The sequence below is a fragment of the Paenibacillus lutimineralis genome, assembly GCF_003991425.1.
GTDB lineage: Bacteria > Bacillota > Bacilli > Paenibacillales > Paenibacillaceae > Fontibacillus > Fontibacillus lutimineralis.
The window spans coordinates 5,757,501-5,815,171 of the sequence record NZ_CP034346.1; the positions used below are offsets into that span (position 1 = coordinate 5,757,501).

Here is a 57,671-nt window from a genome sequence, read left to right on the forward strand (position 1 = left end):
ATGGTCTTAAGCGCTTCGTCCAGGGTCTTCTTATTATCCTTAACCAAGCCAAGTTCTCTGGTCAAGATTGTATTGTACTCGCCGTAGAAAGTATCAGGAAGCTTCTCCATATTGTCATAGATCTTGCTCGCCTTAGGCTTCAATGCATAGAACGGATCAAGGCTTTGACCTTCGAAATCCTTCTTAAAGCCCATCCGGGTCATTAGATCACCGCCGGATCTTGATTTAACACGGGCATAATCTTCGCCATTAATGAACTTAATGAACTCCCAAGCTGCATCTTTATTAGGAGAAGTCGCATTAATAGCGAAAATCTCACTCAAATTAGCGTTATAAGTTGATGTAGGATCCGAAGGATCGACCGGTCCGGAGACAATGCCAATTTCAAACGGCTTATAATCCTTCAATCTTTCCTTAGCGTCCTTCATATTCTGAAGCATATAAGGATAACCTACCGTCATCGCAGCTCGCCCCATCAGGAATGGCTGGCTTTGATAGTACTCTTCCATCGATCCGCCCGAAAAGCCATCACCATCTGGATTATAGACGACTCCGGATTTCTCGGCATCAATGGCCAACTGGAATACTCTTTTCCACGAATCTGTATCTACCGTTACCTTCATCGTATCCGGTTTCACATACGTCAGACCTTCTGAACTCGAGATCATGCTAATCAGACTATCCATCGAGGTAGGGTAGTTATCACCATACCCGTATACACGAGTCTTCTCATCACCCTCCGTTGGGAAACGGCGAGCCAGGTCAATAATATCCTGCCAGGACATTCCATCATGCGGCAAATCTACCCCATACTTGTTGAACAGATCCTTATTATAGAACACTGCATTTCCATAAAAAGATGGCGAGAGGCCGTATAACTTATTTCCGCCCATCTCCTTCAACATATCGATCAAACCAGGATAAATCCCCTCAAGGTTGTATTTTTCTTTCTCAATGTAAGGGTCCAGCTCTACAAGCTTGCCATCACCAACATACTTCTCAAAATTGCTGGTGCCCAGCATCAGTACGTCTGGCTTCTCCTTATCAACTAGCTCATCGAAGGCCTCCTCGTAAGTCTTGCCTTCCGAATTGTTGTACAAGCCTTGTGTAGAGACGACTTCGAACTCGATGTTCTCTCCATTCTTCATGGTGAACAGGTCGCCATATTGTTGATAGAACCAGCTCTCGTCATTAAAGAGCACTTTCAAAGTCGATTTGGTATCTTCCGTCTTCTTACCTGGCCCGCTCGTACAGCCAGCTACAAGCATACAGCTCACAGCGAGCAAGGCTATCTTTTGCCACGTTTTCCCCCGCATCTTTTCCTCCTATGATTCATGAAATTTTTTAATCCAGACATTGTTAATACGTATTCATTGGATGTAAGGTTACATAATTTACTGCAATTACAAAGATTTTCTGCAATCCATAAATTAGAAAAGACATCCCTGGCTCTCTATGTAATAAAGTGCAATTTACCACTTCACACCAGAAGAACAAAGGATGCCTTATATCAGTACTTCAAAAAAATAAGTTTATCGTTGGATCTCAGCTGCCTCTGCCTACTCTCCCGAAGTACTCTCTTCTGTAGCAACGTCCGAGTCCCCACTAGCACTGTTAGTACTGGAACTCTCTTTGCCTTTATTCGCTTCCTTGTCCTTCAGCCCTTTGTCGAGTGCCACCTGAGCTTCCGCTTGAATCGTTTTAAGAGCTTCATCCAAGGTTTTCTTGTTAGTTTTAACTAAATCTATCTCTTTCGACTTGATCGTATTGTAATCACTGTAGAAGTTATCAGGAAGCTTATCCCAGCTTCGATAGCTCTTGCTAACTTTCGGTTTCAACGCATAGAATGGATCCAGACTTTGACCTTCGTAATCTTTATTGAAGCCCATTCTGGACATCATATTGTCGGATCTGGACTTAACACGGGCATAATCCTCACCGTTAACGAACTTAATGAACTCCCAGGCCGCATCTTTATTAGGCGAATCCGCGTTGATAGCAAAAATTTCACCCATACTCGTATTATAAGTTGAGGTAGGATCTGCCGGATCAACCGGACCAGCGACGATACCCAATTCAAACGGCTTATAGTCCTTGATCATGTCCTTCGCTTCCTTAAGATTGCGAATCATGTAAGGATTACCGACAGTCAGCGCAACTCGCCCCATCAGGAATGGTTGGCTTTGATAGTACTCTTCCATCGTACCGCCAGTAAAGCCACCATCCCCTTCTGGATTGTAGACAACCCCGGATTTGTCGGCATCGATGGCCAGTTGATACACTCTCTTCCATGAATCTGTGTCTACCGTTACCTTCATCGTGTCCGGATTGACATCCACCAGGCCTTCCGCGCTAGAGATATTACTTACTAGAGTCTCCAGCTGAACAGGATAATTATCGCCATACCCGTATACGCGAGTCTTCTCATCCCCATCAGTCGGGAAGCGGCGGGCCAGATCGAGAATATCCTGCCAAGACATTCCGTCATGCGGCAAATCTACTCCATACTTGTTGAATAGATCCTTATTGTAGAGTACAGCATTTCCGTGAAAGGATGGGGATAGACCGTATAATTTACTGCCGCCAATCTCCTTCAACATATCGATCAAACCAGGATAAATACCTTCAAGATTATATTTGTCCTTCTCGATATACGTGTCCAGCTCTACAAGCTTGCCATCGCCAATATACTTCTCTAAATTACTGTTATCTAGCATTAGAACATCTGGCTTCTCTTTTTCAATGAATTCATCAAAGGCCTCCTCATAGGACTTGCCTTCCCCTTGGTTGTACAGGCCCTGCGTAGTGACAACTTCGAACTCTATGTTCTCACCATTCTTCATAGTAAACAAATCGCCATATTGTTGATAGAAGTAGCTCTCATCCCAATAAACCACTTTCAAGGTTGACTTTGCCTGTTCTTCTTTCTTGCCTGCTCCACTCGTACAACCTGCAACGAGCATGCAGCTAATAGCAAGCAGTGTAATCTTATGCCCTATTTTCCCCCACATAATAGCCTCCTAGATTAACTTTTTTTAATTTAACTATAAGGCTTAACGAATTAACCAGTTAAAAAGTTACGCTATTGGCATATTCCTCCCAAATTAAACTCCAAGGTTAATTACTTTCGCTAGATTCTACGGAAATAGTAGCGTCACCTTCCGTTTCCAGCTGTTCTTCGTTATCTGGCGGCGGTGTTGCTGTCCCGGCTTTCGATGAGTCCTTTGCTGCTTTGTCCTTTAGAGCTTGATCAAGCGCAACTTGTGCTTCCTCCTCAATCGTCTTAAGCGCCTCATCAACTGATTTCTCCTTACTCTCTACCAATCCAATCTCACGAGAGTAAATGGAGTAATATTGACCATAAAACTCGGCTGGAATCTTGTCCTCAACGGAATTGGCACTATCATCAATTTGAGGTTTTAGTTTGTAAAAAGCATCCAAATTGATACCGCCGTATTCCTTCGTCATTCCCATACGCGACAGCAATCCATCATTCATCGACCTTGACTTGATCTTGGCGTACTGCTCACCATTAATGAATTTGATCAATTCCCAGGCTGCGTCAGCATTCGGAGAATTCGCACGAATAGCAAATATATTGCTCAGGTATACGTCTCGAGAGATCTCCGGATTAGCAGGATCAACCGGGCCCGCGACAATTCCTACCTGGAACGGCTTATAATCTGGTAATCTGTTCTTGATCTCCTTCAAATCACGTAGATAATAGGCACTATTGATGGTCATTGCCATACGTCCTGTCAGGAATAACTGACTCTTATAGTATTCCTCCATGGAGCCCCCTCCGAAAGAGTCCTCCTTGGGGTTATAGATAGCATCCGAAGCCAGCGCATCCTGGGCGAGCTTGAATGCTTGCTTCCAGGCATCTGTATTAACGGTAACCTTCAAGGTTTCTGGATTAACTACCTTCAATCCTAAAGGGGATGCAATGCTCGATACCAAGTTATCTAGAGTCATACTGCCGTAACCATCTCTGCCATACCCATATACCCTAGTATCTGCATCGCCCTCTGTCGGAAACCGCCTTGCCGTATCGATAATATCCTGCCAAGTCATGCCATCATGCGGCGGTTCAATTCCATGTTCAGCGAACAGATCTGCATTATAAAAAATTACGTTTCTATAAAAGGTAGGCACTAAACCATACAGCTTCCCTCCGGCTTTATCCTTTAAAATATCAATCAATGCAGGATAGATCGTATCGATATTATATTTATCGCGCTCAATAAGCGGGTCAAGCTCCGTCAACTTGCCTTCTGAAGCCATCTTGCTGTATGTACTCGTATCCAGCATCAAGACATCAGGTTGCTCCTGATCAATAAAGTCCTGCAACGCCTTCTCATAGTCTTCAATCGGACCATCGTTGTACATTTTCTGTGTATTTACCAGCTCAATTTCGATGTTCTCATTTTGTATGGAGAATAAATCACCGTAGGTCTGATTGAAAGAGTCCTCGCTGTAATACATGACTTTCACCGTCGTTGGTGTTTTTACATCATTCTTACCTGGACCGCTAGTACAGCCTGCCAATAACAATCCTACCATCGCCAGAAGTACAATCTTTTGAATCCATTTGTTTCTCATCATTACCTCCCTATGATATGAATCCTACGAACATAGCAGCAACACAAATCCCAGTATAGTTATATATTGGGTGTTTGTGTTCCCAAATATTATTACATAGGATATCCGATTAATCTACCATAATCAGGAAGCGGGGAGATTCGATGTTGTAATTATATGGGGAATCATGCTGTTTATTGTCTGCAGATCGTCAGGTAGAGCTGAATAAAAAGATCCCCAAGCAGCTTCTTCCCAGTACGGAAGTAGCTGCCCAGGGATACATTCATGTTTCGATTTAATGTGATTAGCTTAAAACCTGAAGTTTTGCTTCAAAGCTATTCCTTCGCTTAGGAGCTCGCTCCTCCTTCTAATAGACGGATGAACTCATCTTCATCCTCGATGACCATAATTCCAAGTGCCTGGGCTTTGGCTAGCTTGCTGCCAGCCTTCTCGCCAGCTACGACAATATCGGTCTTCTTCGATACGCTGCCAGTGACTTTCGCACCGAGCGCCTCCAGACGAGCGCCTGCTTCGTCCCGGGTCAGCTTATGCAGCGTGCCTGTAAGAACCACGGTCTTATCGTTAAAGAAAGAATCCACTGGCGGAGCTGCCTGCTCTTCAGGAGGTGTCGCCTTAACACCAAGCTCCAGCATTCTATCAATGCCATCCCGGTTGAGCGGATCCGCAAAGTAGGAAACGATGCTCTCTGCTACAATGCCACCAATATCCGGCAAAGCCGTTAATTCTTCAACCGTAGCACTCATCACCGCTTGTAGACTGCGGAAATGATCGGCCAGCACCTTGGTGGTCGATTTGCCGGTATTCGGAATCCCCAGTGCAAACAAGAAGGCAGAAAGGTCACGTCCTTTACTCTGCTCAATAGCCCCGAGCAGGTTGTTCGCTTTCTTCTCGCCGAATCGCTCTAGCTTGATCAGGTCCTCAAAAGATAATGTATAAAGATCGGCTGGCCCATGAATATGCACCTCTTCATACAACTGCTCGGCTGTCTTCTCACTAAAGGTCTCGATGTCCATCGCATCACGCGAGGCAAAATGCGTAATCCGGCTTACAATTTGCGGTTTGCAATCCAGCCGGTTGTTACAGAACAGATGGGCGCCGCGCTGCTCTAACAAAGAGCCGCAGGCTGGACACTCGGTAGGGAATAGAATCTCCCCGCCATCCTGCTCTTCCGTCACTTTACCGAGGATTTCCGGGATCACGTCATTGGAACGGCGGATAAATACCCGGGTACCTAGCGCGAATTTCAAATTCTTACGCTCGATATCGCCGACATTATTCAATGTGCAGTTCTGCACAGTAACCCCGGCTAACTCCACCGGCTCCACCTTAGCGATTGGAGTCACCTTACCGGTCCGGCCTACATTCCAACTAACCGATTCAAGAATCGTGGTCGTCTCCTCCGCCTCAAACTTGAAGGCCACCGCCCAACGTGGAAATTTATCTGTATATCCGAGCACTTCTCGTGTACGCATATCGGTAATCTTGATGACCGCTCCGTCGATAAGATAATCCAGTGTCGACCGCTGCTCTACGATTTGATGCAGTTCCTCCATTACCTGAGCAAAATCCGTATGGTAGGTGACGTAAGGATTCACCTTGAAACGATTTTCCTTGAGAAAAGCCATCATTTCACGATGATCCATAAATCGAATATTGTCCGAATATCCGACATTATAGAAGAACGCGCTCAATTTGCGCTGAGCGGTCGTCTTCGGGTTCAGGTTACGCAAGGCACCTGCTGCTGCATTACGGGCATTTTTCAACGGCTCAGCTGCTGTCTCATTGTATTTGTTCAGTACAGACAGATTCATAATGCCTTCGCCCTGTACTTCGATTGTCCCTTCATGATACGGAATCGTCAGCGGCACCGACTTGATCGTCTTCACCTGCGCCAGGATGCCTTCACCGACAACGCCGTTGCCCCGCGTGGACGCCTGTACCAGCTTACCGTCACTATAGGTCAGATTAAGGGTCAGTCCATCGAACTTCAGCTCAACGACATAGGTTGGGTCAGGGAGCGGATTATTCGGGTTCTTCGTGTTGTAGTCAGCAATTAACCGAAGCGCCCGAGCATTCCAGTTCAGAAGCTGTTCTTCGTTCTGCGCCTTATCCAAGCTCCATAGCGATGCCAGATGACGATGTGGCTTGAAGCCCTCGAGCAATTCGCCGCCAACGCGGATCGTCGGGGAATCCAGCAAGGTTACTCCCGTCTCCACCTCAAGTGCAGTCAACTCATCATAGAGTACGTCGTACTCCTTGTCACTGATCAACGGCTCATCCAACGTGTAATAGTGATAACTATAGTGATTCAATTGCTCCACGAGCTGTTCCATTCTTTGCCTAGCGTCCATGCAGGGACAACCCTCCTTAATATATATAAAATTAAGATTAACCTTATTTAGATAACAACGGTTATCACGCTTAATTCTAGCGGCTTTGCTCCGCCTTATAAATAGTTCGCAAGTAATATTACACCCAACATACCGGATAACGGCATAACGGAGTCCTCTTCACGAGAACATTTATGAGAAATGTCCTTTAGAACGCGGACACTACTCTTGAGAAAAGATATGTTTGCTCATAGCACACAAACTGTACATATAGTACTTAATAGCAGATTATTATCTATATATTGATTAAAAATCTGATTCGTAAATATATCCCTAGTGTCCACTTTTAGGTGGACACTTTGTGCGTTTGTGTGCGCTACAGAGACACCCGATTCCGTGATCCGGCAGTACACAAGAAAGTGAGTATTTCTTTTGATTGTTACAACGCGCATAAAAAGTATATGTAAAGATATACATCGTTTATATATCAATTCACATGGATTATCATATACATTCAAATCAATCTCTTATATAGCATTCTACACAAAACCGCTATTCCCCATACTAGATCAATCGAGACCATTCGCCGCCTGGGTTCATGATCTCGATTGAAAGGGAATATATGATTCTATTACATATATTAATATGAAATGATGCTTGTGTGGAACGTATATGCTATGCAGTGCCTCACTGCATTGTAGGAACTGCGCGCTGGCCAGGCTTGGGGCGCGGTGTCCATCGCGTGGCGCCTGGCGAGCTTGCTTACTCGATCACCTTAGTGATTGGAGCGAAGCTGGCGAGCAGGCGCTTCACGCCGACCGGCGCCGGAAAGGCGATCTGCAGCTCCGTGTCATTACCGGAGCCCTTGATCGACACGACGGTGCCGATGCCCCATTTGCCGTGCGACACCTTGTCACCGGCACTGTAGCCGCCGGGGGCTGCGCCAGCCGCCCCCGCGGCAGCGCCCGCCGCACCGGCTCCGCCCGGTGCAGGGCGCGTTCCGCCAGCGGCCCCTGGCACGCTGACGGTCACTCCGCTGCGGCCGCTAGGCGTCGCAGCGCTTCTTCCTTCGGCCCCACGATGGCCGAAGTTGCTGCCGCCGCTGCCGCTTGAGCCGCGGCCGCTATAGGCGCCCCCGATACCTGCCCCACGGCGGTATCGGTCGCGAGCGACGACGGTGTCTTCCTTCAGTTCCTCCGGAATCTCGCCCAAGAAGCGCGACGGCGGATTTGAAGTCGTCCGCCCGTACAGGGTACGCATCTGAGCGCAGGAGAGGAACAGCTTCTGTTCGGCCCGCGTAATGCCTACATAGGCAAGACGACGTTCCTCCTCCAGCTCCATATCATCCTGGAACGCTCGGCTATGCGGGAATACCCCTTCCTCCATCCCGACGATAAATACAACCGGGAACTCCAGACCCTTGGCACTGTGCATTGTCATCAGCACGACCGCATCGTCCAATGCACGTTCCTCATCGCTATCATTCATCGAATCGATATCCGCGATCAGCGCCAAATCCGTCAAGAACGCCACCAGCGTCTTATCCTCGCTGTTCTTCTCAAATTCCATCGTTACGGATAGGAATTCATCGATATTTTCCAGACGTGAACGCGATTCGATCGTATTCTCCGTCTGCAGCTCCACGCGATATTCAGTGAGCTCAAGCATCTTCTCCGTCAATTCCGTAACAGACAGATATTCTAGCATCCGATGCAGGCCTTCTATCATATCAAAAAACTCAACCAGCGCATTCCGCGTCCGTCCAGCAAATCCCAGATCATCCACGGTCTCGAGTACCCGGTAGATTGATGTGCCCCGCTCAGCGGCAGCCGCCGCCAGCTTGGCGACCGTCGTATCGCCGATGCCCCTTTTCGGTACGTTGATTATCCTTGTTAAGCTAATATCATCGTCCGGATTGGACAAGAGACGCAGGTAAGCGAGCATATCTTTAATCTCTTTACGATCATAGAACTTAATGCCGCCTACGATCTGGTACGGGATGTCCGACTTGATCAACACTTCCTCTATGACCCGGGACTGAGCGTTCGTACGGTACAGAATGGCATGATCTTGGTACGCTTTGCCTGCTTTAATATTTTTCTGAATTTCCGAGGTAACAAAATATCCTTCATCATGCTCGGAATCAGCGCGATACACCTTGATCTTGTCGCCTTCGCCCTTATCCGTCCACAGCTTCTTCGGCTTGCGTCCCGCATTGTTGGCTATAACGCCGTTGGCCGCATTCAGAATATTCGAAGTCGAGCGGTAATTCTGCTCCAGCAGAATCGTCTTCGCTTCCGGATAATCCTGTTCGAAGTTGAGGATGTTGCTGATGTCAGCTCCACGCCAGCGGTAAATCGACTGATCGCTATCGCCGACGACGCAAATGCGGTGGTGATTGTCCGCCAGCATCCGACACAGCATGTACTGCGCCCGGTTCGTATCCTGATACTCATCGACATGGATATATTTGAACTTGTTCTGGTAGAAATCAAGCACCTCCGGCGCTTCCTTGAACAGTTGAATCGTCTTCATGATCAGATCGTCAAAATCTAGCGAATTGTTGCTGCGCAATCTTTTTTGATACATCGCATAGACCTTGGCAACAATCCCCTCAAAATAATCACCGATCTTCTGTTCATACTGCTGCGGTGTAACCAGCTCATTCTTCGCCGCGCTGATCATGGCCAGAACGGCCTTTGGCTCGAATTTCTTCGTATCGAGATTCTGCTCCTTCATGCAGTTGCGAATGACGGAGAGCTGATCGGTCGAATCCAGGATCGAAAAGTTTGAAGTAAAACCGATCCGTTCAATGTCCCGTCGCAATATACGCACGCACATGGAGTGGAAGGTCGAAACCCAGATATCGCGCCCATCCGTTCCTCCAACTAGCCGGGATACACGCTCCTGCATTTCGCGGGCGGCTTTGTTGGTAAATGTAATCGCCAGAATGGACCAAGGTGCGGCCTTGCGGGTCGCTATCAAATAAGCGATGCGGTGCGTCAGCACGCGCGTCTTACCACTACCTGCACCAGCCATAATAAGCAGCGGTCCCTCCGTCGTCTCCACAGCTCTGCGCTGCTCGGGATTCAGGCGGGCTACCGCCTCTTGTATGTTAACAGGTTGCATAGATAAATCATGCTCCTTTCTAATAGCTGTAGCGTAAATTTAAGCTCAATCTAGTTGAACTATGGTGAAACGGATGAAGGCAGCCGGGGTCCTTGGAGGCACTTGTTGAATAGATAACGATCATGTAGCTGTAAATCGTACACTTATTTTCCGGAGGTTAGCGAATGCTCCTCTTGCAAGTGTATTTTGTACAGTTAAAATTCCTCGTTGCCAAGGAATCCCGAAAAAACGGTGTTTTAAGTGTAGATTTTGCAATTAAAAAGAGGCCCGAGCTGATCTGAGCAATTTTAGCTGTATTTTTTGCAATTAAGCTGGGGAACCATTGAGTCCTCCCGCTATGGATCACTTGTCAGGACCAAGTACAGATGAATAAGTGCTTATACGCAACTATCCAAGCCCTTGATGCCTGGAATGGGTAATATAAGTGCAGTTATACAACTGTTCTGCTCCATTCCCCTTCGTTCACTCCCAAAACAAGTAAATAGTTGCATCAACGCAGTTATTTTCGAATTTCAAGCTGATTATTCGAGAATAAGTGTATTTGTGCAATTACTTATAAAATAAGCACGGAAACGCATCCTCTTGCCTATCACTGTCCTTCTTTAGATCTGGATACTACTATTCTTAATAACGGCTACGGTCTCCAGTGCCTTGTTCAGATCGCTGTAGATAATGTTGCCTACCACAATCGTGTCACAGGCGGATGCGGCCAGACGAGCCGTCTCTCCATCCACAATCCCCCCGCCGTAGAAAAGACGGGAATGCTCTAACCTGCGACCCACGGCTGAGACCAGCTCCATATCACCGAAGGTTCCACTGTACTCCACATAAACAATCGGAAGTTGGAACATCCTATCGGCGATTTGTGCATATGCAGCTGCTTCGGAATCCGTCAATGAGGTGTTGGCTTCTGTTCGCATCGCTACCGTCGAATCGGGATTCAGAACGATATATCCTTCTGGAACAAGCGTGTCCCAAGGTATCATCTCACCATACATCTCCGCAGCCTGCGCCTGGTTCCCGATCAGCCACTGCGGATCACTGCTATTAAGCACCATCGGAATCAGAAAAAGATCGAAGCCCGGCACAATCGCCTCCAGTGCGGATACCTCAAGTACACACGGGATTTGGAACTTTCGGATTTGCCCTAGCAAGCTGTTGGTATTATCATAAGTCACACCACTGGAGCCACCCACCATGATAGCATCCGTGCCTGAGCTGCAGACCGCTTCCAGCGTCTGATCATCGATAGGCCGATCCGGATCCAATTTGAACACATGTCGCCATGCTTGTACGATTTGATTCAACACCGATTCCTCCAGTTTTACTTGTTCGAATCCTAAGCCTCATTCCATGAAAAAAGGGGCCTATCTTCGCCCCACCTGTCGTATAGTGTGTGTTCAACCTCTTACTGTCTTCATGCTAAATAACCTGGTCTAAATTCAGGGTAGAAACCCGGCTATTTCCTTGGAAGAATGCGGGTTCTGTACGTCCCGTTCCTCTCGCACTTCTTAGTCTAGTTTACCATAGAAAAGCTGTCAACGTTCGCATAAAAGGCGAACACAAAAAGATGCCCTTCCTCCAATTGGAAAGGCATCCTATCTTATAACCCTAAGTAATTACGCCACCATGAAAGATCGCCGTCAGCCTCGGCCAGAAAATCAGTGTAGAAGCCATATACGCCCATATTCTTAAATTTCTGCATCTTCTCCACATCATTAATGGTATGGACATAAGAAGGTATTCCCAGCTTGTTCAACTTCGAGACCAGGTTCTTGTTCGCCCGGGCCTCCGACATCGTAATCGCTGCCAATCCCTTTTCTTTGGCAAACTGCAGTACTTCATCATCGGATTCATGGGTCTGATACAAGGTGAAAATCACCGATTCAAACGGATAAATCGCTTCGATCTGATCCCACATGGGATGATTATAGATCTGCGGTACAATTCTCGTCAGAATCTCCGGGTCACGCTGCTTGGCGCCATCTACGATTTTGGAGAAAATTTGGTCAATCTCCTCCGGCTTAATCTGCTTCGTATCCGTTACGAGGTACATATCGGAATAGTCAACCATTAGATCGAGAACATCATCCCAAGACAGCGGCTCATACCGGCCCATAATCTTCGCGTCCTTGAACTCCTTAGTGGAGAATATAGCTCCATAACGCTCCGGCTTTAGTCCATCCTCTTGCCCCATCAATTTGGTGAAGCTCTCCCCCCATTCATGACGGGCAATCAGATCATTATCCGCGCTCAGCAGGAAATCGGCCTCGAATACGCGTATTCCTTTCTCATAATTGGCGATAAAAGCTTCATAGCTGTTCGTATACGGCTGTCCACTGATCCCGCCCATCGCATGAGCAATCATACGGTGAGCCCTGAAACCATCATTGTACTGCGACGAGTCGTTTGACTTGTTCAAAAAGAAGATTAAGCCAATGAATATTGCGAGAAGTATAACGATTAATAATATGAAATATAGCCATTTTCTTTTCATTAATATTTTCCATCCTAATCTTGTTCTGCGGGTTTATCTGACATCTTAACTTAATGAGGATAAAAATACAATTACATCCATTTAATAAGCGTTTTTGTTTACAAATCCTTGTAGAACAGTCTTGAATATAATTTTGATATCCAGCAAAATCGACCAATTTTCTATATAGAAAATGTCATGCTCAATCCGATCCTCAATCGACGTGTCCCCGCGCAGCCCATTAGCTTGAGCGTACCCGGTAATACCGGGACGAACATGGTGCTTCACCATGTATTTCGGAACCTCTTCACGGAACTGCTCCACAAAGTAAGGTCGCTCCGGTCTTGGTCCAACGACGCTCATCTGGCCAGTTAGTACATTAAAAAACTGTGGAAGCTCATCCAGACTCGTCTTACGCAGAAATGCACCGAACTTCGTCCGTCTTGGGTCATTTTCCGTCGTCCAGCCCGTATCCGTTACCCCCTCCGGCAAATCCTTCATCGAACGGAATTTGTACATGGAGAATTTACGACGGTTCAACCCCACCCGCTCCTGCTTAAAAATAATGGGTCCCTTAGAGGTTAATTTGATGCCTATAGCGACTAGCAGCATGATCGGCGATGTAACAATGATGGCGAATGAGGAGAATACGATATCGAACATCCGCTTCACTAGACGATTTCCGGTCAGATCGAGTGGAATGTCGCGCACATTAATCATCGGCATGCCAGCAAAGTTATCAAAATAAGGCCGTGCTGGCAAGAAGTCAAAGAAGTCAGGAATGATCAGCGCTCTGACCCCAGCCTTCTCACAAATCGATATAATCTTGGCATATTTGGGATGTGCATATAGCGGCAATGCCAGAACAACTTCATCGATCATTTTTTTTCGTAAAATCTTCTCCAGTTCGTCCACCGCACCCAGGACTGGTTTGTATTGTTTAAGTTCCTCCGGCGTAAAGGTACGATGGTCATCCAGGAATCCGATCACTTCATACCCGAGCTCTGGATACTGCCTTAGATTCTCGTAAAACTTGCATCCTAATGAACCTGCCCCAATAATGAGCACAAACTGCTTGTTGAAGCCCTTTTTGCGGAAATGCTTAAGGGATTGCTTGAGAAAATAGCGGTAAAGCATAATCAGCAACAGATCAAAACTTATATAGAGGGCCAAGTAATCCCGAGAAATATCGACCTGCTTCACAAAGAACATAATACTGAGCAGGACGAACAGACTCGTCATATGGACCTGAATCAATTTGAGAACTTCGTCGGAGAAGCGTTTTTTACGCTTAGGTGTATAAAGCGATACTAGAACACCGGTCACGATCGCAATTGCACCATAGACAAGACTCCAAAAAGCGTAGATTTCAACCGGGAGTGCGCCATCAAAATCCATCCATCCGCTCTTGAACTTCAGCCACCAAGCAAGTAAGAAGGATATCTGGATGCATAAGAAATCGACCAAGCTATATAGCTGTGCTAAAAAGCGCTGATTCTTGCGGATCATGACCTCACCTCCAGTTTGGAATCGTTAGCAGACGGACGGCTACCTGTCCCCGGACTTGTATCCTTGCCCCGTCCTCGGGGGATTAATTTATTTTTCGCTAATGATAACGTGAATTTGACAGCAATCCCACAAAAGACAGCCGTGTTCGTAAACCATGAATATTGCCTCACATAATGTTTGCGATGAAAGATCCACATCGAATGGTGAAATTCATATATAATCTTGAACGGCTTGCGTCGGCTGCTCGCTCCCTTATAGTGAACAATGTATGTGACTGGATGGTACCAAATGTCCCAACCTGCTTGCTTGATCCTGTAACACCAGTCCACATCTTCTCCATACATAAAGAATGTCTCGTCCAGACCACCTACCTGCTGTAGTGTCTCACGCCGTACCAGCATGAAGGCTCCGACCAGACAATCGATGCTATAGCTCTCATTCGGATCAAGATAACCGAGTTGATACTGATTAAACCGCGGTCGATCCGGGAACAGCTTCGAGAAACCAAAGGCATAGTAAAAAGAAGCGGATGGCGTCGGAAATCCCCGCCGACATGCCTTATCTAAGGAGCCGTCCGGAAGAATCACTTTGCAGCCTGAGGCTCCGACCTTCGGATTCTCATCCATGAAGGCCATCATCGTCTGCAGCGTATCCGGCTGCACAATCGTATCGGAATTCAGCAATAATATGTAACGGCCAGCGGCAGCTTCCATCGCCTGATTGTTAGCCTTAGCAAAGCCCGTATTCTCTTCGTTCGCAATCATCCGCACCTGCGGATACTGCTCCATAATCTTCTCTACCGAGTCATCCGCCGAGGCATTATCTACCACAATCACCTCATACGAATAACCCGTCTCAGAATCATACACCGACTGCAGACAATCCAACGTTAGCCGGCAGGTATTAAAATTCACGATCAACACACTCAAATCCATGAACTACGCGCTCCTGACAAATATAGTAATCTATCGACATTATAGCACATTGTCATAGAGTAGCGACTCCCCTTATCAAGTTGACTGATTAACAGTTTTTCAATTAAGGTAGGTCTGGTCTAGCCGAAGCAACAGGAGAGGATCAGTTTGAAAAAAGCAAAATTAGAAGAGATTGAGATTTTAAGAGGCATTGCGTTTTTAGCAGTTGTTTTCCAGCATATTATTGCAGGTATATTTTATCAACCGGGTCTCAGCCCTCTGACATTAAACGTTGCTACAACTTTTCTCGGTTTGATCCGATTTGCAGTTCCATTATTCGTGTTCATTACCGGAGTTGTGCTGTTCTATAATTATGATGCTAAAGTAAACTACAAGGATTTCCTGTTTAAAAGATTCAAACATGTCACTGTCCCTTATTTGGTCTGGACTGTTTTTTACTACGCCTGGGTTGGCTTTTTAAGCGGGATGGAAGCAACAAGCACACAAAATCAATTGCTTGATATCATCCAGCTTGCCTTTACTGGAAAAGCTGCCTACCATTTGTGGTTCATGGTCATGATTATTCCGTTTTACCTGCTGTTTCCGTTCTTTAAGCTCCTGATTTCAAAAAATAGAAAATGGATGATTAACCTAGTGGTAGTTACAACCATATTTGTGATTAACCTATTCCTTGTGTACGCTCTTTCTAAAGGTATGATAACGAATAATAACCCTAATCTTGGATTCATTTTTAATTATTTGGACCGCAATTTTCTGTTCTGGGTATTTTATTTCATACTAGGTGGATTTGTAGGCTTATACTATGACCATTGGAAGATCTTCGTACGAAAAACCTGGGTAAGGGTGTTAAGCTTATTGCTATTGGGAATTTGCATGTATGATATCTGCTCAAAAATTGTTAGGATCAATAACGGAGTAACCGATAATCCTTATCTGTTTAGCGCGAACGTAACAGCACCGCTGAAGCCGCTCATGATGATCACGATCCTGCTATTACTCTTGCTAGTATTCGTATTAGCGGAAAAAATCGCAGCAAACCGGAGTTACTCCGCCAATTTGTTAAGATCCTTCGGAAAATATTCTTTTGGTGCCTATCTCATCCACGTCTTTGTTTTGAAGATAGTAAACAATCTGGTCATCAGTTATTTGAGCGTATTAGGAGTCTTCATGCAGACAGTCATATCCCTCGTATTGTGTTCGCTATTAAGCTTGATTTTGTGTATAGCGATCAGCAGAACGAAGAGCTCGGTGGGCGAGGTGCTGGTGGGGAGGTAAGAACATTTTAACCTCACCTGTTCCTAAGTAATGTCTAGGGAAATAAATAAGAGATCGGTTAGTATCGATCTCTTTAAAAAATACCACTATAAAAATGCTGAGGCTATAGGATAACTAGTATCCCTTCTTATCAAAGAGCTTCCGACGGAACTCCCTCCGTTTTTCACGTAAACCAGGCAATTGCCTCCAAAATCCGATCCAAGCACCAAGCACTTTCGGTTCTCTCAGTAACATGTATCCGTGAACCGCCACTTCATATGCTAACAACTGCGGCAGGTTTCTCAGCCAGCGGTATCCTGACAAGTTTTTATACATCATTTTGTATCGATTTATAAATGAATGCCTGCGTATGAAGAGAGATTTTGACCCTCTTCCTCCCTTTTTCCAACCACGTTTATGGACTCCAACCGCCTCAGCACAATAATAAGCCTTCCAGCCAAGTTGTCCCGCCCTCCATGCAACATCGACATCTTCCTTATAGGCAAAAAAATCCGCATCAAAAAATTCGCCATGAATAGAAATGTCCTCGATCATTTTTCTCGAATACAATGCAGCTGCTCCCGATACACCAAAAACCTCAGTTGATTCCATCCATTGGTGAACAGGCTCTTCCGCTCCACGATCAAAGGCTCTCCAAATTTTATTCATCACCAATCCTGTGCTGTCTATCATCTCTGGGGGATCTTGCAGCATGAGCCTGCCTGTCGCGCTTCCGGTCTCGGGATAGCGTTCCATATAACTTACTAAACGTTCAACATATGTACTATCGAGAACAACATCGGGGTTAAGCACAAGTACATAATCTGTATTGGTGAGATGAATTCCTTGATTATGTGCAGGTGCAAATCCTGTATTGTGGACATTTTCTATAATTTGAACTCGTTCACTAAATTGTCTCGCCAGGTCACGCACTTTGGATACAGTATCATCTGATGAAGCATTATCGATGACCAAAACTTGTTCAATATAATAGCTCTGCTGCATAACTGCATTCAAGCATTCCAGAATATCCTCCGAACTATTGAAGCTGACGATCTGTACACTGATTGTTGGGATCATAGCTAATATTCCTTTTCTATTTACGAGTAATTAAAGAAAAAGAACACTATTTAAACCATAGTGTTCTTCATATCATTATTATAGTAAAACAAGTTCGGTTTCTCTAGTCACTCCAAACGATCAACTATTCATTGTCACTAGATTGCAATTCCTTTATGAAAGCGTGAAGCCCTTCCCGCCATGGTCGGATATCCTGAAACCCATTCGTACGAATGGATAGATGCTCCATCACTGAATTACGTGGTCTAGGTGCTGGTCTTGGAAAATCTTCCGTAGTACAAGGATTCACCTCAACATTATAAGACCCGCCTTGAGAATTAGCCTCTGCAAAGATTGCTTGAGCAAATTCATACCAGGTACATTCGCCGGAATTGGAGACATGGTAAATGCCATATTTTTCGGTACTTACTAATTCTAATAAAAAACGTGATAAATCAACTGTATATGTTGGAGAACCCTTCTGATCATGAACTACGCTGATCTCAGGTCTTTCAGAGCCTAAGCGTAACATCGTCTTAACAAAGTTGTTACCATGAAGTCCGTAAACCCATGAAGTCCTAACAATAAAGTACTTAGAGGACAAACTTTTAACTAACTCTTCTCCTGCCCTTTTGGACTTACCGTAGATGCTTTGTGGATTCGTATTGTCGTATTCATGGTATGGTGCTGTAGCTGTACCATCAAAAACATAATCTGTGCTGATATAGCAGAATTTAGCACCAATGTGTTCAGCAGCTACTACCATATTTCTAGTGCCTGCCGTATTTACTGCATACGCATTATCAATGTCGCTTTCAGCCTGATCCACTGCTGTATATGCAGCGCAATGGATAATTGCATCCGGTTTGGAATTCTGTACTTCCTCCAAGCTAGCTGCCTGATCTGTTATGTCTAGAGTATCTCGATCGTAAGGTATAACAGTGTGGCTAGCTTGCTCCAGAATTTTCACCAGATCCTGGCCAAGCTGCCCATTTGCTCCCGTTACCAGTATTCTCATTTGTGATCACCTAATCGTTCACCATATTGCTTCACGTAGTATTCCTGATACGCACCCGATTGAATACGAGTCCACCACTCTTTATTTCTCAGGTACCAAGCTATGGTCTCCTTAATACCAGTCTCAAAGGAATGCTTCGGCTTCCAGCCGAGCTCCGTCATCGTCTTCGTCGGGTCAATACCATAGCGACGGTCATGACCAGGCCGGTCCTTCACATAAGTAATCAACGATTTAGACTTACCGAGCTGCTCCAAAATTGTTGTAACGATATGCACATTCGTTCGTTCATTATTTCCACCGATATTGTAAACTTCACCATTGCGTCCCTTATGAAGCACAAGATCAATCGCACTACAGTGATCCTCAACATACAGCCAGTCACGAATGTTAAGGCCATCTCCGTATATTGGGAGCTGCTCATCTGCCAAGGCTTTTGAAATCATAAGTGGGATCAGCTTTTCCGGGAACTGGTACGGTCCATAGTTATTTGAGCATCGTGTAATATTTACAGACAATCCAAATGTCTCATGGTATGCACGAACCAGCAAATCGCCGCCTGCTTTACTGGCTGAATATGGGCTGTTGGGCTGAAGTGGAGTATCTTCCGTAAATAACCCTATTTCCCCCAGCGAGCCATACACTTCATCCGTAGATACTTGAACGAATTTTGTAACGTTATGCTTTTTGGCAGCATCAAGTAGAACCTGGGTACCCAGAACGTTAGTTCTAACAAAAACGTCCGGCTCCAGAATACTGCGGTCTACATGAGACTCCGCAGCGAAGTTTACTACAGCATCGACATCTTGACCGATGAGCTCATTCATCTTTTGGACATCAGTAATGTCCGCTTTGACAAAAGTATGATTGGGATTACTCTCAATCGATTTCAGGTTTTCTAAATTACCAGCATAAGTAAGAGCATCTACATTGATAATTTGATATCCAGGATGTTGCTTCAACATATATAATACGAAGTTGCTGCCGATGAATCCGGCACCGCCTGTGACGAGCAGTTTCATGAATGATGACCTCCTAGTTCTAGTCGAAATTCAATTCCGCTTCCGCAAGTGTCGGATGACGACGATCCTTGTCCGAGAGTAACGGCTCACTTACAGGCCAATCAATGGCAAGTGCAGGATCATTCCATAATATGCCACGATCATTCTCCGGGGAATAGTATTCGTCCACTTTATAGAGAACTTGGGTATTTGGTACTAGGGTACAGAAGCCATGAGCGAATCCTTTAGGAATCAACAACTGCCGTTTGTTAGATTCGCTAAGGATGACAGCTACCCATTGTCCGAATGTAGGTGAACTTTTCCGAACATCCAAGATCACATCATAAATAGCACCGGTAAGCACTCGGATTAGCTTCGTCTGTGCTTTAGGGTTTAATTGATAGTGTAATCCACGTAAAACTCCAGCCTCAGCAGATAGGGATTGATTATCTTGAATAAAGTTATATTTAATTCCTAGTTGCTGCATCACTGCTTTATTATAACTCTCCATAAAAAAACCCCGGTGATCCCCATGTACCACCGGTTCGAGTAATGCTGCATCTCGCAGCTTTAACGAGGTCAGTTTCATAACCAGACTTCTCCTTAACTATAGCTTGAGTCGGCCAAACTCTTCGCCAAGGTTCAAATCCTTGGCCAATTCATTGGCTCTGGCTAACGAAGCATGTGTACCTGCATCTGTCCACCAGCCTCGTAGCACGTCAAAAGTGAGTTCTCCTCGTTCAATATACGCATTAATTACGTCTGTGATTTCCAGTTCGCCACGAGCAGACGGTTTTAGACTGCGAATTATTTCAAAAACTTGATGGTCAAACATATAGATACCAGTTACTGCATAGCTCGACTTAGGTTTCCTTGGCTTCTCTTCAATGGAAATGATCCGATTTCCTTCAAGTTCAGGAACACCGAAACGAGACGGATCAGAGACCTTCTGTATAAGAATTTTAGCCCCAGAGGACTGATTCTGAAAGTGCTCCACATAAGGCGATATGTTATCAGCAAAAACGTTGTCTCCCAAGATAACCACCATCTGATCATTGCCTGCAAACTGTTCAGCTAATCCAAGAGCTTGGGCAATGCCTCCAGCTTCATCCTGAACCTTGTAAGTGAAAGAAACTCCGATCTCACTTCCACTACCTAATAAGCTTACAACATCACCCATATGCTCTTTACCAGTGACGATAAGGATATCAGTGAGGCCCGTTTGCTTTAGCTTATGCACAGCATGAAAGATCATTGGGTACTTGCCCACAGGAAGAAGGTGCTTATTGGTTACTTTCGTTAAAGGATATAGGCGTGTGCCGGTCCCACCGGCTAGGATGATGGCTTTCATAGAAAATGTCCTTCCAAGATTTATTTGATTTGAGAATCTGAAGTATTTAACTCAATCTCAGAAATTGTCATTGGCTTCTTCTTAACTTGTAGGTAGATGCGGCCCAGATACTCTCCAATAATCCCTAAGAAAAGTGCATTTAAACTTAAGGATAATAAAATCAGAGTAGTAGTGGTTGCAAACCCAGCCGGCCAATTTGCACCAAATAGTAACTTGCCGGAAAAGTAAACTATTAAGGCAAGGAAAGTAATAATACTTATTGTAAGACCGGTATATGATGCTAGCCTCAAAGGGGCTGTTGAATGATTTAAAATACCGTCAAATGCAAGGCGAAACAAGTCTTTATATGAAAATTTACTTTCTCCACGAGCTCTTTCATTCCGGTTATAAGGTATTCCAATTTGTTCAAAACCCATACTAGCTATACTACCTCTAATATACGGGGCAGAGTCATTAATTAGCCTGAGTTGTTCAATAATCTGTTTATCAATTAATCTGAAGTCTCCTGCATCTCTCGGAAGATGATCCTCACTTAATGAATCAATCAGTCTGTAGAAGACCTTTCGTATATTGTTAATCCACCACCCCTCTTTTCTTGAAACCCTTACACCATAAACTACTTTATATCCTTTTAGCCACTGTTCAAGAAATTTTGGAATTAACTCAAGTGGATCCTGCAGGTCGCAATCCAATTGGACTGCCACATCCCCGCTTGAATTAATATAACCAGTATATATAGACCGTTGATATCCAAAATTACGAGAGAATCTTATAACTTTAACTCTTTTATCATTGACAGCGATTTCTTTAAGAATATCAAAAGTTTTGTCCGTACTATGGTTATCAGTTATAACTATCTCATATTCATATTTATTCTTTAAATCATCCATCAAATTAATTATTGCATTATACATCGGCAAAACATTTTCTTCTTCGTTAAACACAGGCACCACAAAGGATATAAGCTTCTTTTGATTCATACCTAATATACACCTCTAAAAGGATACGTTTTATCAGCATTGAGACAGTTGATGATTTTTGTTAATCCATCATCAATCCCATCAATCCAATTCCAATTCATTTCTTTTAATTTCAATGTATTTGCACATGAATCCATTATTTCTGATTCTCGATAAGGTAATGCACCAAATAAAAGCTTAGTTCTAGAGTTTGTTAAAGAGTGAGCTGACTCAATAAAGTGCTTTAGGGAAACACTGAATCCTCTTCCTATTTCAACTTCATTATAGAATTCAGCAAAAAGATGTAAGTTTCTTACTATAAGTTGATATGCTGAAGTCACATCATCTATTGATATAAAATCCCTCTTCTGCTCTCCAAGAGTTAGTTCTAGAAATGGCTTGTTATTCAGTAACTGTGTAATTAAATTAGTAACAAATTTATTTGAATTGTCATTCGGACCGTAAACATGCTCTAAACGAGCATTTATTAATTTCGTATCTCCATTACCACGAAATAAATCAGACAATTCCAAGAAGTAACGTTTGGTTTTTGAATAGGAACTAAGATATTCATACTTTTGATGAGCTGGTTTATTAAAAAAAGTATCCGTATTAATAAATGCTTGGATTTTATGCTCAATAGCATTTTCTAACAACTTTATAGGGAAAACAACATTACTCTCAATTTGAGCGCTCAAAGGCTCATTACTACCATAAGATGTAGCAGCATGGATAACAACGTCTACACATTCATTAGCGAAAACATTGTTAATAGAAATTTTATCGATATCATACGATACAACTTTGTTAAGAATACTATTAATTCGAAAGTTATTTGAGAAGCTCCTCTTCAATACAATTACATCATGATTATCTTCCAGAAGTCCTTTGACAATATGACTACCAACGAATCCCGTTCCACCGGTCACAAGAATTCTCATTATCTCAATCCCTAAAATCCGTTGCTATACTCGAGAATTTGTTTCACACAAATTTCCCTCATATTTTCTTTATTCATGTACGCAGAGTTCCACTCAATGATCTTTTCAATGGATTGATCCAGTGACCATTTAGGGGCCCACTGCAACTTGTACCTTGCTTTTGAGCAGTCAAGCTTTAAATAGTGCGCTTCATGGAATGAATTATTACTTTCTATTTGGTAATTTTGATTCACATCCCATTTAGAGCAGAACCTTTCAACAATCCACTGAACAGTTTTAGCATCATCATCATTGGGCCCAAAATTCCAAGCCTCTGCATAATCACAACCATAAAGATATAACTTCTCTGCGAGCAATAAGTAACCGCTTAAAGGTTCAAGAACATGTTGCCATGGTCTAATAGAGTCAGGGTTTCTCACTATTACAGGATCATTCTCTATTATGGACCTTACAATATCAGGTACAAGTCTATTCTGGGACCAGTCTCCTCCCCCAATGACATTGCCTGCTCTTGCAGTGGCTATAGCAACACCATGCTCTGAATATTTGTCCGGATTAAAGAAGGAGTTTCTGTAAGAAGCCGTAACTAGCTCAGAGCATGCTTTACTGCTTGAGTAAGGATCATAACCGCCCAATGGTTCATTCTCACGGTATCCCCAAAGCCATTCTTTATTTTCATAGCACTTATCTGTTGTCACGTTCACAACAGCCTTTATTTCATTCTCACTATTAACTCTTCTTATGGTTTCCAACAAATTAACAGTCCCCATAACATTTATCGCATAAGTCTCAACTGGATTAATATATGACTCACTAACAAGTGGTTGAGCAGCCATGTGAATAACAATTTGAGGTTTTGCTTCTCTCATCGATGTTTCCAACAACTCGAAATTTCTAATGTCACCAATAATACTTTTTTCTATACACGATTCAATATTACACACTTCAAATAAGTTAGGTTCGGTAGACGGAGAAAGAGAGAATCCTGTTACTTTGGCACCTAACTGTGTAAGCCACAACGATAACCACGATCCTTTAAAACCAGTGTGGCCAGTTAAGAATACTCTCTTATCTCTCCAAAATTCTCTATTCACCATTGATTGTCACCTTATCTAATCCCCATGTCTTCCAAGGGGCCTTCCCATTTTTCCACAACTCCTCAAGAAGGTTCTTATCCCGCATTGTATCCATTGGCTGCCAAAATCCCTCGTGTTTGTAACTCATTAGTTCGCCGTCTTTAGCTAATCGTTCTAATGGTTCCTTTTCAAAAACAGTAGTATCATCCGATATGTAATTCAGGATTTCTGGCTGTAACACAAAGAAGCCTGCGTTAATCCATGCACCGTCGCCCCTAGGTTTTTCCTGAAATCCTTTTACCTCATTACTTGCAGAAATAGTGAGTGCTCCAAATCTCCCGCTAGGTTGTACCGTTGTAACTGTTGCAAGTCTCCCATATAGCTTATGATTCTCAACCAATTCTGAAATATTGACATCGGAAACCCCATCACCATAGGTAAGCATAAAAGGTTCGTCACCTATATATTTTTGAACTCTCTTGACCCTGCCGCCGGTCATTGTATCTAAACCGGTATTTACCAAGGTAACTTTCCAAGGTTCGGCTGTATGGTTGTGAGTAATTAGTTGATTATCATTTTGAAAATCAAATGTCACGTCTGATTCATGCAAGAAGTAGTGAGCGAAATACTCTTTAATGTAAAAACCCTTATATCCCAAGCAAATGACAAAATCATTAAATCCATAGTAAGAATAATGCTTCATGATATGCCATAAAATTGGACGCCCTCCAATTTCAATCATAGGTTTGGGTTTAAGATGGGATTCTTCACTAATTCTAGTCCCATATCCACCCGCAAGAATAACTACTTTCACGATAAAGCCCCCCTAATTAGCTATTTTTGAAAGAATAAATTCTTTTATCGTTTCGATAACATAATCTATCATTACATCGGTTAATCCCGGATAGACACCCACCAAGAATGTATCTTGCAATATTTTATCCGTGTTAGCTAGATCACCGTGCACTCTATATTCAACCCCTTGGTATGCTGGTTGACGAATTAAATTACCGGCAAAGAGCATGCGAGTTTGAACTCGGTTTTGTTCCAAATAATTCACAATCTCATTCTTGGTAAAAGGGGCTCCATCGCGTACAGTCAGTATAAATCCAAACCAGCTCGGATCTGAATTATTAGTTGCCCTTGGCAAGATAAAATAATCTCCTAACTCTTTCAAGCCTTCATATAATCGATTAAAGTTCTTCTTTCTAGCCTGAGCAAACTTAGGTACTTTCTTTAATTGTGCAACACCAACAGCAGCCTGCATGTCTGTAACTCTTAAATTGTAACCTATATGAGAATAAGTGTACTTATGATCATATCCATATGGTAATGAGCCTAGTTCCCAACCGAACCGTTTACCGCATGTATTATCACATCCTGATGGACACCAGCAATCTCGTCCCCAATCTCTGAAAGATTCTATGATTGTCTTTAATAATGCGTTATTTGTATATACAGCTCCGCCTTCTCCCATCGTCATATGATGAGGAGGGTAAAAACTTGATGTTCCGATATGACCATGTGTCCCGGTTAACTTACCATTATATGTAGATCCTAGAGCATCACAGTTATCTTCAACTACCCACAAGTCATACTTGTTTGCAATCTCAAGTACTTTATCCAATTCAAATGGATTTCCCATGGTATGAGCAATCATAATTGCCTTTGTCTTTGGCGTGATAGCATCTTCGATACGATCAGCAATAATGTTATATGTCCCCAACTCAACATCAACAAAAACTGGAATTGCCTTATTTTGAACTATAGGGCCGACCGTAGTGGGAAATCCTGCCGCAACAGTGATTACTTCATCTCCCGGCATAATACGCTTCTCTTTTAATTTTGGAGAAGTCAAGGCTGAAATGGCCAATAAATTAGCCGATGATCCAGAATTAGTTAACAAAGCATACCTTACTCCTAGAAACTCTGCAAATTCTTTTTCGAATTGCTTATGATATCTGCCTGCTGTAAGCCAGAAATCAAGCGAAGAATCGACAAGATTTCTCATTTCTTGTTCATCATAAACTCGTCCGCCATAAACAATAGGAGCCGAACTCTCAACATTTTGTTCCTTTATATGAAACAAAGTATGGTATTCTTCAACATTCTGTAGAATTTCTAGTCTCATGACTTTTTCTAGTTCTTTTGGACTTATTTCTGAACATACTTCGATATCATCTTTATTAAAACTGATCTTTTCACGTATATCTAGATAGAATGGGACGTCGAATTTCGGGCTTATTAATTCCATAGTATAATCATCAGGAATATATCCAAGTCGATTCGTAGATAAAGAATAACCGTATAAATAATCCTTATTAGTAGTGACCAAATATCTATTGCAGCTTTTTACATAAATTATATTCCCTTGCATTTTATTCATTTTCCCTCTCCTTTTGGCACCATACCAATTCTAAAACTCCAATATTTATGTCCAAAATAGCTGATTAAAGTTGTCACAAATAATGCGACGCCCTGTGAAATGAACTTATTAAACATCATAAAGTCAACTAATAAATAAAGAATAAGTAAATTCACTAAGAATGTTAATATATAAACGATTATAAATCTCCCTACACTTTTGAAACTACTTTCTTTTTGGCTAAATGTCCAATATAAATTCCATAAATAACTATGAATTACTCCAACTGAATATGAAAGTACTAAAGCTATTATATAATTAAGGTTAATAAAATGAAGCAGTAAAGCAAACGTCAGAAAGCTTACAATAGTGTTAAGAAATCCAATAATCAGGAATTTCACAGCACTTTTTTTAAAAAGTTCTTTTAAAGTTTGAATATTAATAGCTCCTTTTTGTTGCTATTATAAAAAACACATTATCAAAGAATAGCGCAACTTTTTCATAAAACTTTCTTTTCACGACTTCCTCGAAAAATCAAATAGACCATACTTCCTAGTGTGAGCAACGTAATAAACCCGCCCACAAAAAGAACTTTTGGATAAAAGTAGAACTTTATTTCAGAATCACCCGCTGGAACCTCAATTCCTTGAATAAGACCGTTAACCATATATATGGGTGTTTCCTTTCCATTCACTTTTGCTTTCCAGCCCGGATAATAGTTTTGGGAGAAATTTATAAAAGATGGCTTGTCAGAATGCACTTTTGCACTGATGCTGTTGTTCTTGAAGTTTTCGTCGGAAATGGTAGTATTCGCATGCTTCAAGTCCATGTTTTTGAAATTTTCCACATAGCTTACATTACTAAGGTCATAATCAAATCGATTTGTATAAATTTCACTTGCATTCTCAATAGATTGTGTCTCTTGCGGAGCATATAAGATATCCTTTGCATTAGTATTCTCAAAAATCCGATCTGGTCCTTCAACAAAAACAGGTTTGTATACATGTTCCTGTATTTGCATCTCAGCTTCCACTAAACTGAAATCAGTTATTTGCATGTCGGACGTAGGCGTGGAAACTATCCTTAAGTTAATTTCGTCTATTCCAGTGGTATCTCCTGAGTATATTACCGCTGAGTAATGCGAAGCACCGGGTTGAATATTAAATACTTTTTGCTGTTCTTCCAAGTCATATTTTTCTCCGCCATAGAAATCTACATAGAACAGACTTTGTGGCCCAACCGATTCCAAGTTGAACTTTACCTTGTAAAAGGTATTCGGCTTAATTTCCACAGGCTGTGAGTAAACAAATATTTCGCCTGTAGAATCCGGCACTAAAATACTATCATTTTTATAGATAGTATTAGCCCACTTTACTATCTTTTTCGTTTCTGTCTCTTCCGCCACCAGATTGCCAGAATCAATAATATACTTGATTCCCAACATACTTAACAAGTCGTTGTGCTCCACCAAGTTATTTTCAGCATTAGGAAAAATCCTTAGGAGTCCAGTATTGTTAAGTGGTACTTGATTATCAGTATTGGAAAAGAGCTTGTATAGCCGAGGATTATTAAAAGGAATGTAAGCATTAATGCTAGAAAAACCTTTAAACAAGTTCGCATTTATATTGGTGATGTTACTGGGAGTCACGGATGCGTCCCAAACCTTAAAGTCACCAACATTATCTGAAATAAACTGACTGGCTTCATCCTTTAAAACAAAATCATCTATATTTCTAGCATAGGAGACTGTGCTATACGAGTAAGTTTCCAAAAAGGTTACTAATACGATGACTACCCCAAGACATCCATAGGCTTTTTTATATTGTTCTTTAGACCACTTTTTGCTCCATTTTTGCATAACATAAAAAATAATAAATGCTGAAAACAAAGCAACCAGTCCTGGTAAAAATGCAGTCTTAAAATACTGGTAAAAAGCTATTGCGCCATCAAAATTTGAATCCGACATTAGATTAGCTGTATTTGCAAATAAAGCGCAACCAAGTAAAGCACAGGTCCCCAAAACGAACCACCTTGAAAAGGTGTATATTTTTTTCATTTGTTCTACCATTCTTAGTTTCGATAGTGTAACAGCAAACAATACCAAAGCAAAGAATATAAAAATAAACAATGAACGTGATGGAACCCGAAAGCCATTTATCCCTGGAATTCGATAAAGCAATTCGCTTAGAAGTGGAATGTGGGTGCTAGCAGAAAAAAGGAAAACTCCTATCATCATCCCAAGCGATACCTTCACTCGAAAATCAGAAAAATATCGAATGATGCCGAACAAAAGGATTAGAAACACAAATACCCCCAAAAATAATTCGATATCAAACCCCGACGAGAAATAGGCTCCAAACGAATCAAATACATTTTCTCCAAAAATACGCGGGAACAACATCATTGCCAGTTTCGAAAAATGAATCGAATAGAACTGAAAATAGTCGATAGAGGCTGAAGCAGCCCCATTCCCTGCATATTCACGAACGAGCTGCACGGTGGGTAGAAGTTGGAAAGCTATTAATCCAAAATAGCTCCCTACCCAAACCAGTCCATCGGCTATCACTTTTTTAATTGTCATTCTATTGTGAATAGCCATAATTAAGAAAAAAATGCCAACTGCAATATCTGTATACACAACATCTTGAATAAACGCGACGTAAAATTGAAATGCCATTGCTACGGATGAGAACAGCAACCATTTTTTACTTCTAGTATTCATGTATTTTTGTATGAAATAGAGAATCACTGGTAAATATATAATAGTAGCTAAAATAGTAATATGCTCTTTACGGTATCCTCCCATATGAATGGATAGCTCATAAATCAAAGCCGTGCATAAGGCTGCTATCTTGCCGCACCCAAGTTCTTTAATGAATAAATAAGTAAAGAAGGAACCGATAGCCAAATGAAGTGCATAATACGAATATATAAACAACTTAAAAGGAAGCAATGATAATATAATAGCAAAAGGATAAAAAGCGTTATTTGTAAAATCTGAAGCAAATGGGGTGCCATTAGCCAGATATTTGTTCCAAAGCGGAAATTCTCCCTGGGCCAAAGAAAACTTTATTAATGACTTTAGCGAATAATACTGAATTCCATCCCCTGAAACCAAGCTTTTATTAGAAATGAACAGATCCCAGTAAATTAAAAATGGCAGACATAAGAACATGATGAATAAGGCAACATTAAACCATCTGCTATTGTAAAAATTGGTCAACCTGTACAACTAACATCCCTCTTTTCTTCTCCTGCATAGGAAGCATAATACAATACTAATCTCGCTAAATCAGAAGTAAGTTTCTTCTGGATTAGTTTATAGAAGCTATAAAAAGCATGATATTGACATTTCATTCTGATCGGGCAGCCCTTTTTAATCTAATTAAGAAAAAAATGAAAACAGCTAGACAGACACTATTAATAAGAAAAATAGCAGGTTTATTAGTTATTGCAGATTTTAAGGTGACCACAAATTGTTTTAAAAAGCTCTCATCGTAATTTATTTTATCCGCAAAAAAGCGAATCTCATTACTTGTTGAGAACCAATAAGCATTCTTTTCATCAATGATATCGAATTGCAAATAACCACTCTTCAAATCTTTAACGATAGGATAGTCATTAAGATTTAATGAAAATGAAACCATTGTTTCTCCATCATTTTCGAGCTTAAAAGGAATCCTTTCGCCTTCCCAAAGGATTTCATTCCCATTCACATCATAAAAATGAAACGATAAGAAATTTTTTTCATTATACAAGTCCTGGTTAAGATACTTTATGTTCACAGTAAAATCGAATGATGACGTAAACTGTTCTCTTCCCGATAACACTTTTATTTCCACATCATTTTCGGATTTAGCGTATCCTGGTAACTGGAAAATAGATACATTGAAAGAGAAGAATAATACTATAAATACGAAAGATAGTTTTCTCATAATTTCACCCTGATATTGTTTTACTAAATACATTATTGTATTCAAGAACTACTTGTTTCCAAGTTCGTTCGCTAAATTTTTCATACAATGCTGCCTGTTCTTTAAATAATGCATCCCTATTCTCAATTCCCCACATTATTTTATCTGCAATTGAATGAGGGTTATAAGGATTAAATAACATTTTTGCTGACAAATCTCTATTGGAAATTTCAGCCCTAACTACAGGGATATCACTCATAATTGAAGGTGTCCCAACTGAATATGCCTCTGAAAATGTAAACGGAAATCCCCCTTCAAAAAGAGTTGGGTTCACCGAACATTTTGCAAGACTATTAATGGAGGCCAAAACTTCAGACGGCAAATCGTAAAACATAAGAATATCATTTGCCAGGTGATTTTCTTGAATATATTTTTGAATATAGTCTACACAAGTAATATTCCCAGTCAGAATTAATTTAACGTTTTTTTGCCTATCAACATTAATTATTTTTATCGCTTTTATTAAATTGAATATATTTTTGTGAGGTCTGAATTGTGAGGAATATACCAAGTAATCAAAGCGACTTATATCCGTTTTATATAAAATATCCCCTGGATAAAATTTGGTATTACTGTATATTTTAACCATTTCCTTCGCATTCATTATAGGGGATAGATATTTTTCAATTGATTTGGATACCTTTATATGCGCACTCATGTCTACGTTAGCATGCTTAATAACTGTAATTTTTTCTGCCTCAACCCCACAGATATTTATTAAATGATGTTGTTTGACATGCTCACTGTAGCAAATAATACTGTCCGCAGCAGAAATGCTCTTACGAATTCGGTTATGAATGCCAGATACTCCAGGAAATTGAGTAGGAAAATCGTAAAACACAATATCAGGTGCAGCCAATACTTTCTTACATTTTAAATCTTTAATTTGTGGCCATACCATAGAAGGGATGAAACAAACATCAATTTCATTTCGACTATTTATTAATCTGGTCAATCTCTGAAGTTCCGAATCCAGTACTTTTTGATATAAACCACTCATACCTTTTGATACAACTTTCTTAATTTTATTTAGAAATCCACTTCGTTGGTTTATCCCCTGGATTCCTCGAATTAAATATCCTGACACTTTTTCCATCAGCAGAAATGCAAGATATAAAACTACAAATACCATGAAAATTGGTAATAAAATCACAGCAATAATTAGATATATAATTGTTTTTAATAATATGAGAGTAACGGTTGACGTAGAGAAAAAATCTGTCACCAAATCACTGACTGTTCTTAGTACGAAACGCTTAACCCTCTCGCGAAGTTTTCTTTCACGTTGAACCTTCTTCTTATTTTTTCTATCGGAAATAAATTGTTTTATCCGCACGCCTATTGGGTACTTTTTTAAATAGATTATTTCAATGTTGTCAGTTGGAACATTGTTATCATCTAATAAATTTATAATTGATTCTTGGAGCCATGAAGGACTATACAAGACAAAGGGTCTGGTGGAATTCTCCTTTAACAAAAAAGCCAGTAACCTACCTATCCCTTCATTCGCCAAGTTTACACCTGGTTGGAAACCTAAGAAGACTCCTATTTTTTTCATACCAACCTCCTCCAGATCTCAGTCAATTTGTTTGGGGAAACAATTTTTCTATTATCATTGTGTTTGTGCCCTTCGTTTTTTGAATTTATTCCCTCAAGTAAATTGAATAAAATATACTTATCAGCCAGGAAGGGTTCATATACAATGGAGTCATTTTCATCATCCACTATGTCTTTATAAAACAAAAAATCATTTAAAAATATCTTTTTGGAGCATGCAGCTGCCTTTGATATTTTAAATGTTATACCCTCGACGTTATGAGGAATAATAATTATTTTAGCATGAGCGTATAATATATCGTATTCACTAGCGGGAACATCCATAAACAGTGTGATTTGCTGTTTTACATATTTAGAGTCTTGAATCTTATTGGCTAGTTCTTGAAATAATTCCGTTGTACAGTTATTGAGTACAATATTTATTTTTTCCTCAACGTTACCAATTTTATAATAGGACTCTATTATTCCCAAAAAATCATTTACATCATTATGTTTTGTTGCATCCATTTCAATTAATACATAATCCGATTTTATATTCGGCAATTCATATCTACTTTCAATTTCAGAGGATGGAATAACTATTATATTTTCTTCATAAACACCCAAATATTTTACCAAATTATTTTTAGTTTCCTCTGAGAAAGTAAGAATAAAGTAGGCATTTTTCAAATTGGAAATTACCGTTCTAGAGAGATTTCCATAGTATTTTTCACCAATATTTTCAACTAATACCCCATACGGTTTGATCGGTGCAATCGGTAATTCAATGTTATCGAAGAAAAAAAGCCAATAATCGCATTCAATATAGTTCTGGGCATAATCTACCGGCAGAGCATATTTGCTAAACCATAATGGCTCATCCCGAAACATTAGCGATACTGATTCTTTAACCTCATTTGCAGTAATTTCTTTTATGGAATACTCTCTTGTATCCATAACATATTGTAAAAAATTAACAATTTCTCTACCTTTAGTATACTTTCTAGCCGGCAAGTTTAATATTATTTGATTGTTAGAATTTAATTGTTTAATTCCGGAATTCAGCTTCTCCGCCAATTCGATATAATCTAAAAGATGAGACTCATTTTGTACATTAGATAAAAATACGGCTGTTGTTTTACTTATGAGCTGTTTTTTTTCATAGCGTTCAACAATGGGCAAAAAATTCTCGGTCCATTTTTTTTTGTTAAATTCATATGAAAATTTGTAAAGAATTTCACTTTGATCCCTTTTGATCATTTCAATAAGTTCCTGATCACCATCAAGAATTCTTTTAATTTTTACTCTAGCTTCATTAAGATCTTTACAGCATCCTGTTTGCCGTTCGCCACCTAATATGCTTAATAATCCTCCTTTTAAATAAATTACAGGCATTCCAGCTATCATTGCCTCCAAAGGGTGATAATGTAAGTGTCTGGGATAAGTAGAATGATAATACATAACTTTGCGGGTTTTGAATAAATCATTCAACTCCTCACGTTCAAGAAAGCCTGTAACACGCTTATCCTCCACTTTAACTGGTTGATTACCTGCAATAATAAAATCAAAGTCTTTAAAGTCTTTTATAAATCGTTTATAAACTTCTTTTGATTCCTTATTGTAATTAATTCTCGTGCAAAAAAATAAAATTTCATCCACATTTCCAATCCACTGGTTTTCTATACTATAAAATTCCTCAGGCAAACCAAGAGGCATATAGATGGCTTTTTCTTTAAATATTCCTGATTCATTTTTTGAAATATTGTCATAGCATTCAGAAAACCAAATTCTATCCTTACTTTTTTCAAAATTATAAAAATAACTTTCACCGTAAAAATCCCTAGTGATTTTGGAATAGTTCAAATTTTCAAATAATCCGAATGCTCTTGCAAATATTTGACCTTCGAAATTATCTATTAAATTTTTCAACGCGTAAAAATCAAACATTATTAGTGCTACATCAAAGTGTGTATTAATAATGTTTTTAATAATAAAAGGCATTTGTTCATTTTCATAAAAGTTATATTGATTTAGTAATTCTAATTCGTGATCGGGAATAGTTAGGGTTTCATCATATTTATATGTTACAGATCCACTGCGTTCTAATATATTTTTAGGTGCTATTTTGGGTGTGAATATTTCAAAACCCAAATCTTGTATTAAAGGAAGTTCAAATCTGCTAAGCGTATCATGATTTAAAATCCATAATAATCTTCGTTTTTTCATAGTTACCCCCAACTTCATTTAAAACTATTTTGATACTCCTCTATAACTTCGCTTGGCTTCCCATCTTTTATAATCCGCCCATTTTTCAATAAAATTACGCGATTACAAACTTCCTCGATTGTTTTTAAATCATGCGAAACCAAAACCAGTATTTTTGCCTTACCCATCAATCCCATCATTCTTTCTTTAGCCTTGACAGCAAAAGCGGCGTCTCCCGCACCGATTACTTCATCAAGAAGTAGAATTTCCCCGTCAATGGATGTGGATATTGCAAATGCCAAGCGGATAAGCATGCCGGAAGAATAGGAACGAATAGGGTAATCTATAAATTCTCCTAATTCGGCAAAATTTATGATCTCTTGTTCTTGCTGTTTTATCCTCTTCGGTGTTTCCCCAAGAAGCAGACCCCGATACATAATATTTTCTCTGCCGGTGGATTCCAAATCAAAGCCAAGCGCCAAATCGAATAAAGATCGAATTTCACCCTTGACCTCTAATTGACCTGATTTAATTGGGTAGATTCCACCTATAGTCTTTAATAACGTACTTTTTCCAGCACCGTTATGGCCAATAACCCCTAGCTTTTCACCTTCTTTAATGTAAAGGTTAAAATTCTTTAGGGCATGTACATCATCTAATTTTTCTTTCTTTTTCTGCAATTTTAAAAGTGAAAATACTTCTTGTTTTAAAGTAGTCGCATTATAGATATGAGATGGATAATAGAGATCAACATTTTCCATTCGAACATAATAATTGTCCATAGTTTTCTTCCTCAAATATTTTATATATTATAAATAAAATATAACTTTTTTATGATTATCTTTATAAATTTTCCCAGCCCATAAACCAAAAACAGCTATTGTCCCTAATGTAAACAGATAGTCTGTAGCATCCGGCATTACCCCGTATAAAAATGGATTTCTAATGAGGTTAAGAAGATGAGTAATGGGATTGTAATGAAAGAATGCAGCCAAAGCAGGATTGGAAGTGAACATATCTTTTTTAAAAAAGACAGGAGAAACGTACCATACTGCTTGGATCACTAAAGCTATTACTTGGGGGTAATCACGATATTTGGCATTAGTAAATCCCGCAATAGTTGTAATAGCCCAAGATAAACAGAAATACAATAGTATTGTCAACGGAAGTGTAATAATCCCCAAAATAACATTTGCAGGGCTAACGATCAACATCCAGATTCCAAGCGACAGCATCGCAATACTAAACGTAATTGTAAAGACTAGCGCAGACCTTAAGGTATAGATAATTACAGGATGATTAAACTGGCGAATGTATTGTTCGCCAGTCATAATCGAATATCCACCACCAATAAAAGAAGAGCTAATTAGCTCCCAAACAATTAATCCCGATAATACATAAGGAGCATAATCTGCAAATGACATATTAAATACTGTACCAAAAACAGTAGACATCAAAGCAGTAAGCAGCAATGGATTCATAAACGTCCATAGTATCCCCAACTTTGATCGTCTAAATTTATTTTTCAGTTCAGCTCTGACTAAATGAGACCAAAAGAATCGAGTTTGATATATCTTTTGTATATAGACCTTCAAAGTCTTACCTCCAAATATCACACAACTTATTCCTATAGATTATTGTTACAATGAAAAACGAGTCTACTGCAGATATAATCAATTTGCTCATCTGTAAGCGTAGCGTTCGTTGGTATATTAAATCCGCGTGAAGAGATCTGATCGGCAACAGGATAATTAGAATGCTCTTCATAATAAGGCGGCATCTGATGCATTGGGTAGAATAAAGGTCTTGTTTCAATTCCATCTGCTTCTAGTAACGCCATGATTTCATCACGAGAAGCCTTCACCTTGTCGGCTAATAATATAGATACCATCCAATAAGTATGCTTTGCCCACGGCATTTCTGGTTGAAGGGTAAAAACATCATTAAATTGAGAAAGTTTAACTATATATGATTCAGCTACTCTTCTTCTTTGTCCCAAATGCCAATCTATATTTTCAAGCTGTCCTAATCCAACTGCTGCTTGTAAATTAGTCATTCGATAGTTATACCCTACTTCATTAAACCAATATCTCTTTTTAGGATCCATTGCCTGGCCTCTAAGCAATCTCATTTTTTCTGCCAATTCACTATTATTCGTAGTGATCATACCACCTTCACCAGTAGAGATTACTTTATTTCCAAAAAAGCTGAAAGTACCTACATCACCAATTGATCCAACTACTTTACCATTATATTCGGCTCCATGAGCCTCAGCAGCATCTTCTATAACAAATAGATTATGCTTTTGGGCAATTTCCATAATTGGATCCATATCTACTGGATGTCCATAGAGATGAACAACAATAATACCTTTTGTTTTTGGCGTAATTTTCTCTTCCATTTTTTTAGGATCTATATTCCACGAATCATTCTCACAATCCACTAAAACTGGAGTTGCACCACAATATTTCACGGCATTTGCCGTAGCAATATATGTAAACGTGGGAATAATTATTTCATCACCTTGACCTACCCCATAAGCTAATAAAGGTAAGTGTATAGCCACAGTACCATTAGCACAAGAAAGTGCATGCTTAACGTCGCAAAATTCTGCAAACTTCTCTTCAAATTTTGTAACATATTTACCATTAGCGGAAATCCATCCGGTGTCAATACAATCAAGTACATACTCTCTCTCATTACCATTCAATACAGGACTTGCAAGAGTTATTCTTTCAGCAACTTTCATTGTAATCATCCCTTAGCAATAATTTTTTTTGCAGGTACTCCAACTACTGTTGATCCTGGTAGTATATCTGAAATCACTACCGCTCCAGCCCCAATTACCGACCATTCTCCGATTTCTACATTAGGTGTAATTTTGCTCCCAGTACCAACAAACGCTCCTTCGCACACCCTTACACAACCAGTCAAAGATGTGCCCGGTGCGATATGAACATGAGAGTCAATAATACAATCATGATCTATCCCTGACAAAGTATTTATTATCACATTATCTTTGATAACTGCATAAGGATTTATAACTGCCCCAGCCATAACTACTACACCTTGTCCTATCTTTGCATGGGGTGATATATGAGCAAATGGACTAATCGCATTAACTGGCATAAATCCAACAGTACGTATTTTTTCAAAGAGAATTTTTCTGACTTTATTGTCCCCAAGTCCTACAATAAACCTTAAAACCCCTTTATTAAGTAATTCTGGGAGAATTTCATCATTGCCTAGATAGGGGACTCCGCACAAACTCCTCTGCTGATCAGAGTTATCAGTAAAACCGACAATCTCATAGGTACCCGCACTTTGAAGTATATCTATAACTACTTTAGAATGTCCCCCACCACCGATAACTACTACTTTATCCAATACTGGTTCCACCCTTCAAGAATAAAGACTTGCATTGAATCTCCTCCAATACTCAAGCAATTCAACCATCGTTTGCTTTAGATCTCTTATGGGTTCCCAACCAGTCTCCAATCTTAATTTCGAGCTATCTCCAATTTTCACCAAAGTTTCATTTGGTCTTATCTTATTTTTATCAACTTTAATTTCCAATGACTCAATCTCAGAATATAAAGAGAGCAAGTTCAACAAAGCCGAAATAGAAACCGCTTGCTGAGAAGAAACGTTGTACACTTCACCGCTTATCCCTTGCTTCATTAAAATATAATAAGCGTCTACCACATCTCTTACATCCAAAAAGTCTCTTTCCACATCAATATTACCCACGTGTATAACGTTATTGCCTTCATGCTCCAATTGTGCTATTTGTTTAGCAAAATTGGAGCATACAAATGCGGAGGATTGGCCAGGACCCGTATGATTAAAAGGCCTTACTCTAACAATATTCATCTTATAAGATTTTACATATTGATCACTGATTAAATCCGCACAAGCTTTTGCCCCTGCATAAGGATTGTTAGGTTCAAGGGAATCTCTTTCAGTGAATGGAATACCTGTCCCTTCACCATAAACTGCTCCCGATCCTATATAAAGCACCTTAGAAAATAAATCAACTTTTCTCATAGCTTCATACAAACATAATGTTCCATTAGCAATTGTATTGTATGTCTGTTGCGGCTCTTTATAGGTTAGTGGTATAAATGCAGCGCCTGCTAGATGGTATATTTCATCTGGTTTTTCTGATTTTAGAATTTGCTGTAACCTAAGCTCATCCGTAATATCACAAGAGATGAAATTAATATTATTGTCAATTACGCGCCTAGTTCGAGCTAATCCTACCACTTCATAACCACTTTCAAGCAGCTTTTGACTCAGGTAGGTCCCAACGAATCCACTAACTCCTGTTATCAGAGCTTTCAATTAATCACATCCTACGGATAGAATTAGTTACTAATCCGTTTTACTTTTCCCAAGTCTGAATCAACCATCAGATGAACTAACTGTTCAAACGTAGTTTTCTGTGGGGTCCAGCCCAACTTATTGATGGCTTTGGATGGATCTCCCAGGAGCAAATCAACCTCAGCAGCTCTGAAAAATTTGGGGTCAGTAACTACGTACTTTTGATAATCCAACCCAACATGACCAAAAGCAATTTCACAGAACTCTCTAACTGAATGCGTCTCGCCCGTCGCTATTACATAATCATCCGGTTTATCTTGTTGTAACATTAGCCACATGCATTCAACATAATCTTTGGCGTATCCCCAATCTCTCAGTGCATCTAGGTTTCCTAATCTAAGCTCGTTTTGAAGACCTAATTTAATTCTTGCTACAGCATCAGTTATCTTACGAGTTACGAATTCAATACCACGACGAGGTGATTCATGATTAAAGAGTATGCCTGAACAAGCGTACATATTATAACTTTCGCGATAATTAACAGTCATCCAATGACCATAAACCTTAGCAACCCCATATGGACTTCTAGGATAAAAAGGAGTTGATTCTTTTTGCGGTGTTTCTACAACTTTACCAAACATTTCGCTACTTGAAGCTTGATAGTATCGAGCAGAAGGTTTTACGATTCTTATAGCTTCCAACATATTTGTAACACTCAAAGCCGTAACTTGCCCTGTTAAAATTGGTTGATCCCATGAAGTACCCACAAATGATTGGGCCCCTAGGTTATATACCTCATCAGGATTTGCAATCTTAACAGCATGAATAAGTGAACTTAAGTCCATTAAATCACCATCAATAAACTCTATTTCCTTCTCTATATGCTGAATATTCTCTAAAATAGGAACGCTAGTTCTTCTCCGCAAACCAAACACTCTATATCCCTTTTCTAACAATAAATCCGCTAAATACGATCCATCTTGTCCAGTAATTCCAGTAATAAGTGCACTCTTTGTCATGATTCTATCTCCTTAAAAATAGTATTAATATTATAATTATAAGTACTGTTCTAACTTCTGAACCTTTAACTCTTTAATCAAAGATTTTACCTCTTGTGCCTTTTCTTTCTTGCAAATCAGTGTAACATCATCAGTTTCCACGATGATCAGATCCTCTACACCTAATGTAGCAATAAGCTTCCCATTACTTTCAATGATACAACGCTTCGTATCAAGGCTTAATATATTTCCATTTATAGCATTTCCATTCTCATCCAGATCATTAATTCGTTCTAGAGCAGTCCAACTACCGACATCATCCCAGCCTAATACACAAGGAATAACATAGATACTATTTGCCTTTTCCATAATACCATAATCGATTGATTGATCTGGCATCCTAGGAAAATACGATTTTATAACTTCATTTCTTGGACTATTTATAAAAGATGTTTTCATACTCTCAAGCAAATCATGCATTTGAGGCATTAGCATTCGAATATGGTTGCGTATAACCGGTAATCTCCAAACAAAGATCCCGCTATTCCAATAATAATTACCCGCATCCACATATTTTTTAGCTCTAGCTTCGTCAGGCTTTTCAACAAATTGATTAACTTTATATACAATATGGTTCTCTATTTCAATAGTTTGATCTGTACTTTCAATATAACCGTACCCAGTTTCCGGATATGTAGGAGTGATTCCGAGTGTTACCAAATTATCATCTTGCTTACTAACTTCAACTGCTGCTTTCAATATACTTACAAACTCGTCCTCATTCTTAATGATGTGATCGGAAGGAAGAACAATCATCGAACTGTCTGGAAATTTTTCTTCAATAATTATAGAAGCTAATCCAACGCATGGTGCTGTATTTCGTCCAATCGGTTCAATTATGATATTATCAAACGGAAGAGTTGGAATCTGAGCCTTTATTAATTCAGCATAAGATTCATTGGTTATAATAAAAATTTGTTCAATTGGCATCAGTTTTTGCAGTCTATCTACTGTTTGTTGAAGCATTGATTTATTACCTGATATATTTAGAAACTGTTTTGGTAGATTAGTTCTACTTTTAGGCCAAAATCTTTCACCTTTGCCTCCAGCCAGAATCAAACATGTTGTTGTCATATTACCCTCCAAATTTAAATTTTTTAATGTAATCCATTCTTTTTCTAATTAACCTACCAATTTTTTCCGGGGAATGATGTTCTTTAATATATTGTTCTCCATTAGTTGCAATTTGGTTATAATATTCCTTATCGCTAACTAGTTGTGTCATGTATTTGCTTGCATGAAGAATACTAGGGTCTGCCCAATGCTGATAAGCTTTATAAGGTCCATGGTCATTATTTAAAGAAATTAATTGAAAGTCCACTAAACAAGAATTATTAGGGTTCATAAAATCAGTATTCGATGACCAATTAGTACCTATTACAGGTTTCCCCAAATACATAGCTTCAGCCATCACCAACCCAAACCCCTCGCTCCGATGCAGGGAAACAAAACAATCTGTTACATTTATTAATGCATTTACATCATTTCGGCTAACCGTTTTATCTATTATATATATGTTTTGATAGTCACCGACTAGTTTTCTTATTTCCATTATGTCATTTGAATTTCCGCTTGGATTGTTCGCTTTCACTACCAGACCTACACTTGTATCCCATGGATCAAATGACATCTTAAATGCCTTAATTGCAGCTTTTGGATTTTTACGTTCTTGATAGCTTTTAGCATCATACATTGATAGAAATAAGAAACTATTATCCGGCAATCCAAAATACTCACGAGAACGAGGCTCTGATATTTTGACTTCAATTGAATGTGGAATTTTAACAACTGGAATTGGACTTTTAATTGATATTGAGTCACCTACAAAAGTCGAAGGTACCCATACTTCATCAAGAAAGTTGAAATTATCAATCCAATCATCCGGAAAATCAGGTAACTCCCAATGCCAAAATCCAATATTATATCTATTTTCAAATAGAGCAGATCCATAATAAGTATAAACGTCCTTCATTTCTTGAGCATTGATATGGAATATGTTTATACTAAATTCCGGTTTATTTATTTCTTTATGTGCCCAAGTGATATCTTCCGATCTTGCGCTATTACTTCCTGTAAAATTAATAATTCCAAAAGGAATCTCCAGACAATGGAGACTATTAGCAGCCGCTCGACAAGATTCGCCGACCCCCATTTCAGCTCTTGAATAGCCCACCAAATTAATTCCATCTATATATTGATAAGAACTTGTTAGAGCTGTACTTTTACTTGTAGGGGCAACACTTCCACCTATTAAAATTCTTCTTATTTTTTGTCTGGTTGTTTGTGATACAAAACGAGTTGCTAATGGTTTAGAGTACACAGCTAACTTATATAAATATCTAGAAAACCATCTATTAATTAGAAACACCACCATTTAGCATGAGTAGTCTCATGATATATATCTTAATGGATCAAATCTAGCCCCAACCCTGTTCATTATGCTAAAATACTAACGTATCTACTAGCAAAGGAGATAAATACGTGTCGAATCCAGTATACGGGAAAAAAGCCGCACAGTCGAGAAAAGGGAGAAATTTGTCTGCGGCGGTTTGGGTGTTGTTGGTTGGTTTAATTCTGTTTCTGGTGTGGTCCCCTTTCCAGGCCGGATTGTTTAATGGACTTGTTCTTAATTTTGAGAAACCGATTCTCTGGGCCGTTCTGATCGGCAGCTTGCTGATGATCGTATGGGTCTGTTCCTATTTTAAAACGATGAAGCTAGATGATCAGAGAGATTGGACCGCAGTTGCGATACTATTTATTCCCATTACGTATATGCTTGCGTTGATCTCAGCGGCTTCGCATTATTTTGCAGTGAATGCTGTATTAATTCAATTCCTTTACGCATTTATGTTCATCATTGCTCTCTATCTATTGCAAAATAGACAGGCTAACACAGCTATCGAGACGTCCATCATTACCGTCGCTTACATCATTGTCATGTTTGGTCTGTTCAACTGGCTTGGCCAAGGCAGAACGGTGTCAGCGATTGTAGGCTGGTTTACGCCAACCGTATTCGACGGGCAATATAATCAAGCCATCTGGATCGATGCCAATGGTCCGCGTCTGGCCTCGGTGTTCCAGTATCCGAATACATACGCTGCATTTCTGATGGCCTTCTTGTTCGTAGCTATATTCGCGATTACACGCTCCAAGAGATGGTGGGTTCAGGCCATTCACGCCTTTATGCTCGTGCCGATGGCCCTGTCGATTCTACTTACCCTGTCGCGCGGGGGACTGGTCTTCTTGCCGGTCGTATTCATCATACTGCTTCTGTTCTTGAAGCCGGCTAAGCAGCTCCTGTGGATTCTGTACTGCATCATTGCTGGTCTGGGAACCTTGTTAATTGCTAAGCCCGTTACCGATCTTGGGCAGCAGTTTCACAACGGTCAAATTAATGATCCAGCCAAAGGATGGTTCTACATTCTTGCTGCCTCCATCATTCTAGCCGTAATAGCTTGCTTGATTCAGCGTTTTATTGCTCCAGTACTCGATAGAGCTACTGATAAATGGGCATCCAAAAAGCTCGGCAATCTGTGGTTGCCTGTCGGTTCCGTCGTAGCAGTTGCGGTTATCGTTGCTCTGCTCCTTGGTACGAACCTGAAGCATGTGCTGCCTGGCAATATCGGCGAACGTCTGGAGAACATCAACCTGCAGCAGCATAGTGTATTGGAACGTTTCACTTTCTATAAGGATGCTGTAAAAGTACTCAAGGATTATCCAGTGATTGGTGCAGGCGGCGGTTCATGGGCTTCCATTTACGAGAAATACCAGAACAACCCGTACACCAGCCGTCAGGCGCACAGCTTCATCATGCAATATCTAGTAGAAGTCGGCATCCTCGGCTTCATCATTATGCTAGGATTTTTACTTTTTGTTTTCTATAAATATATTCGCGGTTATATTCGCTCAGAAGAGCAAAAGAGAGATTCATACTTCATCTACTTTATTATTGTATTTTCAATTTTGATTCACAGTTTGATGGACTTCAATATGAGCTATGTCTTTATAGGAGTGCTCGTATTTATCGGTTTGGGCGGCATGGCAGCGACCATGGATAACCGCTCAACAGATCGAGTGAAACTGAAGGCTTCATCGATGCGCGGCATATACAGTACTGTTATGGTGCTCGCCTCCATCTTCCTGATCTTCACCTCGATCCGCTACATTCAAGCTAACAATGCCATCGTCAAAGGGCAGACGTTAATGCAAACCAGTGGTGATTACCGGGAGATCAAAGCGCCGCTAGATGACGCACTGAAGAAACGCAGTGGTCATCCTAATGCTGTCCTTAACATGAGCGTCTTGCTCCAAGCCGGTTACGAACAGACCAAGGAAGAAGCTTTCTATAATGAGGAATATAATCTTCTTACCAACGCTTTGAAAAAAGAGCCTTACGACAAAAACATGTACGCCAAGCTCATGGCCCTCTATAAACTAAAGGGGGAGACCGATAAAGCCTATGATGTGCTTAAGGACAACGCTGGCCGTTACGCATGGGATATGAATTGGTATGAGGAACTGATCGCTCAATCCTTTGAATTGGGTTATCAGGCATTAGGCTCACAGGACGTGGCTCTGAAGGATAAATACTTCCATGATGGACTGATTGCTTACCATCATGTCGTAGATGGAGTCGAGCATCTTAAGACATTGCCGGAGGGGCAGATGCAAGGGAATCCGTTCGAGGTAACTCCGACGATGTCGCTAAATGCCGGTAAAATGCAGTTCATGCTAGGTCAGCCCGAAGCGGCGGCTCCGATTCTGAAAGCCGGTATCAAGGAGGATCTCGGCGACTCCACTAGCCAGGAAATAGCCCGTTGGTATCTAGCTGCGTTGGAGAAATCCGGACAGAGCGATCAAGTGGTCTATGATAAATTAATTCAGATTGATCCATCTATGAAGGAGCAAATTAGCCAATTGGCAGCGATCTTCTAAATTGATCAACAAGACAAAAAATCGACCTCTCCTAAGAGAGGCCGATTTTTTTATCTTCTACAATCTGTTTCATATAAGTTAATAAATCCTCACGCAACTCCTGGTTCTCCAGAGCATAATGGAGCGTCGTCTTAATGAATCCGAGCTTCTCACCGACATCATGCCGAGTTCCTTCAAAATTATAGGCTACGATCCGTTCGAATCCTCCAAGCCTGGAGATGGCATCCGTAAGTTGGATCTCTCCGTTAACGCCAACCTGCTGTTCTCCAAGGATTTCGAATATTTTCGGGGTCAGTATGTATCTGCCCATGATCGCAAGGTTAGATGGAGCCTTATCAGCAGGCGGCTTCTCTACCAATTGCTTGGCCAGATAGACACGTTCTCGAAGCTCTGAAGCGTCGACCACTCCATATCTGGACACTTCCTCCCAAGGAACCGGCTGGACACCGACCACGGAAGCCCGTTCATAATCAAATACATCGATCATTTGCTTCAAGCACGGAACCTCGGATTCCACAATATCATCGCCAAGCAGCACCGCGAACGGCTCATCACCGATAAATTTACGGGCGCACCAGATGGCATGTCCCAAGCCCTTTGGTTCCTTTTGACGGATATAATGAATATCAGCCATTTCTGAGGACTTGCGAACTTCTTCAAGCAGATCCCATTTCTTCTTCTCGCTTAAGTTATGTTCCAGTTCGAAGGAATTATCAAAGTGGTCCTCGATCGCCCGTTTCCCTTTCCCCGTAACGATAATAATATCCTCGATCCCTGAGGCGACAGCTTCTTCCACAATGTACTGAATCGTAGGCTTGTCTACAATCGGCAGCATTTCCTTCGGCATCGCCTTAGTTACGGGAAGGAATCTGGTTCCCAGGCCCGCTGCAGGGATGATCGCTTTCCGAATCTTCATCTATCCCCATCTTCCCTTCCTCTAACTTCAATATGTTGCCATTATATCACAGTTCCAAGAAAATACAGATAAAAAAAGCCACCTCCGTAGCATAAATACATGTCAGCGGAAGCAGCAGTATAAGTGGTAATCTATCTGAAGTAAGTATAGAGCATTTAAAACCAGAATTTGCGTATTGTGAAGCGCTGAGATTCTTCCTCATGTCTTGCGTCGCGGTCCCACGGTTCCGGCGTATGAAGATGGCGTTCGACCCCGTACTCAATTTTATGGTACTGCTGATCGCCGTCTGCCTCAATGCGTCCATGAGCCTTTGCCACCAACGATTGCATCTCGAGGAATCCTTCCAACATCACATTCACCCTCCTACAAAATAGGCTAGCCATGTACTGAGCCCATCACTTTGGCTACGCTTTCATTATATCACATTCATAATTCTTTGATGACTGATAGATAACCATTATCGCGGTTTTTAACTTTGTTTTCACACAGTGTACATATTTAATATTTGTCTGTCCACGGCGGAAAAACAACCGTCTTCCTAGTAAATACTTCATCATATAAAAGAACACGAACCATCCTGGCTCGTGCTCTTTTCTTCTCTATATGATTCGTCTCTTAGGATAGAAGATCGTTTAACTGCGCTTCGCTGATGCCCCCAGTAATCACCTTTTTCATTTCCCCCTCATTGAAGTAAGCAATAGCCGGGATGTTGTCCACGCCCAGTCTGGCGGCAAGTCCAGGTGATTTATATACGTCCACCTTGGTCACCCGTAGCTCTGCGGCATGGGCTTGTTCGAACTTCTCGATCAGAGGCAGCAGTTCGCGGCAGGCCGGCTCTGTAGCATTCCATAAATAGACGACCGAAGGCTTCCCGTGGTTCTGAATCTGATTCTCATATACCTCGCATTCGGAGATATATTTCTCTACTCCGTACCCAGCAATTGCTCCATCCCCAACCGCTGTAGCCACCTGCTTAAGGAATTTATCGCAGACATCCCCAGCCGCGAACACGCCGGGAATATTCGTCTCCATCTTCTCATTCACAAGCACATACCCGTTCCGATTCAGCTCCAACACACCGGACAAAATTTCCGTATTCGGAATATATCCAATGAACAAGAAGCAGGTATCGACTTTTACAGGCTGCAGCTCGTCGGTTTTTGAATTTTTCAACACAACCGTCTCCAGACGTTCCTCTCCCTCAAAAGAGTCCACCACCGTATTCCACATGAACTCCATCTTCGGATTGTCGAGCGCCTGGTTCCGAGCAATCTCATTGCAGTCCATTTTGCCAGGATCATGCATAACGGAGACGATGACTTTGTCGGCGAACTTGGTCAGGAAGATTCCTTCCTCAATCGCAGCATCCCCGCTGCCGATGACCATGACTGTCTTACCCGTATTGGCTGCTGCATCACAAGTCGCACAGAAGGAGATTCCTTTATCGTATAGATACTTCTCCTCGTTCTTCGCCCCAGTCAGTCTTGGCTTCCCACCACTAGCGACGATCACGGCTTTACATTCGTAACGGACGCGGAACGTCTCCACGACCTTCATCTCACCGTCCAGCGATACCGCTTTAACATCCGTCATTTTGAAGTCCACTCCGAACTTTTTCGCCTGCTTATGGAATAAGCCCATCAGTTCTGTACCTGTAGTTCCCTCAGGAAAGCCGGGGTAGTTCTCGATCTCATTCGTATACGTGGCAAGACCACCCACCAACGTCTTCTCTAGAATCAACGTCTTGAGCCGGGCCCGCCCGCAGTAAATTCCCGCTGTTAATCCCGCTGCCCCGCCGCCGATAATGACGACATCATACTGTTCCGTTCTCTTCTCCATATGCCTTAGCCTCCATTACAAATGATGATGTTCAAAGAAACAGGCTGACTTTCGTCAGCCCGGGTAACTTCTGTACTCACTGTTACAGTGCGTGTTTAAAAAGTCAGACATTTTAAACAACCTCTTACATGAAAAATTTAGCCAATAATTTACCACCGATAAGCGCACCTATGAACAAGAACACCCAGAAAATCCAGCCGGACAGCGAGAGCGAGGAAATCGAAGTAAATAATGCCCCGATATTACAGCCGTTCGCAAGTCTTGCCCCATAACCCATCAACAAGCCACCAAGAATAGCAGCGAATACCTGCTTCATCGAGCGGATCTTCTTTAGTTTGAATTCGGAAGCGAACAACGTAGCCAATAGCGCCCCGAGAATGATCCCTAAGTTGCGGATCGACCCGCCATCGTTCATAAATCCGCTAGACAGCGTCTTCTGTGCCTTCTCCGAGCTGAAATACGCCCAGTTATCGACATTGCCTCCCACGAGCTGATACAGCCAGGCTCCCCAATCCGCAAATGCACTCGTGACACCCCAGCCTTTAGAAAACACGGCGAGGTGAGCAGTAGCGAACACGCCGAGCAGCACAGCTCCGGTGACGTATGTAAACGGCTCCTTCAATAACTTCTTATAGAAGCGGTTAGATGATATTTTCAACCAAAATGCATTCACCGTTCAATCACCATCCCTTTTATCATCCCACAGCCCTATTTGGCCTTCTCAATAACGATTTCCCATTCTCCGTCATCGATTTCCTCGATCTCAACATTGTGCCCCTGCTTTCTGGCCCACTCTGGTACATTCTTCATTGCGCAGCTATGGTCAATGGATACGACCAGGACATCTCCAACCTTCAATTCTGCCATCTTCTTCTCTGTTCTCATCAAAGGAACCGGACAAGCTTCTCCCATACAATCCAAAGTAAATTCTGCCATTTTGATTACCACCTTTAATTTATTTTTGTGATACTTCTGATCATTTCTTCAATTCGTACCTTCAGATAGAGGTCTAGTTACAAGTCGATATCAAATACTTGTGAAAAATTTCACTTTTCATTGAAAAATAATACTTGATCATGGAGCCATCGATACTTCTTCATCCTTACCTATTCCGCACTGCCCATCTTCTTCTCCTGCCATTTCACAGAAGCGATATAGAGCAGTAGAATGATCAGGAACTGAATGAGTAGAGCACCTAACCAGCCAAATACATCTGGCAGGAATACGGATGGCGCATCCTTGATGACATGTGCTCGCCACCAGCCCATATCATGTGCTCCCCATAGCGAACCGATCACAAAGAACAGCAAAGCGAGCATTTGCATCGTAAAGCCTTCCCCAACCCGCATCAACGTACCAGAAGCACAGCCGCCGGCAATGACCATCCCGATTCCGAAGATGACCGCACCAACAATCAGAGCCAGACTGATCTGACCGACATTATCCATGCCGGGGATCGGATTTCCTCCTGTGAATGCTGCGTACTTGATCGCCGTGAAGCCGATAGTAGCAATGGAGCAGGCGATTAATACAGCTCTTGTCACTGAAGTACTCCCCGTAATCCAAGGATCTCTCATTGAAGCGGTGAAGCAGAATCTTGATCTTTGCAAAATCACGCCAAATGCAAGCCCAAATAGCAGATAGACAACCATCTTGTCATTGTAATGATGCAGGTAAAATCCAAATCCAATGACGAGAGCCGTAGCTAACAAAGCGAAGGGCAACTGGCTCTTCTTAGGTTTTCTAGGTGCCCGGGTACGAGCGGATTTCGTTGCGGGACTAGCGTTTTGTCCCATTCGTGAACACCTCCAACATTGAAGTCAATTGACTATGTGAAAATAATAACATTCTTTTCGACCCTGTGGTCATCGGCTTTTTTGATACTGCATAAGTTTTTCTTATGGCAAATTGATCATAGACAGGTATGATATACTTTGATCAAAGGTTGACAACAGGAGGAGCATATCGATGAATTTGGAAACGCTTAAGTTATTTCTTGATATTTCCATGCTCAAGAGCATCTCCAAAGCAGCGCAAAAGTCTCATATAACTCAATCCGCGCTCAGTCAACAATTAAAGTCCTGGGAGACTTCACTTGGGACAGAGCTGCTGCAAAGGAGCAATAAAGGCGCAAAACTCACGGAGGCAGGGGTGATTGCCAGGAAATATGCCAATCAAATCTGCAAGCTGTATGAGGATATGGTTACAGAGATCGAGCAATTGCAGCCTGCCGAGTGCCAACTATCGATCTATGCCATTCCTGAGGTGTGCAATTATGCTCTGCCCTGTACTTTATTCGAGGTGAAGAGGCATTTTCCTCATTGCCGTATTTCATTAAATGAAGCACTCAGCTCGCAAATTGAGGAGCATATTCTGCTTGAGGAAGGGGATATTGGATTCATCTCTGGCCCATCCTCCAATCCAGGGATTAGCTCCAATCAGGTATTCTCCGATCAGGTTATCCTCGTAACCAGCAGTTCCAGACCGAGCCCCGATGAGATTGTGATCGAAGAGTTGCATCGTTATCCCTTGATCTGGTCGACACAGCTCTGCTGCGTCCAGCGCACATTGGCCCGGACATTGATGGATGATCATGCGAAGTTGAACATTCTCTACAATCTTGACTCGATTGAAGCCGTGAAGCTGGCGGCAATCAAAGGTCATGGTGCAGCATTTCTGCCGTATATGTCCATAAAAAAAGAGCTCTACAGTAAGCAGCTCAAAGCGATCCATATTCGCGATTTTCAGGTACATAATGAGGTTCATATGATTAAGAAGAATGATCAAAAAGCGAATCGCGATACGAAGCAGTTGATCCAGTATATTGAACGGACTTTGATTGATACATTGTGTTAAGGGAAGTCGCGCTGCTTAATTGGCCGCTTTCAATCTGGCAGGCTCGCTTCGATGCTAATCTCCCATACGCCATTGATCACTTCTTGGATGGAGCAGCGCAGATTGGCCTTATCGCAATATTCCGTAATCGAATTTCTTGCGCAGCTATGATCCGTGACGAGCAGCACTTTCTCACCGCTTCGAATGGCTTGCTGATGCTTCTTCAGCATCATGACCGGAACAGGACAAATTTCTCCCAGACAATCGATTTCAACCATCTAAGCTTACTCCCCTTCCACGTGATTCCCTGATAAGATCAGTATAACTTGAGTCTTTCAATCCGATTATGAGCTGTTTCACAAAGATTCATTACATAAAATAAATCTCCCCTACTTAAGCAAGCCTAGTAGGGGAGATTTTGTGTTCATTTATTTTACTAACTGGCCACGAGTGACGCCAAGCTGGTTCGTCGCCTTCAGCGTACGCCAGACTTGGGTACCGCTGATCTCTCCGCGAAGCGCACGGTTGTACAAATCGATAACTTCATGGACTTTCTCCGGCGTCTCCTCCAGGAATTCTACACGATATCTGGACACGCCCAACTCAAGGAAGTGGCTCAAATACTCCGCACCGGATTGTTCAATAGCGTTATAGACTGTATTACGGCAGCCTTCATCCACGCGAACCGGGTGGGACATGCCGATCCGGTCCTGCAATGAGGCGCGATGCTCTTCGCACGGACGCCCGCAGTTCGTGTAATTGGTACCTTCGCTCAGGAAGGTACAGTATACGCAATGCTCCGTATGGAACATCGGTAGATGTTGTTGGATCACGATCTCTAGTTGATCGGTCATGCTCTTGCCGAGCAGATCAACCATCTGCTGGATGTTCAAGTCATAGGACGGCGTTACGATGTCGCAGCCCGCTTCCAAGAACAGTTCCACCGATTTATGATTGGCGATATTCAGTGAGAAATCGCCGATCAGCTGCGGGTGGAACGCATCCGGGTTTTCCTGCCGGTGGCGCAAGTAGAAATAAAGCGCACCGGTATTACGCACGAGAACGGCGTCTGGCTGCAGACGCAGGATGTTGTTATGATAGCCGTTCTCGCCCGGCATATGGATGCGCGGCGTTGCCAGCGCGATTCGCTTGCCGGCGGCCCGAACGGCATCCACCGCTGCCGGGAACTGCTTGATGAACTCGAAGTCGGCGTAGATCATATCCACACCGGCCTCGAGCGCAGCCTGCACCTGCGGCAGGCTGCGGCACAACGCGGTGAGCTTCGCTTCACCGCGGGTCACCGCGCGGCGCTGCGGCTGAGCCGCAGCAGCGCTCGCGCCATGCGGCCCCTCGCCGTGCGCGGGGCCGCGGGCTCCGCCGCCCAGCGAAGCGCTGGCGGCGTCAGCCCCAGCCGCCCGTTCATACACGGGCGGCTTCGGCCGCTCGCCGGCTAGCAGCTCCACTGCGCGCCGGCGAACGCTGTTCAGCTCGCGAATCGGCAGGATGACGTCGCCGCTAAGCTCCGTCTCCAGCTGCTCGAGCTGGAACAGCGTACCGCCGAGACGACCCAGTTGCTCCTCCAGGAGCGCCTGGTCCATCGGCCGTTTCTGTGCGACCTCGAGCAGTAGCTCCGAGTCGACCTGCACCGTCGTGCCCTTCTGCACATCCGTCCAGAAGGTCTTGAGCGGCTCGCCAGCTACACCGATGACATGGACATGAACCGGGAATACCCGGTAAGGCTTGTCTGTCTCGAACGTCTGCCGCAGCCGCTTGTCCAGCGCCGGATCATTTGTCTTCCAGATCCGGTCCCCGACATGAACACGGCGCAGATCGATATCATTCCGTCCCGGCACAATATCAACGATCCAGCTCTCACCGGCTTCCCCTTCGATCTTCACACCCTTGCGGCGCAAATCGTAGACACGTCCGCCCTCTTCCTTCTTGGTCGGATCACCAGCGTCAAAGACGATACCGTCGCCGCGCTTCAGAGGTGCCTCCAGACGGCAGACGACACCGTCACGTAGAATCTGCTCAACACGTCCTAGATACACACCACGACTCTTCGGAAAGGTTCCGTCCACTAGCTTCTTATTGTTCGTCCCTTCCAGGAAGCCATGGGTGAAGCCACGGGAGAAGCTCTGCTGCAGCTCGCGCATTTCCTCCTTGGATGGAGTGCTACTATCCCCGTCAAAATACCGGTCAATCGCTTTCCGGTACTTGCTGACTACATTCGCTACATATTCTGGGCTCTTCAGTCGCCCTTCAATTTTAAAGGAAGTCACTCCCGCTTCGATCAGCTCAGGCATCAAATCAATCGCTGCCAAATCTTTAGGAGAGAGCAAGTATGCTACATCTCCCATCGGCTTCTGAACCCCGTCCACAATCAGATCATACGGCAAACGACAGGCTTGCGCGCATTCGCCACGGTTGGCCGAACGGCCACCCCACATTTCCGAGGTCAGACATTGACCGGAATAGGACACACATAGTGCCCCGTGAACGAACACCTCCATCGGTAGCTTCGCCTGCTCGCCGATCTTCTGAATTTGCTGCAGATTGTTCTCGCGGCCTAGCACGACCCGCTCCAGGCCCCAAGGCTTTGTGAACTCTACCGCTTCCGGTGAAGTGATCGTCATTTGAGTAGACCCATGAATCGGAAAATCCGGCGACAGCTCGCGGATCATCTTCACCAAGCCCAAATCTTGTACAATCACCGCATCAACCCCAGCGTTGATACAGGCTTCAATCAATTCATGGGCATCTGCTAGCTCATTCTCGAATACTAAAATATTGAAGGTTAAGAACCCCTTCACTCCATAGCTATGCAGAAACGCCATAATCTCCGGTAGTTCATCCATCCGGAAATTGTTCGCCCGCGCACGAGCATTAAATTTCTCCACTCCAAAGAAAATCGCATCCGCGCCGTTCGCAACGGCCGACCGCATGCAATCCCAGTCGCCGGCTGGTGCCAGCAGCTCTACATCCTGTCTTGTGATCGCTATCTTGCTCATTTATATCCTCCCGCATGAATCCTATTGATTCATCGCAATATGATAACCTATTGATGTGTTTTAAATTTGAGATATCTACAAGTGCTTAAGTACTTATTCTTGTGCTCCTCCTATAAGTGAATGTTCAAAAAGGGCAGTTTTCAGCACCGAGAAGGTTGGATGAAGCTAGGGACTGAGGAGCGGAGCGTACGTAGTGGGTACATGAGCACCGGAAGGCCCGGCTGAATTCAAGATTCGATGTCGAATAGGCTCTCAGTGTTACTTCGTGATCAAAAGTGTACTTTTTGAACTATCTCTACAACCTAATTATTTTAACAGACTTCAACATAATACACTACCAACAATCCATTCCATCCACAGGGAAAGAATGATCCGTAAAAGCTTCCTACTGAGAAAAAGTGCAGTTACATAAATTTTTCAGCTTTTACGCAGCATTTTCAGTGAAATGACACTTTTATGAATAATCCTACCGCACCTTTACCACACCTGAAAAATCCATACCCGATATGAAATTCGCTCCCTATCCCCTCGACGTGATTCTCGTTATATTTAGGTATAACAGCATATGAAATCGTTTTACATTACTGAAGCTGGAAGTTTGTTTCCTATCATTTTATCCATGTTAACCCCAGTTGAAATCATGTGGAGGTGTCACCCGATGTATGCTGATAACGGAGAAGTTATTGGATATCTACGAGCCGATGGTCAGCGTCTGGTCAATGGACAAGGCGAGGAAATTCTGCTTCGTGGCGTAGGACTCGGCAATTGGCTGCTGCCAGAGGGATATATGTGGAAGTTCCCGCCGGACAATGCGGATCGGCCAAGACGGATCGAGAAATTGATCCGTGATCTGATCGGTGAAGAGGAGGCTGCCAGCTTCTGGACGGAGTTTCGACAGCATTATATTACGGAGCAAGATGTAGCCCGTATGGCTGAGGAAGGGCTTAATTCTGTCCGGCTGCCTATCAATGCTCGCTTCCTGCTTGAAGAGGGCGAACCGGTTCGCTTTAAAGAGAGCTCGATTAGGCTCATCGACCAATTTATAGAATGGTGCAAGCAGTATAAGCTTTACGTCATTTTAGATCTGCACGGAGCCCCTGGTGGACAGACAGGTACGAATATCGATGACTGTGAGAACGACCAGCCGGAACTGTTCATTCATGAGTCTTACCGCAGACAGACCGTTCAACTTTGGAGAGAATTGGCCGACCGTTACAAGGATGAGTGGGTCGTAGGCGGTTATGATCTGCTGAATGAGCCTTTGCCGAACTTTTTCAATCAATATAACGATATGCTCATACCGCTCTATCAAGAAATTACCGCAGCGATCCGTGAAGTCGATCAGAAGCACCTCATTATTCTGGAAGGGGCACATTGGGCCACAGATTGGTCTGTATTTACAGAAATGTTCGATCGCAATATTCTGCTGCAATTCCATAAATATTGGAGCAGCATCGATACAGAGAGTATTGCGCCTTATCTGGATAAACGCCGTGAGTTCAACGTGCCGATCTATATGGGTGAAGGCGGAGAAAATACGTTAAGCTGGTATACTGGCGCGTTCGGATTGTATGAGGATCACCAGATTTCATGGAACTTCTGGACATGGAAGAAGCTCGATACCTTTAACTCGCCTTGCTCAATCAATAAACCGCAGGACTGGGAGCTGATCCTCGACTACTTGCGTGGAGGGGAAAAACCGGACCGAGAACAGGCTAGGATAATCCTTCGTGAATATCTCGACAACATCCGTTTCGATCACTGCCGATATCAGCCGCAGGTTCTTGGTGCGGTACAGCGCAAGCTGCCGCTGCGAATTCCTGCCGAATATTACGGTAACCAAGGTGAAGGCACCAGCTATACGGCTTCGCAGCTTAAGCGGCCGAATGAGAATCCATTCCGATCTAACGACAAGATCCCTATTTCCTTCATTCAAAAAAGAGAAGGTACGCCGAATTTCCATTTGAAGCCGGAGGAGGAATGGAAGGATGAAGAGCGTTTATGTATCGAGTTGATAGCTGGAGCCTCAGTGAGCTATTCGCTGCACTGTGATCGCCCCGGCGAATATGCCCTCTTCATTCGGACCGCAATCCCGGAAGGAGCCGCTTCTTTGGACTTGCAGATTAATCAGGAGTCTGCCATCTCCCTGTCATTTGCCCCATCAGGCTGGAAAGTCCATTCTTTGGAACAAATAATTCACGTTACAGAAGGCGATCTCACGCTTAAGCTGTCCGCCTCTCATGGAACGATTCAGATCGACTGGATCGAATTCAGCATGAAATAACCATTTATCAACTGGATTATTACTTTTGGGCACCCCTTCTCCATCCAGATGCATTTAGGAACTCATGTACAAAATAAAGAAGCAGGGACCCTTCCGGTTCCCCTGCTTCTTCTCATTTTACATCTGTCGTGCTAAGCTGCCGTATGTACCTTAACTGAACCAAGCCTTGATCATAATTGCATCGGATGCTAAAAAGACGAGTAAGCTGACAATCCCAAAGCCTATGGCAAATAAGTTCTTCTTCGGACGTTCCCGGAGCAACCGGATTACCCCGAATAGAATAATCAGCGTGAACAATATCATAAAAATATCAAAACCGTTAAAGGTCGTTGTCGTCTCCCCCGCAGCTGCGAGTAACATAGCGTACCCTCCTCTGATCAATTCGCTTTTTTCCATCTCCTTATATGTTATCTTCCTCCTCGACTGGATGCAAGAGGAAAGACAAAAAAATGTTAAATTTTCCTTCTAAAATAGCTTGAAAATCGTTAAATCAAGCTTTGTTATATATTAAAGTTACTTGACAATTCCCTTTGCCCCAATTTTAATTCCGTTAGTTGTTAATGCTCTTAACCGGAATGAGCTGTTTCGGGCACAGCAAATACTCCCGGAAACTAAATCATATCTGTTCCTAGAGAATTAAGTGTACCCTTTGAAATTACCCTTACTCTCCTTCTTCGACTTCACGAACACAATGCGTCTCCCCCAGATGCACAAACAACAGAAATGTCCACCTATAAGTGGACATTAGAGACTTTCGCTTCACAGAACCAAGAACACTAAATATAGATTTTATCAGACCATATACGCCATATATGCTGTCCTAGGTTAGACAGAAGTTATTACACCTCAACAAACAGTGTCCATCTCATAAAAGATATTTCTTAAATTTGTCCTCATAGAAGATACATTGAGACAATATGCTACGCTGGAAACGTATAAATTCTCTCATCCAAATAAAGCCTGCTGAGAGCTATCCCTTCCTCTCTCAGCAGGCTTCTGTAAAACTACAATCTATTCTATCGTAGCTGCGATCAATTCCTTGGTCCGTTCGGTATCACGCTGAAGAACAGGTCCCAGATAACGACCTGTATAAGACTCTTCTGTCTTAACGATGTCCTCCGGTGTGCCAGTAGCAATGATCGTTCCACCACCGCTGCCACCCTCTGGACCGAGGTCGATTAAATAATCGGCAGTCTTGATGACATCAAGATTATGCTCAATGACCAGAACCGTCTCTCCCGAATCGACCAGACGATGCAGTACCTTAAGCAGTCGATCGATATCATCAACGTGCAGACCCGTCGTCGGCTCATCGAGGATATAGATCGTTCTGCCTGTACTGCGCCGGTATAGCTCGGAAGCCAACTTCACGCGCTGCGCCTCACCACCGGATAGAGTTGTCGCTGGTTGGCCCAGATTAATATAGCCAAGCCCTACATCCATCAAGGTTTGCAGCTTGCGGTGAATCTTCGGAATGTTCTGGAAGAATTCCGTCGCATCCTCCACCGTCATCTCCAACACTTCGGCAATACTCTTGTTCTTATATTTAACTTCCAGTGTCTCCCGATTGTATCGCTTGCCTTTGCAGATTTCACAAGGCACGTAGACATCTGGCAGGAAGTGCATTTCAATCTTGATAATTCCGTCTCCGCGGCAAGCCTCACAACGTCCGCCCTTAATATTGAAGCTGAACCGCCCCTTCTTATAGCCGCGGATCTTCGCTTCATTCGTCTGTGCATACAGGTCGCGAATATCGTCAAATACTCCTGTGTAGGTTGCCGGGTTGGAACGCGGTGTACGTCCGATCGGCGACTGATCGATATCAACGACTTTGTCGATATGCTCCAAGCCTTTCATCTCGCGATATTCCCCTGGTCTAACCCTTGCCCTATTCAAATCGCGGGCTAATGTCTTGTACAGGATCTCATTCACCAAGGTTGACTTCCCTGATCCAGACACTCCAGTAACCGCGGTAAAGACGCCAATCGGGAACTTGACATTAATATTCTTCAGATTGTTCTCCTTCGCACCCTTCACTTCGAGCCAGCGTCCATTCGGCTTGCGGCGTTCAGCCGGAACCGCAATGAACTTCTTGCCGCTCAAATACTGTCCGGTCAGCGATTTTGGATCAGCCATCACTTCCGTAGGCGTTCCTTGAGAGATGACCTGTCCGCCATGAATACCGGCTCCGGGTCCAATATCGATAATATAGTCAGCCGCCAGCATGGTGTCTTCATCATGCTCGACAACAATCAGCGTATTTCCGATATCACGCATATGGGCCAGTGTTGAGATCAGCCGGTCATTATCCCGCTGATGCAGACCGATACTCGGTTCATCAAGGATATAGAGCACGCCCATCAGACTGGAACCAATCTGTGTGGCCAGCCTGATCCGCTGTGCTTCTCCACCAGATAGCGTACCTGCGGCGCGGCTCATCGTCAGATAATCCAACCCCACATTCACCAGGAAGCCAAGACGGCTGTTAATCTCTTTCAGAATCAGGTGGGCAATGGTCTTCTCCTTCTCGCTTAATTGCAAGCCATCGAAGAACTTTCGTGCTTCCCCGATCGATAGCGAGGTTACATAGGCCATATTCTGATCATTAATCGTTACGGCCAGACTTTCCTTCTTCAAGCGATGTCCCTTACAGGTTCCACATGGCTTCGAACCCATGAAAGCTTCAATAAATTCACGAATCCCCTCCGAGGCTGTATCACGATAACGGCGCTCGAGATTCGGAATGATTCCTT

46 protein-coding genes (2 of these 46 cut by a window edge) are annotated in these 57,671 nt (G+C 42.4%); 4 read left to right on the forward strand and 42 right to left on the reverse strand.

Translation table 11 applies throughout. The features are described from left to right. From EI981_RS25730 to EI981_RS25770, 9 genes are all read right to left on the reverse strand, one after another. A protein-coding gene (locus tag EI981_RS25730) for an extracellular solute-binding protein (RefSeq protein WP_127003077.1) crosses the window boundary here: on the reverse strand, positions 1-1,316 show its 5' portion. It extends 124 nt beyond the left edge of the window; only the first 1,316 of its 1,440 coding nucleotides appear in the window; it begins with the start codon at positions 1,314-1,316; its stop codon lies off the left edge, out of view. A 243-nt stretch (positions 1,317-1,559) separates the two neighbouring features. Further along, positions 1,560-3,011, reverse strand: a complete 1,452-nt coding sequence (locus EI981_RS25735) for an ABC transporter substrate-binding protein (RefSeq protein ID WP_127003079.1) — start codon at positions 3,009-3,011, stop codon at positions 1,560-1,562. Between the two features lie 106 nt (positions 3,012-3,117). Further along, positions 3,118-4,602: an ABC transporter substrate-binding protein gene (locus EI981_RS25740; protein WP_127003081.1), complete on the reverse strand. Its 1,485-nt coding sequence runs from the start codon at positions 4,600-4,602 to the stop codon at positions 3,118-3,120. Positions 4,603-4,928: 326 nt separating this feature from the next. Further along, a complete protein-coding gene (gene ligA, locus EI981_RS25745; protein WP_127003083.1) occupies positions 4,929-6,953 on the reverse strand; it encodes an NAD-dependent DNA ligase LigA in 2,025 nt (674 codons plus the stop codon). Between the two features lie 741 nt (positions 6,954-7,694). Further along, a complete protein-coding gene (gene pcrA / locus EI981_RS25750) occupies positions 7,695-10,061 on the reverse strand; it encodes a DNA helicase PcrA (RefSeq protein WP_127003085.1) in 2,367 nt (788 codons plus the stop codon). 602 nt (positions 10,062-10,663) lie between these two features. Then, positions 10,664-11,368 (reverse strand): heptaprenylglyceryl phosphate synthase, encoded by a 705-nt coding sequence (gene pcrB, locus EI981_RS25755; protein ID WP_127003087.1) that lies wholly within the window; start codon positions 11,366-11,368, stop codon positions 10,664-10,666. 296 nt (positions 11,369-11,664) lie between these two features. Next, positions 11,665-12,558: a phosphatidylinositol-specific phospholipase C/glycerophosphodiester phosphodiesterase family protein gene (locus EI981_RS25760; RefSeq protein ID WP_127003089.1), complete on the reverse strand. Its 894-nt coding sequence runs from the start codon at positions 12,556-12,558 to the stop codon at positions 11,665-11,667. An 81-nt stretch (positions 12,559-12,639) separates the two neighbouring features. After that, on the reverse strand, positions 12,640-14,046 hold the full coding sequence (locus tag EI981_RS25765; protein WP_127003091.1) for an undecaprenyl-phosphate glucose phosphotransferase: 1,407 nt from the start codon (positions 14,044-14,046) through the stop codon (positions 12,640-12,642). Next, positions 14,043-14,981 (reverse strand): glycosyltransferase family 2 protein, encoded by a 939-nt coding sequence (locus EI981_RS25770; protein WP_127003093.1) that lies wholly within the window; start codon positions 14,979-14,981, stop codon positions 14,043-14,045. Before EI981_RS25770 ends, EI981_RS25765 begins: the two co-directional genes overlap by 4 nt. Positions 14,982-15,128: 147 nt before the next feature. Here EI981_RS25770 and EI981_RS25775 point away from each other — a divergent pair, with 147 nt between their 5' ends. After that, positions 15,129-16,256, forward strand: coding sequence for an acyltransferase (locus tag EI981_RS25775; RefSeq protein ID WP_127003095.1), 1,128 nt, complete (start codon positions 15,129-15,131; stop codon positions 16,254-16,256). Positions 16,257-16,370: 114 nt separating this feature from the next. Here the strand turns inward: EI981_RS25775 and EI981_RS25780 are convergent, their stop codons facing one another. From EI981_RS25780 to EI981_RS25890, 23 genes are all read right to left on the reverse strand, one after another. Continuing rightward, complete coding sequence (locus EI981_RS25780; RefSeq protein ID WP_127003097.1) at positions 16,371-17,315, reverse strand: glycosyltransferase family 2 protein; 945 nt, start codon at positions 17,313-17,315, stop codon at positions 16,371-16,373. A 124-nt stretch (positions 17,316-17,439) separates the two neighbouring features. After that, a complete protein-coding gene (gene rfbD, locus EI981_RS25785; RefSeq protein WP_127003099.1) occupies positions 17,440-18,312 on the reverse strand; it encodes a dTDP-4-dehydrorhamnose reductase in 873 nt (290 codons plus the stop codon). Next, positions 18,309-19,331: a dTDP-glucose 4,6-dehydratase gene (rfbB, locus tag EI981_RS25790; protein ID WP_127003101.1), complete on the reverse strand. Its 1,023-nt coding sequence runs from the start codon at positions 19,329-19,331 to the stop codon at positions 18,309-18,311. Before rfbB ends, rfbD begins: the two co-directional genes overlap by 4 nt. A 19-nt stretch (positions 19,332-19,350) precedes the next feature. Then, a complete protein-coding gene (rfbC, locus tag EI981_RS25795) occupies positions 19,351-19,899 on the reverse strand; it encodes a dTDP-4-dehydrorhamnose 3,5-epimerase (protein ID WP_127003104.1) in 549 nt (182 codons plus the stop codon). An 18-nt stretch (positions 19,900-19,917) separates the two neighbouring features. Beyond that, positions 19,918-20,661: a sugar phosphate nucleotidyltransferase gene (locus EI981_RS25800; protein WP_127003106.1), complete on the reverse strand. Its 744-nt coding sequence runs from the start codon at positions 20,659-20,661 to the stop codon at positions 19,918-19,920. A 20-nt stretch (positions 20,662-20,681) separates the two neighbouring features. Beyond that, on the reverse strand, positions 20,682-21,641 hold the full coding sequence (locus EI981_RS25805; protein WP_127003108.1) for a glycosyltransferase family 2 protein: 960 nt from the start codon (positions 21,639-21,641) through the stop codon (positions 20,682-20,684). Positions 21,642-21,643: 2 nt separating this feature from the next. Next, entirely contained in the window at positions 21,644-22,561 is a 918-nt protein-coding gene (locus EI981_RS25810; RefSeq protein WP_127003110.1) for an NAD-dependent epimerase/dehydratase family protein, read from the reverse strand. Positions 22,562-22,572: 11 nt separating this feature from the next. After that, on the reverse strand, positions 22,573-23,658 hold the full coding sequence (gene rfbG / locus EI981_RS25815; protein ID WP_127003112.1) for a CDP-glucose 4,6-dehydratase: 1,086 nt from the start codon (positions 23,656-23,658) through the stop codon (positions 22,573-22,575). After that, positions 23,648-24,451: a glucose-1-phosphate cytidylyltransferase gene (rfbF, locus tag EI981_RS25820; RefSeq protein WP_127003114.1), complete on the reverse strand. Its 804-nt coding sequence runs from the start codon at positions 24,449-24,451 to the stop codon at positions 23,648-23,650. The genes rfbG and rfbF overlap by 11 nt, the downstream gene beginning before the upstream one ends. A gap of 12 nt (positions 24,452-24,463) precedes the next feature. Beyond that, positions 24,464-26,023: a lipopolysaccharide biosynthesis protein RfbH gene (rfbH, locus tag EI981_RS25825; protein WP_227011590.1), complete on the reverse strand. Its 1,560-nt coding sequence runs from the start codon at positions 26,021-26,023 to the stop codon at positions 24,464-24,466. Beyond that, positions 26,020-26,403, reverse strand: a complete 384-nt coding sequence (locus tag EI981_RS30305) for a GtrA family protein (protein ID WP_162616272.1) — start codon at positions 26,401-26,403, stop codon at positions 26,020-26,022. The genes rfbH and EI981_RS30305 overlap by 4 nt, the downstream gene beginning before the upstream one ends. Positions 26,404-26,501: 98 nt before the next feature. Next, entirely contained in the window at positions 26,502-29,225 is a 2,724-nt protein-coding gene (locus EI981_RS25835) for a YfhO family protein (protein ID WP_162616273.1), read from the reverse strand. Between the two features lie 130 nt (positions 29,226-29,355). Beyond that, complete coding sequence (locus EI981_RS25840) at positions 29,356-29,937, reverse strand: hypothetical protein (RefSeq protein WP_127003118.1); 582 nt, start codon at positions 29,935-29,937, stop codon at positions 29,356-29,358. A gap of 4 nt (positions 29,938-29,941) precedes the next feature. Then, the gene (locus EI981_RS25845; protein ID WP_127003120.1) at positions 29,942-31,534 is read right to left on the reverse strand and encodes a glycosyltransferase; all 1,593 of its coding nucleotides are present in this window, start codon (positions 31,532-31,534) and stop codon (positions 29,942-29,944) included. After that, complete coding sequence (locus tag EI981_RS25850) at positions 31,531-33,738, reverse strand: glycosyltransferase family protein (RefSeq protein ID WP_127003122.1); 2,208 nt, start codon at positions 33,736-33,738, stop codon at positions 31,531-31,533. Before EI981_RS25850 ends, EI981_RS25845 begins: the two co-directional genes overlap by 4 nt. 14 nt (positions 33,739-33,752) lie before the next feature. Continuing rightward, on the reverse strand, positions 33,753-34,499 hold the full coding sequence (locus tag EI981_RS25855) for an ABC transporter ATP-binding protein (RefSeq protein ID WP_127003124.1): 747 nt from the start codon (positions 34,497-34,499) through the stop codon (positions 33,753-33,755). Between the two features lie 27 nt (positions 34,500-34,526). Beyond that, on the reverse strand, positions 34,527-35,333 hold the full coding sequence (locus EI981_RS25860) for an ABC transporter permease (RefSeq protein WP_227011591.1): 807 nt from the start codon (positions 35,331-35,333) through the stop codon (positions 34,527-34,529). Between the two features lie 11 nt (positions 35,334-35,344). Continuing rightward, positions 35,345-36,466, reverse strand: a complete 1,122-nt coding sequence (locus EI981_RS25865; protein ID WP_127003128.1) for a DegT/DnrJ/EryC1/StrS family aminotransferase — start codon at positions 36,464-36,466, stop codon at positions 35,345-35,347. 5 nt (positions 36,467-36,471) lie between these two features. Next, positions 36,472-37,104 carry an acetyltransferase gene (locus EI981_RS25870; protein ID WP_162616276.1) on the reverse strand — a complete coding sequence of 211 codons (633 nt, stop codon included), beginning with the start codon at positions 37,102-37,104 and terminating at the stop codon, positions 36,472-36,474. Positions 37,105-37,119: 15 nt separating this feature from the next. Then, positions 37,120-38,061: a GDP-mannose 4,6-dehydratase gene (locus EI981_RS25875; RefSeq protein ID WP_127003132.1), complete on the reverse strand. Its 942-nt coding sequence runs from the start codon at positions 38,059-38,061 to the stop codon at positions 37,120-37,122. Positions 38,062-38,084: 23 nt separating this feature from the next. Beyond that, positions 38,085-39,059: a GDP-mannose 4,6-dehydratase gene (gene gmd / locus EI981_RS25880; RefSeq protein ID WP_127003134.1), complete on the reverse strand. Its 975-nt coding sequence runs from the start codon at positions 39,057-39,059 to the stop codon at positions 38,085-38,087. Between the two features lie 36 nt (positions 39,060-39,095). Then, a complete protein-coding gene (locus EI981_RS25885) occupies positions 39,096-40,172 on the reverse strand; it encodes a mannose-1-phosphate guanylyltransferase (protein WP_127003136.1) in 1,077 nt (358 codons plus the stop codon). 1 nt (position 40,173) lies between these two features. Then, a complete protein-coding gene (locus tag EI981_RS25890; RefSeq protein WP_227011592.1) occupies positions 40,174-41,418 on the reverse strand; it encodes a glycosyltransferase in 1,245 nt (414 codons plus the stop codon). A gap of 161 nt (positions 41,419-41,579) precedes the next feature. Between EI981_RS25890 and EI981_RS25895 the strand changes: the two genes are divergently transcribed. Next, complete coding sequence (locus tag EI981_RS25895) at positions 41,580-44,033, forward strand: O-antigen ligase family protein (protein WP_127003140.1); 2,454 nt, start codon at positions 41,580-41,582, stop codon at positions 44,031-44,033. 31 nt (positions 44,034-44,064) lie between these two features. Here the strand turns inward: EI981_RS25895 and galU are convergent, their stop codons facing one another. The 6 genes from galU to EI981_RS25925 form a co-directional block, all read right to left on the reverse strand. Continuing rightward, positions 44,065-44,949: a UTP--glucose-1-phosphate uridylyltransferase GalU gene (gene galU, locus EI981_RS25900; protein WP_127003142.1), complete on the reverse strand. Its 885-nt coding sequence runs from the start codon at positions 44,947-44,949 to the stop codon at positions 44,065-44,067. Between the two features lie 155 nt (positions 44,950-45,104). Continuing rightward, positions 45,105-45,299 (reverse strand): hypothetical protein, encoded by a 195-nt coding sequence (locus tag EI981_RS25905; protein WP_227011942.1) that lies wholly within the window; start codon positions 45,297-45,299, stop codon positions 45,105-45,107. 265 nt (positions 45,300-45,564) lie between these two features. After that, on the reverse strand, positions 45,565-46,788 hold the full coding sequence (locus tag EI981_RS25910) for an FAD-dependent oxidoreductase (RefSeq protein WP_127003146.1): 1,224 nt from the start codon (positions 46,786-46,788) through the stop codon (positions 45,565-45,567). Between the two features lie 124 nt (positions 46,789-46,912). Beyond that, a complete protein-coding gene (locus tag EI981_RS25915) occupies positions 46,913-47,461 on the reverse strand; it encodes a YeeE/YedE thiosulfate transporter family protein (protein ID WP_193556407.1) in 549 nt (182 codons plus the stop codon). 35 nt (positions 47,462-47,496) lie between these two features. After that, positions 47,497-47,724, reverse strand: a complete 228-nt coding sequence (locus tag EI981_RS25920; RefSeq protein WP_127003148.1) for a sulfurtransferase TusA family protein — start codon at positions 47,722-47,724, stop codon at positions 47,497-47,499. Between the two features lie 170 nt (positions 47,725-47,894). Beyond that, entirely contained in the window at positions 47,895-48,584 is a 690-nt protein-coding gene (locus tag EI981_RS25925) for a YeeE/YedE thiosulfate transporter family protein (RefSeq protein ID WP_193556408.1), read from the reverse strand. A gap of 172 nt (positions 48,585-48,756) precedes the next feature. Here EI981_RS25925 and EI981_RS25930 point away from each other — a divergent pair, with 172 nt between their 5' ends. Continuing rightward, positions 48,757-49,644, forward strand: a complete 888-nt coding sequence (locus EI981_RS25930; protein ID WP_127003150.1) for a LysR family transcriptional regulator — start codon at positions 48,757-48,759, stop codon at positions 49,642-49,644. A 29-nt stretch (positions 49,645-49,673) separates the two neighbouring features. Here EI981_RS25930 and EI981_RS25935 read toward each other — a convergent pair whose 3' ends face one another. Further along, the gene (locus EI981_RS25935) at positions 49,674-49,901 is read right to left on the reverse strand and encodes a sulfurtransferase TusA family protein (protein ID WP_127003152.1); all 228 of its coding nucleotides are present in this window, start codon (positions 49,899-49,901) and stop codon (positions 49,674-49,676) included. 150 nt (positions 49,902-50,051) lie between these two features. After that, positions 50,052-52,634, reverse strand: a complete 2,583-nt coding sequence (locus EI981_RS25940; protein WP_127003154.1) for a U32 family peptidase — start codon at positions 52,632-52,634, stop codon at positions 50,052-50,054. A gap of 658 nt (positions 52,635-53,292) precedes the next feature. Here EI981_RS25940 and EI981_RS25945 point away from each other — a divergent pair. Then, positions 53,293-54,918, forward strand: coding sequence for a cellulase family glycosylhydrolase (locus EI981_RS25945; protein ID WP_127003156.1), 1,626 nt, complete (start codon positions 53,293-53,295; stop codon positions 54,916-54,918). 150 nt (positions 54,919-55,068) lie between these two features. Here the strand turns inward: EI981_RS25945 and EI981_RS25950 are convergent, their stop codons facing one another. Both EI981_RS25950 and uvrA read right to left on the reverse strand, forming a co-directional pair. Beyond that, on the reverse strand, positions 55,069-55,278 hold the full coding sequence (locus EI981_RS25950) for a DUF2759 family protein (RefSeq protein WP_127003158.1): 210 nt from the start codon (positions 55,276-55,278) through the stop codon (positions 55,069-55,071). 651 nt (positions 55,279-55,929) lie between these two features. Next, positions 55,930-57,671 carry the 3' portion of an excinuclease ABC subunit UvrA gene (gene uvrA / locus EI981_RS25955; protein WP_127003160.1) on the reverse strand. Its footprint extends 1,123 nt past the window's final position, so 1,742 of the gene's 2,865 nt are visible here — the last part of the coding sequence; its start codon lies beyond the right edge, outside the window; it ends in the stop codon at positions 55,930-55,932.

Coding starts and splice junctions, on each gene's coding strand:
- EI981_RS25735 (WP_127003079.1), bottom strand. CDS start 3,011: ATGTGGGGGAAAATAGGGCATAAGATTACACTGCTTGCTATTAGCTGC.
- EI981_RS25740 (WP_127003081.1), bottom strand. CDS start 4,602: ATGAGAAACAAATGGATTCAAAAGATTGTACTTCTGGCGATGGTAGGA.
- ligA (WP_127003083.1), bottom strand. CDS start 6,953: ATGGACGCTAGGCAAAGAATGGAACAGCTCGTGGAGCAATTGAATCAC.
- pcrA (WP_127003085.1), bottom strand. CDS start 10,061: ATGCAACCTGTTAACATACAAGAGGCGGTAGCCCGCCTGAATCCCGAG.
- EI981_RS25760 (WP_127003089.1), bottom strand. CDS start 12,558: ATGAAAAGAAAATGGCTATATTTCATATTATTAATCGTTATACTTCTC.
- EI981_RS25765 (WP_127003091.1), bottom strand. CDS start 14,046: ATGATCCGCAAGAATCAGCGCTTTTTAGCACAGCTATATAGCTTGGTC.
- EI981_RS25770 (WP_127003093.1), bottom strand. CDS start 14,981: ATGGATTTGAGTGTGTTGATCGTGAATTTTAATACCTGCCGGCTAACG.
- EI981_RS25780 (WP_127003097.1), bottom strand. CDS start 17,315: ATGATCCCAACAATCAGTGTACAGATCGTCAGCTTCAATAGTTCGGAG.
- rfbD (WP_127003099.1), bottom strand. CDS start 18,312: ATGAGAATACTGGTAACGGGAGCAAATGGGCAGCTTGGCCAGGATCTG.
- rfbB (WP_127003101.1), bottom strand. CDS start 19,331: ATGAAACTGCTCGTCACAGGCGGTGCCGGATTCATCGGCAGCAACTTC.
- rfbC (WP_127003104.1), bottom strand. CDS start 19,899: ATGAAACTGACCTCGTTAAAGCTGCGAGATGCAGCATTACTCGAACCG.
- EI981_RS25800 (WP_127003106.1), bottom strand. CDS start 20,661: ATGAAAGCCATCATCCTAGCCGGTGGGACCGGCACACGCCTATATCCT.
- EI981_RS25805 (WP_127003108.1), bottom strand. CDS start 21,641: ATGAATCAAAAGAAGCTTATATCCTTTGTGGTGCCTGTGTTTAACGAA.
- EI981_RS25810 (WP_127003110.1), bottom strand. CDS start 22,561: ATGAGAATTCTTGTGACCGGTGGAACGGGATTCGTTGGTAGTCATATT.
- rfbG (WP_127003112.1), bottom strand. CDS start 23,658: ATGGTGAATAGAGAATTTTGGAGAGATAAGAGAGTATTCTTAACTGGC.
- rfbH (WP_227011590.1), bottom strand. CDS start 26,023: ATGAATAAAATGCAAGGGAATATAATTTATGTAAAAAGCTGCAATAGA.
- EI981_RS25840 (WP_127003118.1), bottom strand. CDS start 29,937: ATGAGAAAACTATCTTTCGTATTTATAGTATTATTCTTCTCTTTCAAT.
- EI981_RS25845 (WP_127003120.1), bottom strand. CDS start 31,534: ATGAAAAAAATAGGAGTCTTCTTAGGTTTCCAACCAGGTGTAAACTTG.
- EI981_RS25850 (WP_127003122.1), bottom strand. CDS start 33,738: ATGAAAAAACGAAGATTATTATGGATTTTAAATCATGATACGCTTAGC.
- EI981_RS25855 (WP_127003124.1), bottom strand. CDS start 34,499: ATGGACAATTATTATGTTCGAATGGAAAATGTTGATCTCTATTATCCA.
- EI981_RS25865 (WP_127003128.1), bottom strand. CDS start 36,466: ATGAAAGTTGCTGAAAGAATAACTCTTGCAAGTCCTGTATTGAATGGT.
- gmd (WP_127003134.1), bottom strand. CDS start 39,059: ATGACAAAGAGTGCACTTATTACTGGAATTACTGGACAAGATGGATCG.
- EI981_RS25885 (WP_127003136.1), bottom strand. CDS start 40,172: ATGACAACAACATGTTTGATTCTGGCTGGAGGCAAAGGTGAAAGATTT.
- galU (WP_127003142.1), bottom strand. CDS start 44,949: ATGAAGATTCGGAAAGCGATCATCCCTGCAGCGGGCCTGGGAACCAGA.
- EI981_RS25905 (WP_227011942.1), bottom strand. CDS start 45,299: ATGTTGGAAGGATTCCTCGAGATGCAATCGTTGGTGGCAAAGGCTCAT.
- EI981_RS25910 (WP_127003146.1), bottom strand. CDS start 46,788: ATGGAGAAGAGAACGGAACAGTATGATGTCGTCATTATCGGCGGCGGG.
- EI981_RS25920 (WP_127003148.1), bottom strand. CDS start 47,724: ATGGCAGAATTTACTTTGGATTGTATGGGAGAAGCTTGTCCGGTTCCT.
- EI981_RS25925 (WP_193556408.1), bottom strand. CDS start 48,584: ATGGGACAAAACGCTAGTCCCGCAACGAAATCCGCTCGTACCCGGGCA.
- EI981_RS25930 (WP_127003150.1), top strand. CDS start 48,757: ATGAATTTGGAAACGCTTAAGTTATTTCTTGATATTTCCATGCTCAAG.
- EI981_RS25935 (WP_127003152.1), bottom strand. CDS start 49,901: ATGGTTGAAATCGATTGTCTGGGAGAAATTTGTCCTGTTCCGGTCATG.
- EI981_RS25940 (WP_127003154.1), bottom strand. CDS start 52,634: ATGAGCAAGATAGCGATCACAAGACAGGATGTAGAGCTGCTGGCACCA.
- EI981_RS25945 (WP_127003156.1), top strand. CDS start 53,293: ATGTATGCTGATAACGGAGAAGTTATTGGATATCTACGAGCCGATGGT.
- EI981_RS25950 (WP_127003158.1), bottom strand. CDS start 55,278: ATGTTACTCGCAGCTGCGGGGGAGACGACAACGACCTTTAACGGTTTT.